Genomic DNA, 56759 nt, shown 5'->3' on the forward strand with positions numbered 1-56759 from the left:
GCGCCACCGCCGTCTTCATCACCTCCGCGGACTGGAGCACGAACGGCAACTGCATCTGCCCCGACCCGAACAGCTCCCCGACCACCTTCATCCCCGCCAGCAGCGTGTCGTTCACGATCTCCAACGCAGGCCGCTCGGCAAGCGCGGCGTCCAAGTCCGCCTCCAAGCCGTTGCGTTCCCCGTCGATGATCCGCCGCCGCAACCGCTCCTCCAACGGCAGAGCCGCCAACTCGTCCGCCTTGCCCGCCTTCAACGACGCAGCCGTCGCCCCCTCGAAGAGTTCGAGGAAACGCTGGAGCGGGTCGTAGCCTTCGCGGCGGCGGTCGTGGATCAGGTCCAGGGCGACCTCGACCTGTTCCGGCTCGATGCGGGCGATGGGGAGGATCTTCGCGGCGTGGACGATCGCCGAGTCGAGCCCGGCCCGCACACACTCGTCCAGGAACACCGAGTTCAACACCAGACGAGCCGCCGGATTCAGACCGAAGGAGATGTTCGACAGACCCAACGTCGTCTGCACGTCCGGGTGGCGGCGCTTCAGTTCACGGATCGCCCCGATCGTGGCGACACCGTCCTTGCGCGACTCCTCCTGCCCGGTGCAGATGGTGAACGTGAGGCAGTCGATCAGGATGTCGCTCTCACGGATCCCCCAGTTCCCCGTCAGATCCGCGATCAACCGCTCCGCGATCGCCACCTTCTGCTCCACCGTCCGCGCCTGACCCTCCTCATCGATCGTGAGGGCCATCAGGGCGGCGCCGTGCTCCCGCGCCAACGCCGTCACCTGCGCGAACCGCGACTCAGGACCGTCCCCGTCCTCGTAGTTCACCGAATTGACGACCGCCCGCCCACCCAACTTCTCCAACCCCGCCCGCAGAACCCCCACCTCCGTGGAGTCCAGCACGATGGGGAGGGTCGAGGACGTCGCGAAGCGTCCGGCGAGTTCACTCATGTCCGCCGCGCCGTCGCGGCCGACATAGTCCACACACAGGTCGAGCAGGTGCGCGCCCTCGCGGATCTGGTCACGCGCCATCTCCACACAGTCGTCCCAGCGGCCTTCCAGCATCGCCTCACGGAACTTCTTCGACCCGTTCGCGTTCGTCCGCTCACCGATCGCCAGATACGACGTGTCCTGCCGGAACGGAACCGACTGATACAACGACGCCGCCCCAGGCTCCGGCTGCGGCGTCCGCTCCCCCGGCACCACACCCCGCACCCGCTCCACCACCCGCCGCAGATGCTCCGGCGTCGTGCCGCAGCAACCCCCCACGAGGGAAATGCCGTACTCGGCGACGAACGACTCGTGCGCGTCGGCGAGTTCGCCCGCGCTGAGCGGGTAGTGGGCGCCGTCCTTGCCGAGGACGGGCAGGCCCGCGTTGGGCATGCAGGACAGGGGGACTCCGGCGTGCCGCGCGAGGTGGCGCAGGTGCTCGCTCATCTCGGTGGGGCCGGTGGCGCAGTTGAGGCCGATCATGTCGATGCCGAGCGGCTCAAGCGCCGTCAGCGCCGCACCGATCTCCGAACCCAGCAGCATCGTCCCCGTGGTCTCGACGGTGACCTGGACGATGACGGGCAGGTCGGTGCCGGTGGCGGCGAGGGCGCGGCGGGCTCCGAGGACGGCGGCCTTGGTCTGCAACAGGTCCTGGCTGGTCTCGATGAGCAGGGCGTCCGCGCCGCCGGTGACGAGGCCCTCGGCGTTGGCCTGGTAGGCGTCACGCAGGGCGGTGTACGTGACGTGGCCGAGGGTGGGCAGCTTGGTGCCGGGCCCCATCGAGCCGAGCACCCAGCGCAGCCGCCCGTCCCCCGCCGCGCGCTCGTCGGCCGCCTCGCGGGCGATCCGCGCCCCCGCCTCGGCAAGCTCCACGATGCGGTCGGCGATGTCGTACTCGCCGAGGGCCGAGAGGTTGGTGCCGAAGGTGTTGGTCTCGACGCAGTCCACGCCCACCGCGAAATACGCGTCGTGGACGGAGCGGACGATGTCGGGGCGCGTCACGTTCAGGATCTCGTTGCAGCCTTCGAGCTGTTGGAAGTCGTCCAGGGTGGGGTCCTGCGCCTGGAGCATGGTGCCCATGCCGCCGTCGGCGACGACGACGCGTGAGGCGAACGCCTCGCGGAGGGCTGCGGCCCGCTGGGCCTGCGGGACGACGGACGGGATGGACGAGGCCATGGGGATACTCCCGGGAGTGCGACGGCTGTCGGCTATGCGTGGCGCACAGGCGGCACGCACGTGGTCAGCCTAACCGCAAGGGCGTGCGGGCAGGGAGTGGCCGCGCATCGGCCGGGCGGCCGGGAGGGGCGCCCGTAGACTCGTGCCGACCTCCGGGGAATCGGCATGCCCCACTGGTGTTCGACATTACCGAACCGCAGGCTGAGGAGGAACGGACGGCGAGGAGACATCCCCATGGCGCGGACCATTCAGTCGCTCGAACGCGCGGCGGCGGTGCTGCGGCTGCTCGCGGACGGCGAGCGCGGGCTCGGGCTCTCCGACATCGCCTCAGCCGCCGGGCTGGCCAAGGGGACGGCGCACGGCCTGCTGCGGACGCTCCAGCGGGAGGGGTTCGTGGAGCAGGACCCGGCCTCGGGCAGGTACCGGCTCGGCGCCGAGCCGCTGCGTCTCGGCCGCGCCTACCTGGACGGCAACGAGCTGCGCGCGCGGGCCCTGGTGTGGGCCGACGACCTGGCGCGGGCGAGCGGCGAGAGCGCGTACCTCGGGGCGCCGCACGGGCGCGGCGTGCTGATCGTCCACCACGTCTTCCGGCCGGACGACAGCCGCCAGGACCGTGAGGTGGGCACGGTGCAGCCGCTGCACAGCACGGCGCTCGGCAAGGTGCTCGCGGCCTACGACCCGGCGACGCGCGACGCGGCGCTCGCGGCGGGGCTCGGCGCGCTCACCGCGCGGACGGTGACGGGGGCCGCCGCCTTCGACCTGGCCCTGGAAGAGGTGCGGTCACGCGGATGGGCGAGCGAAGTCGGGGAAACCTGGGAGGGCGTGGCCTCGATCGCCGCGCCGGTCCTCGACCGCCGCAGAACGGCCGTCGGAGCGGTGGGAATCACCGGCGCGGTGGAACGCGTGCTGTCCGGGGACGAGCCCCGGTCGGCTCTGGTCGCGGCGGTGCGGGACTGCGCGCGAGCGGTTTCCCGGGACCTCGGATCCGGGCGATTTTAGGACAATAGGCATATCCGGCGGATAACTGCCCCGACGGTCTTGACGGCAGGTGTCCCGGGGAGAACACTCCCGTTCACTGGTCGGCATTGCCGAACACTGGACGGACATCGCCCAGGAAACCCCCTGGGCGACGGACAAAGGAGTCGCGGATGTCCAGCCTCCATATCTTCTTCGGCGAGCTTCTCGGGACCGCCGTACTGATCGTGCTAGGCACCGGCGTGGTCGCCGGTGTGATCCTCACGAAGTCCAAAGCGTTCGACGCCGGGTGGGTGGCCATCTCGTTCGGCTGGGGCATCGGCGTCCTCTCCGGCGTCTACGTCTCCACCCAGCTCTCCGGCGCACACCTGAACCCGGCCGTCACCCTCGGGATCGCCATCGACAGCGGGCAGTGGAACGACGTCCCCACCTACGTCGCCGGGCAGCTCGCCGGTGCGATCATCGGCGCGTTCCTCATGTGGCTCGCCTACTACGGCCACTTCCAGGCGCATCTGCGCGCCATGGACGTCGAGAGCGGCTCCAGGACGCCGGGCGCCCGGGCGTTCGAGGAGGAGGCCGCCGAGGTCGAGGAGCGCGAGCCCACCTCACGGCACGAGCCGGGCCCTGTCCTCGGCATCTTCGCCACCGCCCCTGAGATCCGGAACACGGTGCAGAACCTCACGACCGAGATCGTCGCCACGACGGTGCTGGTCCTGCTCGTCCTCGGTGTCGGGCTGAACGACGGGCTGACCCTCTCGGGCACCGGCGGTCTGATCGTCGCCCTGGTCGTCGTCGGCATCGGCCTGTCCCTCGGTGGACCGACCGGTTACGCGATCAACCCGGCACGTGACCTCGGCCCCCGGATCGTCCACCAGCTCATCCCCCTCCCCAACAAGGGCGGCTCCGACTGGAAGTACGCCTGGATCCCGATCGTCGGCCCGCTCGCCGGCGGCGCGATCGCCGCGGGCATCCACACCGCGCTGTTCTGACGCGCCGCAGCCGCCGCCAGATCCCCCCACCGAGCGACCACAGGAGCCGCCCCATGCCGGACGCACAGGACACCACAGGCCAGCGCGAGTACATCGCGGCCATCGACCAGGGCACGACGTCGAGCCGCTGCATCGTCTTCGACCACGGCGGCAACATCGTGGCGATCGAGCAGAAGGAGCACGAGCAGTTCCTGCCGAAGCCCGGCTGGGTCGAGCACGACGCCGCCGAGATCTGGACCAACGTCCAGGAGGTCGTCGCCGGAGCGCTGACGAAGGCCAAAATCGGCAAGGACCAGGTCAAGGCCATCGGCATCACCAACCAGCGCGAGACCACCATGCTGTGGGACAAGGCGACCGGCGAGCCCGTGCACCACGCCATCGTCTGGCAGGACACCCGCACCGACGCGCTGTGCCGCGAGCTCGGCCGCAACGTCGGCCAGGACCGGTTCCGCCGCCAGACGGGCCTGCCGCTGGCGGCCTACTTCGCCGGGCCCAAGGTCCGCTGGCTGCTGGACAACGTCGAGGGCCTCCAGGAGCGCGCCGACCGCGGCGAGCTGCTGTTCGGGACCATGGACTCCTGGGTCATCTGGAACCTCACGGGCGGCCCGGACGGCGGCGTGCACGTCACGGACGTCACCAACGCCTCCCGGACCCTGCTGATGGACCTGCGCACGCTCCAGTGGGACGAGAAGATCTGCAACTCCATCGGCGTGCCGATGTCCGTGCTGCCGGAGATCCGCTCGTCGGCCGAGGTGTACGGCACGGCCAAGGGCGGCGCGCTCGACGGCGTGCCGGTCGCCTCCGCGCTCGGCGACCAGCAGGCGGCGCTCTTCGGCCAGACCTGTTTCTCGGTCGGCGAGGGCAAGTCCACCTACGGCACCGGAACGTTCCTGCTGATGAACACCGGCACCGACATCATCAACTCCTACGCCGGTCTCGTCACGACCGTCGGCTACCGCATCGGGGACCAGCCCGCCGTCTTCGCGCTGGAGGGCTCGATCGCCGTGACCGGCTCGCTCGTCCAATGGATGCGCGACCAGCTCGGCCTGATCAGCAGCGCGCCGGAGATCGAGGAGCTGGCCCGCTCGGTGGACGACAACGGCGGCGCCTACTTCGTCCCCGCGTTCTCCGGCCTGTTCGCGCCGTACTGGAAGTCGGACGCCCGCGGCGTGATCGCCGGTCTGACGCGGTACGTGACCAAGGCCCACATCGCGCGCGCCGTGCTGGAGGCGACCGCCTGGCAGACCCGCGAGATCGTGGACGCGATGAAGAAGGACTCCGGCATGGAGCTGACCACCCTCAAGGTGGACGGCGGCATGACGGCGAACAACCTGCTCATGCAGACCATCTCCGACTTCCTCGACGTCCCGGTGGTCCGCCCGGTCGTCGCCGAGACGACCTGCCTCGGCGCCGCCTACGCCGCCGGGCTCGCCGTGGGCTTCTGGGAGAACATCGAGGACCTGCGCGACAACTGGAGCCAGGACGCCGAGTGGACGCCGGAGATGGACGCGGCGGAGCGTGACAAGGAGTACGCGTTCTGGCTCAAGGCCGTGCAGCGCACCATGGGCTGGCTGGACGAGGGGAGCTGATCGGATGAACGCGCCGCACCCGGCCGCAGGACAGGCCACCGTGACCGCACCCGGCCCCTCCGACACGGCGGCCCGTGACCGGGCGGAACGCCGCGCCCGCACCCGTGACCGTCTCTCCTCCACGACCTGGGACCTGCTCGTCGTCGGCGGCGGCATCCTCGGCACCTCGGTGGCCTGGCACGCCGCGCAGTCGGGCCTGCGGGTGGCGATGGTGGACGCCGGTGACTTCGCCGGTGCCACCTCGTCGGCGTCCTCCAAGCTCGTCCACGGCGGCCTGCGCTACCTCCAGACCGGCGCCGTCCGGCTGGTCGCCGAGAACCACCACGAGCGGCGCATCCTCTCCCGCGACGTCGCGCCCCACCTCGTCAACCCGCTGACGTTCTACCTCCCGGTCTACAAGGGCGGCCCGCACGGCGCGGCGAAGCTCGGCGCGGGCGTCTTCGCGTACTCGGCGCTGTCCGCCTTCGGCGACGGCGTCGGCCGGGTGATCTCCCCGGCCGCCGCGGCGGCGGCCAACCCCGGGCTGCGCACCGAGGGGCTGAAGGCCGTCGCCGTCTACGGCGACCACCAGATGAACGACTCACGCGTCGCCGTCATGACGGTGCGGGCCGCCGTCGGCGCCGGGGCCTCGGTGCTGAACCACGCCGAGGTGACCGGCCTGCGCTTCACCCGGGGCCGCGTCACCGGCGCCGACCTGCGCGACCGGCTCGACGGCGCCGAGTTCGGCGTGGACGCCCGCCTCGTCCTCAACGCGACCGGCCCGTGGGTGGACCGCCTGCGCGGCCTGGAGGACCCCACCGCGGAACCGAGCATCCGCCTGTCCAAGGGCGCCCACCTGGTGCTGCGCCGCACCGTCCCCTGGCGGGCGGCGATGGCGACGCCCGTGGACAAGTACCGCGTCACGTTCGCGCTGCCCTGGGAGGACCAGCTGCTGCTTGGCACGACGGACGAGAGCTACGAGGGCGACCCCGGCGAGGTCGCGCCGACCGAGGCCGACATCCAGCAGATACTGGACGAGGCCGCCCTGTCCGTACGGCCCGAGCACCTGGACCGCTCGCTGATCACCTACGCGTACGCCGGGCTGCGGGTGCTGCCGGGCGGCCCCGGCGGCGTCGAGTCGGCGCGGCGCGAGACGGTGGTCACCGAGGGCAGCGGCGGCATGCTGTCGGTCGCGGGCGGCAAGTGGACGACGTACCGGCACATCGGCAGGACCGTGCTGGAGAAGGTGGCCACCCTGCCGGGCAGCCCGGTCGCCGAGGACATGGCGCCCGTCTCCGACCTGGTGCGCCACACGCCGCTGCCCGGCGTCGCCAACCCGTCGGCCGTCGCGCACCGGCTGCTGGCCGACCCGCCGGAGTCCGGGCTCGACGAGCACACGGCCCGTCATCTGGCCACGCACTACGGGTCCCTCGCGTTCGACGTCGTCCGGCTCGTCAGGGAGGACCCGGCGCTCGGCGCGCGCGTGCACCCGGACGGGCCCGACATCTGGGCCCAGGTGGTCTACGCGCGCGACCACGAGTGGGCGGACACGGTGGACGACGTGCTGCGCCGCAGGCTGACCCTGACGGTGCGCGGCCTGGACACGGAGGAGGTGCGCGCGCGGGTCGCCGGGGTGCTCGGCGGCTGAGCGGCGGCGGTGGTCCGAGGGCCCCGGCCGGGACACCCCGGCCGGGGCCCAGGCGTACGAGGACTGCGGGCTGGGAACGGTCACGCCGTAGGGTGGGGCCGCACGAAGACATCGTCAGCCGGGGCGGGGCGCCGCTCGCGCACCGGCCGGGAGGAGGCGCTGGGTGATCGAGCTCGAAGGGGTTCCCGAGCTGGTTGACCCGGTCATGGTGGCCGCGTTCGAAGGCTGGAACGATGCGGGTGACGCCGCCTCCGCCGCCGTGGCGCATCTGGAGCGCGAGTGGAAGGGCGAGGTGTTCGCGGCGCTCGACGCGGAGGACTACTACGACTTCCAGGTGAACCGGCCGCACATCTGGCTGGACGCCGGGGTCCGGCGCATCACCTGGCCGACGACCCGGCTGTCCGTGGTGCGGATCGGGTCGGAGAACGGCCCGGTGAAGCGGCGTGACCTGGTGCTGGTGCGCGGCATCGAGCCGAGCATGCGGTGGCGTTCGTTCTGCAACGAGATCCTCGGTTTCGCGCACGAACTCGGCGTCGAGATGGTCGTCGTCCTCGGCGCGCTGCTGGGTGACACCCCGCACACGCGTCCTGTTCCGGTGACGAGCGTGACCTCCGACGAGGACCTGGCGCGCACGCTCGACCTGGAGGAGTCGCGCTACGAGGGGCCGACCGGCATCGTCGGCATCCTCCAGGAGGCGTGCACGCACGCCGGGGTCCCGGCGGTGACGCTGTGGGCCGCCGTGCCGCACTACGTCGCGCAGCCGCCGAACCCGAAGGCGTCCCTCGCGCTGCTGCACGCGCTGGAGGACCTGCTCGGTCTGGGCGTGCCGCTGGGCGACCTGCCGGAGGACGCCCGCGCCTGGCAGATCGGCGTGGACCAGCTGGCCGCCGAGGACAGCGAGGTCGCCGAGTACGTCAAGTCCCTTGAGGAGGCGCGGGACACGGCGGAACTGCCCGAGGCCAGCGGCGAGGCGATCGCGAAGGAGTTCGAGCGGTATCTGCGCCGCCGGGACGGGCAGCCGCCGGGCGGCGAGCCCGGCTCGTACCTGCGCGACCCCGGCCGCCCGCGCGGCCTGCCGAGACGGCGCCCCGCCGAGGGCGGCGGCACCGAGCCGGAGCGGCAGGAGCCGGGCGAGCCGGAGGAGTGACCGCGGGGACGGGCCGGTACCGAGGGGTACCGGCCCGTCCCGTGTCAGGTGCCCGCGCGGCGCGGACGGGCCGTCACAGGGCGACGCCCAGCAGGGCGTCCACCGCCCTGCTCACGACGCCGGGGGCGCCGATGTCGGCGCCGCCCTCCGCCTCCTGCGCGGCGGCCCAGCGGTCCACGACCGCCAGCGCCGCCGGGGCGTCGAGGTCGTCGGCGAGCGCAGCCCTCAGCGCGTCCACCAGCCCGTCCGCCGGGGGGCCGTCGGGCCGGGAGACGGCCGCGCGCCAGCGGTCGAGGCGGCGTACGGCCCCGTCGAGGACGGCGTCCGTCCACTCCCAGTCGGAGCGGTAGTGGTGCGCGAGCAGCGCCAGGCGGATGGCCGCCGGGTCCACGCCCGCGGCGCGGAGCCGGGAGACGAGGACCAGGTTGCCCTTCGACTTGGACATCTTCTCGCCCTCGTAGGCGACCATCCCCGCGTGCACGTACCCGGCCGCGAACGGGTGCTCGCCCGTGAGGACCTGCGCGTGCGACGCCCCCATCTCGTGGTGCGGGAAGACGAGGTCGGAGCCGCCGCCCTGGATGTCGAAGCCCATGCCGAGGTGGTCGAGCGCGATGGAGACGCACTCGATGTGCCAGCCGGGGCGTCCCGGGCCGAGGCTCGCGCCGTCCCAGGACGGCTCGCCCGGCCGGGCGGCGCGCCACAGCAGGGGGTCGAGCGGGTTCTTCTTGCCGGGCCGGTCCGGGTCGCCGCCGCGCTCGGCGGACAGCGCGCGCATGACGGACGCGTCGTAGTGCGAGACACCGCCGAAGTGGTCGTCGGCCTCGACGGAGAAGTAGGTGTCGCCGTCCACGTCGTACGCCGCGCCCAGCTCACGCAGCCGTTCGATGACCGGCACGATGTGCGGTATGGACTCGACGGCGCCCACGTACGCCGCGGGCGGCAGGATGCGCAGGGCCGTCATGTCCTCGCGGAACAGGGAGGTCTCGCGCTCGGCCAGGGCCGTCCAGTCCTCGCCGGTGGCGGCGGCGCGCTCCAGCAGCGGGTCGTCGATGTCGGTGACGTTCTGGACGTAGCGGACCTCGCGTCCGGTGTCCAGCCACAGCCGCTGGACGAGGTCGAACGCGGTGTAGGTGGCCGCGTGGCCCATGTGCGTCGCGTCGTACGGGGTGATCCCGCAGACGTAGATGCGGGCGACCGGTCCGGGGACCAGGGTCACCCGGCCGCCGGTCGCGGTGTCGTGGACCGACAGTTCAGGGCTCTGACCGGGCAGAACGGGGACTGTGGAGGGAGGCCAGGCATGCATGCGCCCGAGCCTAACCGCCGGACCGGGCGGCGCACGACAGGGCGTGCCCGCCCGGTGGGGGGCGCGGTCAGACCAGGGGCCAGGGGATCGCGGGCCATTCGCCGCTCGGCAGGGGATGACGGCCGTCCCTCAGGAGGGCGGACGTGCGGGCGCGCAGGGCGCCGATCTCGGCGTCGGTGAGCAGTTCGCGCAGCCGGACGGCGAGGGGCGCGCCGTCCGCGAGGGCCGCGTCGAGGCCGCGCAGGGCGGTCAGGACGGCGTCCGGCAGGGGCTCGCCCGCCCAGCCCCACAGGAGGGTGCGCAGCTTGTTGTCGGTGTGGAACGAGACGCCGTGGTCGATGCCGTACAGCCCGCCGTCGGCGACGGGCAGGAGGTGACCGCCCTTGCGGTCACCGTTGTTGATGACGGCGTCGAGCGCGGCGACGCGGCGGAGGCGTTCGTCGTCGCGGTGCACGAGCAGGGCGGTGGTGTCCTCGTCGAGCTGGACGTGGCCGACGGCCTTCCAGCCGGGCGGGGCCGTGTCGCCGTCCACGAGGGACAGCAGGTCGTCGGGCTCCTCGGCGTCCGCCTCCCCGGCCGGTTCCGCGTCGTCGTCCGGCGGCGGGCCGATCCAGCGCTGGCACATGCCGGGGCCGAACGGCCCGTCCCGCAGCACGGTCGTCGGCACGAGGTCCCAGCCCAGCGCGCGGCAGACCTCGTACGCGGCGACCTCACGGCTGGCCAGGTCGCCGTCGGGGAAGTCCCACAGGGGGCGCTCGCCGCGCACCGGCTTGTAGACGCACGGCACGCTGCGCCCGTCCAGCTCGGCGACGGCGTAGAGCACCGCGTTGGAGGCGTCGGTGATGCGTCCGCGCACGGTCAGCTCGCCCTGGGCCAGGGCGGTGTCGGCCATGACGTCGCCGCTCAGGCGCGGCTGCGGCGGTATCCGTTCTGGCGGGGACACACATGTCCTTCCGGGTCGAGCGGCAGGCTGCACAGGGGGCACGGCGGGCGGCCCGCGCCCACGACCTCAAGGGCGCGCTTGGCGAAGGCGCGGGCCATGGTGCCGCTGAGGCGCACCCGGAGCATGGGCGGACCGTTCTCGTCGTCGCGCAGCAGCCGCTCCTCGGCCTCCGCGAACTCCTCCTCGGTCTCGACCTCAAGCTCGACCAGGGCCTGGGCCTCCACGATCATGCGCTCGTTGTCGCTGTCCCAGGCGAGGGCCATCGTGCCGACGCGGAACTCCTCCTCGACGGGGGTCTCCAGCGGGCCGGTGTCGGCGACCTCCGACGGCGCGACGGCGGGGACGGTGGTGCTGCCGCCCGATCTGCGCACGACCTCGTCCAGCAGTTCGTCGATGCGCTCGGCCAGCGCCTCCACCTGTGCCTTCTCCAGGGCGACGCTGGTGGTGCGGCCCGCCGCGGTGGCTTGCAGGAAGAAGGTACGGCGGCCAGGCAGCCCGACCGTCCCGGCGACAAAGCGGTCGGGCGGGTCGTAGAGGTACACCTGACGGGACACGCACTGCTCCTGTGTGTCGGTTGCGTGGGACAAGGGCACCCTACTGCGCTTCGCGATCACCGTGGTCAGGCGCCACCGCCCACCGGGGTCTCGGTGGCCTCGGCGCTGTCCCGTTCCGCCGCCTCGGTCCTGGGGACGAATTCGGCCAGGTCGCCCGTATCGCCGAACCGCAGCAGGAGGGGCGGGTTGCCGTACCGGACGGCGGTGACGGACGCCGGGTGCGGGGCCAGGCGCTGGAACAGGTCGAGGTGGAGTCCGAGGGCGTCGGCGGTGATCGCCTTGATGTTGTCGCCATGGGTGCACATCAGCCAGATCGCGTCGGGGCCGTGCTCCGCGCCGAGACGGGCGTCCCAGTCGCGGGCGGCGTCGGCGACGCGGGCCTGCATGGCGCGCATCGACTCGCCGCCGGGGAAGGTGACGGCGGACGGCTGCGTGCGCACGGTGGCCATCAGCGGCTCGTCGGCGAGGTCCTTGAGCGCGCGGTTGGTCCACTCCCCGTAGTCGCACTCGGTGACCCGCTCGTCCACGTGGACGGGCAGGTCGGGGCGTTCGGCCAGCAGCGGTGCCAGGGTCTCGGCGCAGCGCTGGAGCGGGCTGTGGACGGCGGCGGCCAGCGGGATGCCGGACAGGCGCCCGGGGAGTGCGGCGGCCTGGGTGGTCCCGTACTCGTCGAGGCTGACGCCGGGCGCACGACCGGCGAGGAGGCCGGAGGAGTTGGCGGTGGTCCGGCCGTGGCGCAGGAGCAGCAGAGTGGGCATGGCGTCAGCCTAGGTCCTGGGGGGACGGGGGCGGGGGTCAGGCGAGCCCGGCCCTCTCCAGTGCCTCGACGCCCGCCCGCAGTCCGGCGATGCGCTCGTCGAGCGTGAACCCGGCGGGGGCGAGGGACAGCGTGGTGACGCCCGCGTCGGCGTAGGCGCGCATCCGGTCGGCGATGCGCTCGACCGGGCCGACGAGGGTCGTCGCGTCGATGAGGCTGCGGGGGACGGCGGCGGCTGCGCCGTCGCGGTCACCGGCCAGGTAGCGGTCCTGGATCTCGGCCGCCTCCTTCTCGTATCCCATGCGGCGGGCGAGGCGGTTGTAGAAGTTCTGGTCGCGGCTGCCCATGCCGCCCACGTACAGCGCGGTGTAGGGGCGGAACTGGTCGGCGAGGGCGACGGGGTCGTCGCCCACGGCGAGGGGCACGGTGGGCACGACGTCGAAGCCGTCCAGGGTGCGCCCCGCGGCCTCGCGCCCGGCGCGCAGGTGGCGGAGCGTCGTCTCCTCGGCGTGCTCGGGCGCGAAGAAGATCAGCAGCGCCCCGTCGGCGATCTCGCCGGTCTGGGCGAGGTTCTTCGGGCCGATCGCGGCGATGTAGACGGGGATGTGGGGGCGGACGGGGTGGACGGTGAGCTTGATCGGCTTGCCGGGGCCGTCCGGAAGGGGCAGCGTCCAGTGCTCGCCCTGGTGCGTCAGCCGTTCGCGGGAGAGGGCGGCGCGGACGATCTCGACGTACTCGCGGGTGCGGGCGAGCGGGCGGTCGAACCGTACGCCGTACCAGCCCTCGGAGACCTGCGGCCCCGAGACGCCGAGGCCGAGGCGGAACCGGCCGCCGGAGAGCGTGTCGAGGGTGGCGGCGGTCATCGCCGTCATGGCGGGGGCGCGGGCGGGGATCTGGAGGATGCCGGCGCCCACGTCGATACGCTCCGTCCTCGCGGCGACCCAGGCGAGGACGGTCGGGGCGTCCGAGCCGTACGCCTCGGCGGCCCAGCAGACCGCGTAGCCGAGCCGGTCCGCCTCGCGGGCGACCTCCAGGTTGTCCGCGTCAAGGCCCGCGCCCCAGTAGCCGAGATTCACTCCGAGCCGCATGTCCGCTCCTCCTGTTGGCGCTTACCGGCGGGTAACCAGTCGTCTCCGGGGACTGTAACCCCTGGTCGCAAGTACGCTCAACGCCCATGGAACTCAGGCACCTGGGCCGCACCGGCCTGCGCGTCTCCCGGCTCGGCCTCGGCACGCTCACCTGGGGCAGGGAGGTCGGGGAGGCGGACGCCGCGGAGCTGCTGAAGGCGTTCTGGGAGGCGGGCGGCACGCTCGTGGACACCGCGGACGTCTACGGCGACGGCGGCGCCGAGCTGCTGCTCGGGCGGCTCGTCGGCTCGCTCGTGCCGCGGCGGGACGTCGTGCTGGCGACGAAGGCGGGCAGCGTGCCCGACCCCTACCGCAGGTTCGACGGCTCGCGCGGCCACCTGCTGTCGGCGCTCGACGCGTCGCTCGAACGGCTCGGCACGGACCACGTGGACCTGTGGCAGGTGCACGCCTTCGACCCGGCCACGCCGCTGGAGGAGACGCTCCAGGCCGTGGACATCGCGGTGAGCAGCGGCCGGGCGCGGTACGCGGGAGTGGCCGACTTCAGCGGCTGGCAGCTGGCGAAGGCGGCGGCGTGGCAGCTGGCCGCGCCGGGGACGCGGACCCGTCTGGCGAGCACCCAGATGGAGTACTCGCTGGTGCAGCGGGGCGTGGAGCGCGAGGTGCTGCCCGGCGCCCTCGACCTCGGCGTCGGGCTGCTGCCGTCGTCGCCGCTGGGGCGCGGGGTGCTGACGGGCAAGTACCGCAACGGGGCGCGCCCGGCGGGCTCGCGCGGCGCGTCCGCGCGGCTGGGCGGCTTCGTGGCGCCCTACCTGGACGACGCGGCGGCCCGGATCGTGGACGCGGTGACCATAGCGGCGGACGGGCTGGCGGTGACCCCGGCGCAGGTAGCGCTGGTGTGGGTGCGGGACCGGCCGGGGGTCGCGGCGCCGCTGCTGGGGGCGCGCACGGCGCGCCAGCTGGAGGAGGCGCTGTCAGTGGAGGACCTTACGCTTCCGGAGGAGATCAGCCGGGCGCTGGACGACGTGTCGGCCCCGGTGCACCACTATCCCGACCACGACTGGAGCACGCTGTGACCGCGGACAACGCCTCGCCCCCGCCCCCGGAGGACGCCGCCGCCCGGTTGCGGGCCGCGGTGAAGGCCGTGGAGAGCGGGGAGCGCCCGGCCGCCTCGTTCTTCGCGGAGCCCGCGCGTCCCGCGGCCCGTCCGGCGCGGGCGGCGGCGCCGGGCCCGGGGGCCCGCCCAGGGCCCGCCGCGGTGCCCGCGCCCACGCCCGTGCCTGTGCCGGAGGGGCTGCCCGCGCTGCTCGCGGCGGGCGGCACCCCCGAGGGGCTGGCCGGGGCGGTGGCCGCGGCGCTCGGCGAGGCGGCGGAGCAGGAGCTGCGCGACGACCCGTGGCGTCTGCTGGCCGTGCCGGGGGTGCGCCCCGACGCGGCGGACGGCTTCGCGCGGGCGACGCTCGGCGCGGAGGCGGGCCCTGGCGACGAGCGGCGGACGCGGGCACTGACCGTCTGGCTGCTGGAGCGCGCGGCCCTCGCCGGGCACACGGCCGTGGCGGCGGCCACGGTCGCGAAGGGGCTCGCCGCGCAGGCGGTGCCCGAGCCGGACGAGGCGGTGCGGGACGCGGTCGAGTCGGGGGCGGTCCTCGTCTTCCGCGACGCGGCGCCGCCCCCGCCGGGAGCGACCGGCACGCCGCGCGGGGAGGACGGCGAGGAGGACGTGCCCGTGACGCTGCTGCTCGGCCTCGACCGGTACGCGCTCGCCGAGGAGAGCCTCGCGGACGGACTGTCGCGGCTGCGCGGCACGTTCGAACCGCTCGCCGAGGAGGCCGCCGTGGCCTGGGAGACGGCGGCGGGCGGCGCCCCGTCGCCCTCGGCCGCCGAGCTGCTGCGCGCCGTCGCCGCACATCCGGTCGTGGTCCACACCGGCGGCGCGGCGGCGCGCGCGGAGCCTGCCGCGCTGGTGGCGGCGGCCAGGTCCCTGGGCCTGCGGGCCTGCGCGGCGGCGCACACGGCGGACGGGCGGCGCGGCCTCGCCGCGCTGCTGCCTGGCGGCGCGGCGGACGCGGCGGTCACGGTGGCGGGGCTGCTGTCGGGCGAGGAGGGCCCCGGGCGTGACGGCGAGGGCCTGCTGCCGCTCGACCTGCTCGCGGTCCTGGACGCTGCCCAGCTGTCGGCGGAGGCGGCGGCCTCCCTCGTGGAGGCCCTGCCGGACGGCGCGCGGCTCGTCCTCAGCGGCGATCAGGCGCTGCTCGGCCCGGCAGGTCCAGGGCAGGTCCTGGACGACGTGCTGGGCGCGGACTTCGGCCCGCGCGTCGCCTCGCGGACGCCCGACGAAGGGCCGGTCGGCGAGCTCGTGTCCGGGGTGGGCGTGGGCGAGCTGCTCCAGCCGGAGGCGCCGGGCAAGGAGGTCGTGGTCGTGCCGGTACGCGACCCGGGCGAGGCCGTGCACCGTACGGTGCAGCTCGTCGCCGATTCCATCCCGCGCGCCTTCGGGCGCTCCGTCGCCGAGATCCAGGTGATCACGCCAGGCCATGCCGGGCCGGTGGGCACCCGCGCGCTGAACGCGGCGCTGAAGGAGCGGCTGAACCCCGGGCCTGGCCGGTTCGGCGGCTTCGACCCGGGCGACCGGGTGGCCCACTCCCCCGCGCCGGGCCGCACCCGCACGGCGACGGTGGCCTCCGCCGACGCGGAGGGCCTGTGGCTTGAGGACGCGGACGGCCGCTTCGTGGTGGCCCCCGCGCAGGTGGCGGACACGGTCAGGCACGGGTGGGCGCTCACCGCGCACCAGGCGGTCGGCAGCCGATGGCCCGCCGCCGTCGTCGTGCTGCCTGGGGACGCGGAGGGGACCGTGGACCGCTCGTGGGTCTACACGGCGTTCAGCCGGGGGGAGGGACACCTGTCGGTGGTGCAGGGCAGCGGCCCCGGGCTCGCGGCGGTCGTCACGGGCCCGCCCGCGCCGCCGCGGACGACGCGGCTGCGGACGCTGCTGCGCGAGCAGCTCGCCGCCTCGGCGCCCGCCGGGGCCTGAGCGGGGCGGAGCGCCGCCCGCCCGTGCCGCCGCCACGGGCGGGGCCCGGCGCTCCCGTTCACTCGCCGGGGTCGAGGTCGTCGTCCTCCTCGAACGCCTCGCTGATGTCGAAGCGGCAGACGACCCGCTCGGGATCGACGGCGTCGAACGGGGCGGGCAGCCACTCCCCCGGCTCGGCGGGCTCGTCGGCGACCGTCACCCAGAGCGTCGCGTCGCCCTCCTCAAGGCCGAACTCCTTGTAGCGCCCGGCGATCTCGTCCGGGTCGTACTCGCCGAAGAGGACGCCGAGCGCCGTCTGCACGCTCCGGCCGCCCGGCTCGTCGGGGTCGGGGCCACCGGCCAGGGCGCTGTCCGGGTCGAGATCGGCGATCCGCTGCGCCTGTGCGAGCAGCCTGCGCGGCTCCACCAGGGTGTAGTCGCGGCGGATGAAGACGCTGAGGGCCTCCGGCTCGTCGGGCCCGTCGTAGGCGGCGCCCCCGTCCGTCTCCGGCACCTCGAAGGGGGTCACCTCGTCGTAGACGTCGTACAGCAGCTCGTCGTACACCTCGCCCGCGGAGGCCAGCTCGTTGAACGCGGCGAACACGGCGGCGTCGGCCTCGGTGCCCGTCTCGGGCCCGGCGGCCCGGCGTTCGACGGCGGCGAGGTGCCGGTCGATCGCCTCTTTGAGCGCGTCGGCGGCGGCACGGACTTCGGCAGCGGTCGGCTGCACAGCATCAGACATGGTGCAGACGGTATCGGCATCCAGGCCCGGCGCGCACAATGGTTGCGATGCCGGAATACGAGTTTCGCGATGTGTACGTCCCGCGGGGTGTCTCCCGTGCCGCCGCCACGCGCCTGCTGACCGATCACGCCGAGTACGGTCACTGGGAGCTGGCACGACTCCGTCTGTACCCCGACGGCAGCCGCCGCGTGCGGTTGCGTCGCAGGATCATCCGTCAGCTGCGCCCGACATGGTGACGAGTGGGTCCCATGACGGACGGGACCCACTCGTGTACGCGCGCTGACCGGCCGACGGGCGGTGCTCACCGTGTGTACCCGGCGGGCAGGGACACGGTGGGCCCGTCACCGTGGAGCGGTCGTCGGCCGGTGAACGGCGCGCGGTGGCCGGCGCGTGGGGTGCCGGATCAGACGCGGCTCGCGACGCGGGAGCGGCGGTAGAGCAGCGTGCCCCCCAGCAGCAGGCCCGCGCCCATCGGCAGGACCGCGCCCATGGGGACGCCGCTGCCGGTCTCGGCCAGCTCGCCACCGGCGGGCTCGGCACCGGCCTGGGGGCCGGTCTCCGGGCCGGTGTCGCCGGGACGCTCCGGCGAGACGGTGCCGGGCTCCTCCGGGGTGCCGGGCTCACCGGGCTCACCCGGTTCGTTCGGCTCGCCGGGCTCACCCGGTTCCCCAGGCTCCCCGGGCTCACCCGGCTCACCAGGTTCACCCGGCTCACCCGGTTCCCCAGGCTCCCCGGGCTCACCCGGCTCGCCAGGTTCACCCGGCTCACCCGGTTCGCCCGGGTGCTCGGCATCGACGCCGTTGGCGCAGCCGTTGCCGAAGGCGCTGTTGCCGACGCCGACGACCGAGATGCTGTTGCCACAGGCGTTGACCGGGACCTCGACCGGGACCTGGACGTTGTTGCCGGACGCGACGCCGGGCGAGCCGACGGCCGCGCCGTCCGCCTGGGCACCGCTGTCCCCGTGACCGCCGTGACCGCCGCCGTGACCGCCGGTGTTCACGCAGTTGTTGCCGAACGCGGGGTTCAGGACGCCGATGACGTTCACGGTGTTGCCGCAGATGTTCACCGGCACATCGACCGGGACCTGGACGTTGTTGCCGGACGCGACGCCGGGCGAGTTCGCCGCGAGGCCGTCGGCGCCGGAGTCCGCGAACGCGGCTCCGCCCGAGAGCGCGAAGACGCCGCCGAAGGCGGCGGCGGAGAGCAGGCCCTTCTTCGTGACCTGTCGCATGGTGGTGTTCCCCTGCCTTGTTCTTCCGTGGGGCGCGGGGTGGGGGCTGAGGGCACCCGCGCCCGGGGTCTGGCCCGGCGTGGCCCCGGAGCGAGTGGTGCGCGCTCCGGGGCCACCGGCTCTACGCCCTCATGGGATGGGGCGCGGTGATCAGCCGTTGACGCAGGTGTTGCCGAAGGCGGGGTTCAGGAGACCGATCACGGAAATGGTGTTGCCACACACGTTGATCGGCACGTGGACCGGAACCTGGACAACGTTGCCGGACAGGACGCCGGGCGAACCGACGGCAGCACCGGCCGCGTGGGAATCGGCGACAGCGAGCCCCGCGCCCGCGAGCATCAGACCGCTGGCAGCAGCCGCGACGGCGACGACCTTCTTGATCATTATTCCTCCTTGGGACAACGCGGCCCCAGCCGGGGACCGCACTCGTCGTAACGAGGACGTCGGATCATGGGCACGTGGCGCGGGACTCTTTCACCCTGCTGGGTGGATTGGGAACGTCGGTGCGATTTTGTTAAGAGAATTTCTTCAGAGGAACCGTCAACTCAGCTCGATGAACCGGTCAAGCACCCGGGCACCGAACTTCAGTCCGTCAACCGGGACCCGCTCGTCCACCCCGTGGAACATGCCTGCGAAATCCAGCTCGGGCGGCAGCTGGAGGGGCGCGAAGCCGAAGTTCCTGATGCCGAGGCGCGAGAACGACTTGGCGTCCGTGCCGCCGGACAGCATGTAGGGGACGGCCCGCGCGATCGGGTCCTCGGCGCGCAGCGCCGTCTGCATCGCGCCGACCAGCGCGCCGTCGAACTCGGTCTCCACCGCGCGGTCGTAGTGCACGGACTCCCGCACGACGCGCGGGCCGAGGATGCGGTCCAGGTCGGCCTGGAACTCCTCCTCGAAGCCGGGCAGGAAGCGGCCGTCCACATGGGCGGTGGCCTGGCCCGGGATGACGTTCACCTTGTATCCGGCGCCCAGTTGCGTGGGGGCGGCGGTGTTCCGCAGGGTGGCGCCGATGAGCTTGGCGATGCCGCCGAGCTTGGCCAGCGTCTCGTCCATGTCCTCGGGGTCCAGCTCGGTGCCCAGCGCGTCGGACAACTCGTCGAGGAAGGAGCGGACGGTCTTGGTGACGCGGACCGGGAAGCGGTGGCGGCCGAGGCGGGCGACGGCCTCGCACAGCTCGGTGACGGCGTTGTCCTCGTTGGTCATCGAGCCGTGTCCCGCGGTGCCTTCGACGGTGAGGCGCATCCAGTTGATGCCCTTCTCCGCCGTCTCCACCAGGTAGAGGCGCAGCTTCTCGTTGACCGTGAAGGAGAAGCCGCCGACCTCGCTGATCGCCTCGGTGACGCCCTCGAAGAGGTCGGGGTGCTTGTCCACCAGGTGACGGGCGCCGTACACGCCGCCCGCCTCCTCGTCGGCGAGGAAGGCGACGACGATGTCGCGGGGCGGCCTGCGTCCGCTGCGCAGCCGGTCGCGGATGACGGCGAGCGTCATCGCGTCCATGTCCTTCATGTCCACGGCGCCCCGGCCCCAGACGCAGCCGTCGGCGATCTCGCCGGAGAAGGGGTGGTGGGTCCAGTCGTCGGCGTTGGCGGGCACGACGTCGGTGTGACCGTGGATGAGCAGGGCGGGCCGTGAGGGGTCGGTGCCCTCGATCCGCGCGACGGTCGAGGCGCGCCCCGGGTGCGACTCGAAGATCTGCGGTTCGAGGCCGACCTCGGCGAGCTGTTCCGCGACGAACTCGGCGGCGGCGCGCTCGCCCGGGCCCGAGTGGTCGCCGTAGTTGCTGGTGTCGATGCGGATCAGGTCGCGGCACAGTTCGACGGCCTCTTGTTCGCCGCGTTCGCTGATCCGGGATTCCTCCGGCGGGGTGGGGCTTGCCTGGCTCACGCTGCCTCCTGCTGCGATGGTTCCCACCCATCCTAGGAGCGCTCGAACAGTGGACCGGCAGGGGCGGATCTGTAGGCGGGACCGGAGTCGGCTGAGGTCAGAGCCTGGCCGTGTCGGCCTGCGCACGGCCGCCGGGCACGAGGTCCAGGACTGCGTCCGCCACCGCGTGCGTGTCGGGCCGCCGCAGGTCGAGGACGGGCGTCGGGTGGGAGAGGCCGTGGGAGGCGAGCAGGTTCATCAGGGCCCAGATCACGTCGGGGCGTCCCGTGACGGGGAGTTGGCGGCCGTCGGGGGTGACGACGCTGGCCGCCGTCGTACCGGCGAGGAGGTTGGTGCGGGCCCAATCGACGAGGTGGGCCCTGCCGTCGGGGCTGACGGTCAGGACGACCTCGCGCGTGCGGTGCAGGAGCGCCAGGTAGTTCATCGGCACGGTCAGCCGTCTGGCGGCGTCGAACGGCGGCGTGCCGTCCGCCGGGCGGATGCGCAGCACGGTGTCGAGGACGGGGCCGTGGTCCTGGAAGGTGTGGGTGGACGCCATGTGGACGAACCTGGCCCGTACGAGGACGCCGCCGCGCCGCGCCCAGCGTCGGCCGACTGCGCCGAACGCGCCCTGTTCGCCGGGGAGATCGTCCACCGTCCAGCGGGCCCCCTCCCCCGGCTCGGTGACCGGCGCCCGGTCCTCGGGGTGGGCGCGGTCGTGTTCGGCGACGGCGGCGTAGCGTGCCGCGGTCGCCGCGTCCAGACGGCGGAGGTCGATCACGTCGCCGTCCATGGCGATGCCGCCGCCCTCCCAGGAGATGCGCATCTGCCGCAGCTGGCGGACGGGGTGTCCCGTCACCTCGGTGACGTGGCCGTCGAGGCCGATCACTCGGCATGTCCTCGTGCCCGCGAGCAGGGCGCTGCGGGGCCACAGGGGGGTGACCGCGCCGGGGGTGCCGGGCTCGGCGGGGCCGACGAGGACGGCCAGGCGGCCCGCCGTGACCGCCGACAGGCACACGGACGGCACCCGCCACTCGTCCGTGACCTCGAACGCGCCGGGCGCCGGGCCCCCTGCGTCGCCCTCCTCGTCGGGCTGCACCCGCAGCCTCAGCCTGACGAGAGGGGTGAACTCGTCGGGGGTGAGGTTGCCGTGGTAGGTGGTGAAGGTGGCCTCGCCCTCGGGGGCGTAGCGCGCGAGGGACGCCTCCAGGACGTCCGCGCGTACGAGCCGCGCTCCCTGGGGCCCCTTGGGGGACTGGGGTGCCCACAGCACGAAGGTGTTGTCGCCGTACGCGATGCCCGTGTCCTTCGGCCGGTCCCGGCGCGTGAGGAGGGGGAGGGAGCTGCGGGTGGCGCGTACGGCGAGGGCGACGACGAGGGCGGAGCCGACCAGTCCGGCGGCGAGCGCGATCCAGGCCCAGTCCTCGCCCTCCTGCCAGGCCGTGTAGGCGACGGGGAAGGCGAGCGGTACGGGGAAGCAGCAGATGGTGAAGAAGACCAGCTTGCCGACCAGCACACCGGCGTAGGTCCGCATGGCGCCCCTCTCGCTTCGCGCACGTGCCCCCGCACGCCGCCCCCATCGTCCCGGCACCGGCGCCCCGGCACCAGCCCTGAGGGGCGGCGCGTTCGACCCGCTCGGCGGGGATCGCTGCCGAGGGCCCGCGTACTCCGCACGCCCTTCGACGGCACGGCGCGGCGCACGGTCCGGACCGTCAGGGCCTCGAACGCGTCCGGCGGACGGGCGGGTTCTAAGCTGTGACCTGCGGACACCGTCCCTTCGTCAGGGGCGCGCGGTTCCGCCTGCCGCTCTGAGTCAGGAGGACCCGTGCAACGCGGTGAAGTCTGGTGGGTGGAGTTCGACGAGCGGCGGCTGGTCGTCCTGCTGGCGGCGGACGACGCGTCCAGCCTCCGGGCGATGCAGGTCGTCGCTCCTGCGGGCGTCGATCTGGGCGGTCTGGGCGTCGAGGTGCACGTGGGTGCCGCGGAAGGACTTCCCTTCGAAGGCGTGCTGCGGGTCGGGTTCCCGCGCCCGGGTCTCACCCCCTGCACGTGGCTGACCACCGTGTCCCGGGACGACCTGATCGAGCGGGCGGGCGTCCTGTCCTCGGCGAAGCTCGACGAGATCGACGACGCCCTCCGTCGCGGCGAACAGGCGCAGGAATGGACCCCGGCGGCAGCCGTGAGGCTGAGCGAGATGAGGGACGCGCTCCGCCTCGGCGGACTCGGGTAGGCGGAGAGGCGCCGTTCACCGTCGGGAGCACGAGGCCGTGGTCACGCGCTGGTCGTGGCAGGGGGGTTGCCCCACCGTGGTGCGCGGTGGGGCAACCCTGGGTTCGGGCGCGGGTGAACCGGGGTGGTCAGGCGGTGCCGATCCTCCCGGTCTTCACGTCCGTCACGAACGACGCGAACGCGGCCGTCGGGAAAGCCAGCACCGGCCCACCGAGATTCCGGCATCGACTGGGTTCGGGCGCGGGTGACCGGGGTGGTCAGGCGGTGCCGATCCTCCCGGTCTTCACGTCCGTCACGAACGACGCGAACGCGGCCGTCGGGAAAGCCAGCACCGGCCCACCGAGATAACCTCCCGCCCATCTGGGCCGATTGCACGTACGACATCAGCGAACGGTCCGGCATCGTCAGTATGTGGACACCATGTAGACGAGCTACGCGTCCAAGACCGCTGTTCCGCCGATGGGCCGGTCGATGCGGATGATCGCTCGTGTCCCGCCCCAGAAGTCGTCCGTGGGTTCACGTCGGCCGCCGACCACTTGGGCGACTGGTACGACGGAGTACGCGTTCTCCATACCTTCCCTTCCCACGGCCCGTGTCACACCGAATCTCTCAGGTAAGCGGCAGCTCGGTTGTCCAACTGCGCGACGGCGCGGATGCCACGCCGGCGCAAAGGGGACAACGCCTGCCGCATGTCGGAAGCCACCCGACGCGTTCGCGCGGACTGGATACCGTCCATGGCATCCAACGCCCGCGACCAGGTGGCGCACGCCTCTTCGACGGCGCCTTGACGTACCTGGAGGGAAGCAAGCTCGCCCAGGGTCACCACATGTACTCGGGCGAACGCTGTCGAGTTCCGGATACGTACGCTCCTGCGGAACTCACGGGCAGCGCCGTGCAGGTCCCCGAAATCGCGAAGTGTGTAGGCGCGTTGGAAGGTGAGGTCCGCCTCGCCGAAGATGAACAGCCGGCCCGGTTCCTCGGTCCGCGACCGATCGGAAGCGAGATCGCTCTCCGCGCGGGCGAGCGCTGCGGCGGCGGCCTTGTGTCTTCCGGCCGCGGCTTGGCTTCGAGCCAACTGTGCCCCGAACATGCTCCGTTCTCGTGAGCTGGCCAGTGAGTACCGCTTGCCTTCCATTGCCGCTTCGATCAGGCCCACGGCCTGTGCGCCATGCCCGAGATCAACTGCCTGGTAGGCCATGCCACGGAGTGCATGACCGGCCGTGGGGGGATTGTTCGCTTCCGCCGCGAGTTTCAGGGCACTGACGAAGTACCTCTGCGCGACGGCGTGCTCGGAGTTGTCGAATGCCGTCCAACCTGCCAAATAGGCCAGCTCGCTCGCGGCGGAGAACATGTCATTGCGTACGTGATCGTCGATGAATCGGCCATGGAGATAGTTGCTGACGTCGGTGATGAGGTATTGCACCACCGCCGTGCGGGCGTGGCCGCCGCCATGCCGCTGGTCGATTCGTGAGAAGGCCGCGACCATTTCCCGGACGGCCTCCAGGTCGCCGCGACCGACACGTCGGCCGTTCGCCCCGGAGGGATGTGCCGACTTCTCCGCGCGGTGAGCCCACCAGCGATCACCGGGGAGGGCCAAGGCTTGAAGGGAATAAGCGGCGACTGCGAGGGCCTGTCTGCGTTCCACGTCCAAGTCCCGCCTTCCCAACTCGCCCAATGCCGCCAGCGTATCCGCATCCCAGCTGATGAGATCGTCCGATGCCAGCTGGGCCAGCCCGATCTCGGCAGCGCTTAACGAACGCCCCAGCAGCCGGCACAGCGCCTCGACGATGACAGGAACGGTGGTGGGCGCAGGCGGCGTCCCGGAGATCCAGTGCGCAACTGCACTCCGGTTCGTACGGAGCGTCCTGCCCGTCTCGGCCGCGGTCATCCGGATGCACGTGGCCAACGCGTCGTATGTCACCCCTCCGCCTGCGAGCAGTGCCTTCAACGCAGTGTTGGGAGTCCTGTCCCGCTGCCTCACCGTTCCCCCTCGATTGCGCGTTATGCCCAACCTAGCGTCCGCCTGCTGCACAGGGTTATACACGCTAAACGCTTTGTGTCGTCGGGTGTCCTGCCGACGAGTGTGTCTGCCGCGTTGACTGGCCGTAGACACACAGCGGGAGATGCCATGACAGTTCCGGGCCGGATCGCCGAGAGACACCAGTGCGCGTTCACGTGGGAGTTGCTTGCTGGTGTTCGGGGGATTGAGACGTGGCGCAGAACGGTGGCGCTGGTACTGCGGTCGTGGGGTGCGTCGGACGCTGCTGTTGAGGTGGCGCGGATGGGGATCAGCGAACTCCTCGCGAACGTGGTGCGGCATGTGGAGGACCCGTTGTGCCGGTTGTCGGTGGTGCTCGACGGCGGCTTGGTCAGGGTGCTGGTGGAGGACCGTTCGTCGTGTGTGCCGGTGGTGTCCGAGCCGGTGTGGACCTCGGAGTCGGGTCGTGGGTTGTGGCTTCTGCGGGCGATGTGCCGGGACTTCGGGTGCGAGCCGGACGAGGGCGGCAAGACGGTGTGGTTCGCGGTGGACCTGGACCCGGTGGAGCCGGTCGGGCGGGCGGTGGCCTGATGGCGGTGTGGTGGTGTGCGGGGAGGGTGCTCGGTGTGGTGGCGGTGGTGGCCGGGGGCGTTCTGCTGGGGCTGTTGCTGCTGTTCCTGTGGCTGGTGCGGGTGCTGCGTGGGGCGGAGGAGCGGTCGTGAGCGGCTTCACGGCGCCGGGTGACGACAACCGGTGGCTGGTCGGGGCGTGTTGGTTCTGGTGCGGGCACCGCGTGACACTCGTGGTCCGGATCGGGGCCGTCACGGTCGGGGACCCGCCCGCCGAGGCGCCGTTGTACGGGTGCGGGTCGTGCGTGCAGCGGCTGCACGACGCGGTGCGCGACTACACCGAGATCGCGGCGAACGGCCCGGACGGCGACGGCCTGTACGTCAAGCCAGGCCCAGCGCTCGGAAGCGCGGGCCTTCGTCCGCGGGGGCGGCATCGCAGACCGCGAACGCTGCTGGGGCGCCGCTGGCGGGGACTGGCGGAGAACGCCGGGGAGCCCGTCATACCGGGGATCGATTCATTCATTCGAACGCCCGTCCTTCGGCGACGGCCGCCTGGGTACGGGACGGGACAGGGGGCGTGGTGGGCGGACGAGGTGTCCGGCGGATCGTGGTGGCCGGGCTGGCGGGGGCGGTGGTCGGTGTGGGGGTGCGGGTGGCCGCGCTCGGCCCGGCGGAGGCTTCCAGGCGGGTCCTGTTCGCCATGGACCAGCAGTGGTGGCGTGCCTACCGCCGAGCACTCATCGCCCTCGGCGAAGACCCGGCGGCCCTGGACGAGAAGCCTCCGGACCCGGTCGCCGTCGAACACGCACTCGCGACCCTGACCGCGCTCCACAGCGCCGATGCCGTGAGCACGGCGGTCGAGGGCGCCGGCCGGTGACCGCCGCAGCGTGACCGACCCGCCCCCGGGGCGGGCCTCAACACATCTCAACGACAAGGGGAGACATGCACTCCGAGAACGACTTCACCGACCCACCTGCGCGCCGGATCGGCGCCCTGGCACTGATCACATCCGAGTTCGGTGACGTACTCCTGGTGGAGAAGGCGTACCGCCAGGGCCCGGAACGGTACGGACTGCCCGGCGGCTGCGCCCGGCCGGGCGAACCCGCGCCGATCGCCTGCCAGCGCGAGGTACGCGAGGAGACCGGCCTCGACCTCGTGCCCCAACGCGTCCTCGCCGTCCACCAGATGCCCGCCACCGACACCGCCACCGAGGGCTACAACCTCGTCTTCGACGGCGGGATCGTGCCCGCCGCCACCACACTGACCCTCCCACCCCACGAACTGTCCGGGTACCGCTGGGCCCCGGTCCCCGACCTGCCCGACCTCGTCGCCCCGTACACCCTCTGGCGCATCACCGCGGCACTCGCCGCACTGCACGGCGAACCCGTACGACACCTCTGCGGCCACCCCGGCGAACTCACCCCCACCTGACCCGCACCCTCACGCCCGGGACCATGCCGCCACCAAGGACGCGGCCATGAACAGCAGTCAGGAGGGGCATCGTGGATCTCCCCGTCCTGCGCGCTGAGTTGGTCTCGGTCTTCGGGGCGGGTCGGCTGGTGGCCGTTCCGGACGAGCGGTTGAATCCGCTGGTCACGCACCCGGAGACGCGGCGTTTCCTCACCGAGGTGGGCCTGCCTGTCGTGGACGGTTTCGTCTACGACCCGCTGGAGTACCTGGCGGTGGGGCTGCCGGACGCGGTCGATGACGATCCGGAGTTCGCCGAGGTGGAGGGCCTGCCGGAGACGGCAGGTCACTGGGTACCGCTCGGCTACTGCTTCGGCGACCAGATCCGCCTCGACGGCGCCACCGGCCTCCTGTGGGAACTGATCGACGGCACCGTGGTCAACACCCGCATCGATCTCTTCACCCGCACCCTGCTCGCCCTCCACCGCCGCTGGGACATCTTCCGCCCGGCAGTCCCGTACCTCTCCCGTCTCTCCGCCGCACAGGCCGCGGAGGCCGAGATCCGGACGGTGGACCCGACCGTCCTCGACCCCGACGCGCCGGGCCAGGACAAGCCGGAGCGCCACTGGAACCGCGTCCTCGACTGCCTCGCCCACTGCCACTGACCCCGCCCCCGCCATCCGCACCGACGACGAGGTACGAGCCGGACGCTTTCCGGCGGCTGCGCCGCGGCATCACCACCTACGCGTGAGTCGGCCGAGCTGGGCGTTCCTGTCGGACCTGCCTTGCTAGCGTCCGACCCGACCACCGCGCAGACCGCGGCAACTCTCCTCCGAGGTCTGCCGAATCCGACGATCACGAACGGGTGAGACATGGAATCCGCCACCTGGGGCACGATCAACGCCCTTGTGCAGTGGCTCGACCGGAACGACGCCAATCCGCCGGACGTCGTCCGGCTCCTCCGGGTCCTCAAAGTCCAGGAGGAGACCGGGGAAGTGGCCGAGGCCGTGCACGGCGCCATGGGCTCGAACCCGCGCAAGGGAGCCAGCCACACGTGGACGGACGTCGAGAAAGAGCTGTGCGACGTCATCCTCACCGCGATGGTGGCCCTCGCCACGCTCAATCCCGACGCGGACAAGGTCTTCCGCGATCACCTCGACCACGTCGCCACCCGCTCGCTGAACTGAACGGCTCCAGGGGCACCGGCCTCGTCCCACGCGATGCCGGTGCCATGGACCCCCGCCCCGGCCTCACAGCTGAGGAACGCCGCTCCCGCACACGGCGGTTGACATCGGCGGTGCTCTTCCGGGGGGCGTGATGACGGGCAGCGGGCCGTCCGGGCCGCAAAGTGCTTGGCGGCCACGCCACTTCTCCTGACAGGCTGTCATACAGGCTCCGGGGCGGGGTGGCCCCGATCACCCGGGCCCTGGACATCTGGCCGACCAAGCCGAACACGGCACGCGGCCACGCGCGACGAGCACCGAGTCGAACGGGAGGAGAGACAGGAATGGTGGAGCGGGTACGGCCCCTGGCGAGCGATGTAGAGGCCGCCGTTCGAGCGGCCATGGCGGCGGCTCTTCCGCCCGAGCACGCGGCGGCGGACCCGCTGGTCCGCCGTTCCGAACACGCGGACTACCAGGCGAACGTCGCGCTGTCCCTCGCCAGGCGCACGGAGAGCAACCCTCGTGGACTCGCCGAGGCGTTGCGCGATCAGCTCACCGGTGAGGACTGGATCAGGGCCGTCGAGGTCTCCGGCCCCGGCTTTCTCAACATCACGCTGTCGGACGCCGCGCTGCTCGACCGTCTCGCCGTCAGGGCGCGGGACGACCGGCTCGGTGTGCCGCGGTCGCAGGCCGCCGAAGTCGCCGTCATCGACTACTCGGGGCCCAACGTGGCCAAGGAGATGCACGTCGGCCACCTGCGCTCCACACTGATCGGCGACGCCCTCGCGCGGACTCTGGGCTTCCTCGGCGCGCGTGTCGTCCGGCAGAACCATGTCGGCGACTGGGGAACGCAGTTCGGGATGCTGATCCAGTACCTTCTCGAACACCCGGAAGCCGCCTGGCGCGACAAGGAGCTGGACGCGTCCGGGACGGCCGGGGCCGTGTCCGCTCTCGACGCGCTGTACCGGGCGGCCCGCGGCGCGTTCGACGGCGACCCTGCCTTCAAGGAGCGCGCGCAGCGGCGCGTCGTCGCCCTTCAGGCCGGGGACGAGGAGACCACCGCCACGTGGCGGGAGATCGTCGCGGAGTCGGAGAACGCGTTCCAGCAGATCTACGAACGCCTCGGCGTACTGCTGACACAGGCCGACGTCAGGGGCGAGTCCTTCTACAACCCGTGGCTCCAGGAGATCGTCCACGCGCTGCGCGAGAAGGGCGTGCTGGAGGACAGCGAGGGAGCCAAGGTCGTCTTCTTCGACGACATCCGTGGCCCCGAGGACGAGCCTGTGCCCATGCTGGTCCAGAAGAGCGACGGCGGCTTCGGCTACCCGGCGACCGACCTGGCCACCATCCGCCACAGCATCAGGACCTTTCACGGCACCCGCCTCGTCTACGTGGTCGATGCGCGCCAGTCGCAGCACTTCGACATGCTCTTCAAGACCGCCCGTCGCGCCGGCTGGCTCACGGACGACATCCAGGCGGTGCACGCCGCGAACGGCACGATCAACGGCCCCGACGGCACGCCCTTCAAGACCCGCGCGGGCGGGACCGTACGCCTCGCCGATCTCCTGGACGACGCCTTGGAGCGGGCGCGGGAGGTCGTCGCCGAGAAGGACCCGGACCTCAGCCCCGAGGAACTCGACGCCGTCGCCCGTGCCGCGAGCATCGGGGCGGTGAAGTACGCCGAGCTGTCCACCTCGCGGACCAGGGACTACTCGTTCGACGTCGCCCGCATGATCAGCTTCAACGGGCAGACCGGCGTCTACCTCCAGTACACCCACACCCGCATCGCGTCCCTCCTCCGCCGGGCGGAGGAGGCGGGCCACGGCCGCGGGCGCTTCCGGCCCGCTCTCACCCTGGACCCGGCCGAGCGCGCCCTCGCGCTCACGGCGGACGAGTTCACCGCCGTGCTCACGGCGGTGGCCCGCACGCTCGAACCGCACCAGCTCGCGAACTACCTGTACACACTCGCCAAGGCGTTCACCACGTTCTACGAGTCCTGCCCCGTGCTGAAGACCGATGTGCCGACGGAGGTGCGCGACAACCGGCTCGCCCTGTGCGACCTGACCCGCTCGACGCTCGGCCAGGGGCTCGAACTCCTCGGAATCGCCGCGCTCGAACGCATGTGACCGCCGGGCCGCGTCCACGCCAGGGGTGCCAGCGTCCTTGCTGTCACCCCTGGTAGGCGGGCCCCGCGAGCCCCGGTCGTGCCGAGGCGTCCCCGTCGGCCCTGGCTCGGCGGGGTCCGGCCCGGCCTCCGTTCCGAGGACAGTGACGCCAGCGCGTCCAGGGACGGGGTGAGGAACCCCCACCGGGATCAAAGGAACTCCGAGTCCTCCTGCGGTGTCCCCGGCACGAACCGGCGGGTCGGGGCGAAGCTGCAACTCGTCGGGCGAGACGGCGACCCGACGTGGCTCAGGGCGTGAGGCTCCTGCCGACGTGCTCGACGGAGATGATCAACGGCTTCTCGCCGACGACCTCGTACACGACCCGGTAGAAGCCCACGCGCATGCGCAGAAGGCTCCTGCCGTAGGGGTGGGCGCCAGCGGGTCGGGGATCGTCGGCCAGGAGATTGATGCTGTCGAGCACCTGATCCGCGCCCTTGGGGTCCTCCTTGACCAGACGAGCGAAGCCTCCCCTGGCTTTCGGATCCCACGTGATCCTGCTCATCGGCCGTCCCGTGTCTCCCGGAGAACGTCCTCGTGCGGAACTCCCTCCTCGCCTCGCAGCTTCCGAAGCTCGCTGCGCGCGAGGGCGAGGTCGTCCTCCAGGTCTTCGAGTACCGCGGGGTTGATGATCAGGGCGACGATCCGGTCCTCCGCGTCGGTGAGCGCGATGTCGTCGCGGGACTCGGAGATACGGCGGGCCACGGCTCCCAACTGCCGCTGTGCGTCCGGGATCGACATGACGTCCCAGGGGCCCAGCTTCCTCAGCCCTTCCAACGGCGCGTAGTCATCCACGCGTCAAGCGTATCCGCCGACGAGTGGCGTCGCCCGCCCTTCGACGCGCGCACGTCGCCGAGGCAGGGGGCACTGCCGTTCCTCCCCTCGGAGTGTCAGCGACGTTCCTGCGGCGCGTGCGGAAGGGATCCGGCCACCCGGCGCCGCGGGGCATGACTCCGGGCGGGGATGTCCGAGCAGGACGAACAGCGCATCCTCGAACACTTCCGCCAGCCCGGCGACCGCGCGGCGCCCTGGGGCACGCTGTTCCGGAGAACGTCCTGCGCGGTCGCCTACGCCCACGGAGAACCGGACTGCAACGGCCACTACGGCATCCGGGAACTCTGCCCCATCTGCCCGGTGAGCCAGCTCAACCTCTGCGCCTCGGCCTGGAGAGCGCCGAACATGGCCGAAGTGGCGGAAGACGCCCGCCGCCTGGGGGCCATCGGCGCCATCGAACTCACCGACCGGGCCATCATGGTGAAGGGCCTGGACGAACCGCCGCGCTACCACCTCCGGCACGGCTACGGGCACCAGGTCCATGACCGTAGCAAGCCTCACCACCACCGCCGACACGGCCGTGCGGACATCGGCCGGCCCACCGAGGAGACACCCGCACCGTGATCCACGAGTCCTGGCCGAGACTGATGATCGTTGACGTCGAGGGCAACGGCGCCGCTCCGCCCGACCTGGTGGAGATCGCCGTGCTACCCCTGACCGGAGGCGTTCCCCATCCGGCGACGGCCAGGGCCTGGCTCATCCGGCCACCCGTGCCGGTCACCCCGTTCGCGACACGGGTCCACAAACTCGACAACGCCCACCTCGCCGACTGCCCGCCGTGGAGCGCGGTGGCCGCCGAGGTGGGCGCGCTGCTCGGGACCGCGTGGATCTGCGCACACAACGCCAGCGTCGAGTACAAGACCCTGCGGCGCCACCTCCCCGACTGGAAGCCGGACGGCGTCCTCGACACCCTCCGCCTCAGCCGGGCGACACTTCCCGACGCCCCAGGCCACAACCTCGACGCCCTGATCGAACACCTCGACCTGGACCTCTCACAGGCCCCAGGACAGCGACACCGGGCGACGTTCGACGCATACGCCGCCGCCCGGCTCCTGCTGCGCCTGGCGGAGAACTACCCGACATGGGAAGGGCTCGCCGAAGCCGCACGGTTGCCCGGTGTCCCGGAACCCGAGGCTCCCCCGACGCTGTGGTGACGGGTGCGCGGGGCATCCGACCGCGGTGTCACCAGCCGTGTCGTCGCCGTCCTTGTGCGTCGATGAATCACCTGCGGGGTTGCTGGGTGGATCGAGCGATTCCAGGCCGCGGGTCGCCCCGGTCTTCACGGATGTCATGGCGAGATGACGTGTCCAGGGCGGCAGGAATACGCGGGATGCGGTCGAGGTGTCGGCGAAGGTCGGGTAGCACGCGCCCGGCTATGCCATGAGCCGGTACGGCGAACGGCCCGACGAGGGTGGACCGGGCTGGTCGCGGCAGGCCCCAGGGAAACAAAAAACCCCAGCTCAGCTGGGGTTCCTGATGGTGTCCGAGGGGGGACTTGAACCCCCACGCCCATAAGAGGGCACTAGCACCTCAAGCTAGCGCGTCTGCCATTCCGCCACCCGGACGAGGTGTGTCGCCGACGGGGCGGTCGGGCCTCGTACGCGCGCACGAGGCGGGCGACCGCACTCGCCGGGCGGGGCCTGGTCAACCTCAGCTCCGGCACCCGAGCAGGCGCGCTCCGCCGCCCGCTGGGTGGCGGGTGGAGTCGGCGGATACGCTCCTTGCCCGACGCGACGTCACGCACGTCCGGCGAAGGGGCGACGGGGAGCTGCATGTGAGCGGCAACGACGAACTGGGCCGACAGATCCTCCACCTGATCGAACAGGATCATCGGTGGCGGGAGGAGAACCCCGATCTGTTCTTCGCGGAGCTGTGTGAGGACATGTGGCGCACCACTCCCGACGACGAAGCCTTGGAGATCTTCGGGATCAGGGCCAGGAACGCCGCCTGGTGGGCGTCGGACGTCGTCGCCTGTGTGGAGAGGGTGGTGGCCGATCGACCCGGGTGGGCTGCGGGCACGCTGGAGCGCAGCGCCGATCTGTGGTTCGGTGCCCCGGCGGCGGACACACCCGGGCCTTACCTCGACTGGCTTGCGGAACGCGCCGTGGAGCTGCGCGACGTGCTCGATGCGGAGCGCGCAAGGCGGGCCTGATGCAGGCGTCCCGCCGTGATGACGCCGCCCGCGGGGTTGAGCGACGCGGAGATCGTGGCGCGGCCGCGGCGCGAGGTCAGCCGTCCGCTCGTCCGCTCACCACGTCAGGCGGCGTCCGCGCCCCGTGATGTCGCGGAGCCGGGCGACGGGCGGGCGTGACGGTGCAGGACGGAGGCGGCGCGCCAGATCCACGCGGCTCCCGCGCAGGCGAGCGCGGTCAGGTGGACGGCGCGTTCGGGGCCGCCGTCGAGCGCGAGCAGCCACGCGGGAGCGGCCAGCGCGCACGCGACCACCGCGGCGAGGACCGAGGCCGTGACGAACGCGAACATGATCTCGACGGTGAGTTCGTCACGCTCGCCCTGCTCGCGAACTGTCATGTCAGGCACCCCCGTTGTCCTGTCACCAGGTTACCGCGCCCCTGCCCGCGCGTGACGGGGTCAGTGGTCGGCGTGGACGTCGCCCGTGGTCGCGGCGAGGAGTGGGCGGGGTGTGCCGGGGCCGGTGGGCGGCATGCCGGGGTGGTGGCCGCCGTGGGGGCCGGTGGCTCCGGTGAGCGGGGCGGCGGGGCCGAGGGTGAGGCGGGAGACGATGCGGTAGCGGTCGCCCCGGTAGAGGGAGTGGCAGTACTCGACGACGCGCCGCTCCTCGTCGGTCGTGATCCGCTCGAAGAGGAGCGCGGGCGAGAAGGGCGGCACGTCGAGGAGTGCGGCCTCCGCCTCGCTGACGACGGTCGGCTCGATCGCCTGGACGGCCTCGCGGACCCGGATGCCGTGCCGGTCGCGCAGGTGGTCGTGGAGGTCCCCGGCCGCCAGGTCCTGCGGCGCGAGTCCTGGGACGAGGTCGGCCGGGAGGTGCAGGTACTCGACGGCCATGGGGGCGGACGCGACGAGCCGCAGCCGCGCGACGCGCACGACGCGCCCCGCCGGGGACATCCGCAGCTTGCGCCCGACGCGTGCCCCTGCGGCCTCGACGCCGAAGGCGAGGACGCGGCTGCTCCAGGCGCCCGCGGCGGGCGGGACGGTGAACGCCCCGCCGTCGGCGAGGAGTTCCTGCGTCACCTTGCCCGGGGCGACGAACATGCCGCGGCCGTGTTCCCTGACGAGCCGTCCGGTGGAGACCAATTCGTCCACGGCGGCGCGCAGGGTGGGCCGTGAGACGTCCAGCAGGGCGCACAGGGAGCGTTCCGAGGGGATCGCGTCGCCCGGCCGCCGTTCCTCGATCAGGCCGAGCAGATGGTCGCGCACGCGGTCCCGTTTCGGCGCGGTGCCCCGCGGCGTCCTGGTCATGTCCGCCTCCCCGTCCCGCCGGTGAACGTTGACCAGCATATGACCAGTTGACGCGCGCGGCCCGGGGCGGCCGTCAGGCGGGGGGCGTGCGGTGGTGGACGCCGAGGGCGTCCAGCCGGGCGCCGTGGCGCACGAGCCGGGCGTCGAACGAGCGGGGGCCGCGCTCGTGGACGGCTCCCGGCGCGCGCCACGCCACCTCGGCCAGCGCGGCGAGCCGGGGGAAGGCGAGGTACTCGACGTGGGCGGGGGTCGGCATGAGTTCGGTCCACAGCTGCGCCTGGGCGCCGAGGACGGCAGACGCGTCCGCGCCGTACTCGGCGGCGGGCGCCGGGTCCCAGCCGATGACGTCCTGGAGGGTGACGGCGCCGGGGTGGCCGAGGGCGTCCGGGTCGTCGGTGGGGGCGTAGTCCAGGTAGGTGTGGCGGATGGGGGTGGCGACGACGCGGTGGCCGCGCGCGACGGCGGCGCGGGCGTGGCCCGTGGTGCGCCAGGGCATGGTCATCACCTCGGGCGGCAGGGCGCCCTCCTCGGCCTCGTCCCAGGTGACGGGGGTGCGGCCGTGGGCGATGAGGAAGTCGGCGATCTGCCGCAGGAACCAGCCGCGCAGCGCCGCCGCGTCCGGCAGGCCCAGTTCGCGGGCGCGGCGCCTGGCCTGCTCGCCGGTCTCCCAGTCGGTGGCGGGGCACTCGTCGCCGCCGATGTGGACGTGGCGGGACGGGAAGACGTCCATGACCTCGGTGAGGACGTCGCGGCAGAAGGCGAGGGCCTCGTCGTGGACGCCGAGGACGGTGTCGCACACGCCCCAGTCGGTCCAGATCGGCAGCTCGCGGCCGGGGTCGTTGCCGAGGTGGGGGTAGGCGGCGAGGGCGGCGCGGGCGTGGCCGGGCATCTCGATCTCGGGGACGACGGTGACGCCGCGGGCGGCGGCGTGGGCGACGAGGCCGGTCAGTTCGGCGCGGGTGTACGAGCCGCCGTGCGGGCGTTCGTCCCACAGGCCGCCGGTGCGGCGGCCGAGGCGGGAGCGGGGCCGCCAGGCGCCGGTGGCGGTGAGCGCCGGCCAGCCGGGGACGGGCATGCGCCAGCCCTGGTCGTCGGTCAGGTGGAGGTGGAGGACGTTCAGCTTGTGCAGGGCGAGGAGATCGACGAAGCGGTGCAGGAAGGCGATCGGCATGAAGTGGCGTGCGACGTCGAGCATGGCGCCGCGCCAGGGGAAGCGGGGGCGGTCGGTTATCTCGACGCAGGGCAGTTCCCAGGGGACGCCGCGGACGGGGGTGGCCGAGAGGGCGGGGGGCGGGAGGAGCTGGCGGAGGGTCTGGACGCCGTGGCGCAGCCCGTCGGGCGTGGCGGCGCGCAGCAGGACGGCCTGCCTGCTGATGGTCACGCCGTAGCCCTCGGGGCCGAGGCCGCTGAGGGCGGGGTCGAGGGTGAGGGTGATCCGGCCGTCGCTCCGTGCGGGCAGGGGCAGTCCTGTGGACGGGGAGACCGTGGAGCGCAGCAGGTCGGCGGCGGCCTCCGCGCCCGGCATGACGCGCAGGGCGGTGTCCTGGGCGAGGACGAAGTGGCCGGAGCGTTCGTGGAGTCGGCTGGGCAGCGGGACGAGCACGGGGTGCCTCCGGTCCTTCGGCTGGGCCCGGGGCGGTGGCCGGGCGTGGGGGTCGGGACGACATGACCACCGAGCCAATTGGTAAGGGGCGGGTCGGTGTCGGCCATGAACGTGACAGTCCGCGCCCGCCGTCGTCAAGGGGGCCGCGCCCCGCCCGGCCGCATGATCAACTTCACGGGCCGAAACATGAGTTGAGGTTCCTGTGCGGTAACAGGGCGGGAGGCGTGCCGGGGGCACCGGGCCGCACCCCGCCCCTTGACGGGCTGAAAAGGTCTATGCCATTTTCGATTCTCATCACCGGGGAGCAGGCCAATTGGTCATCCCAACTGCCTCCATGGTCTCTCTCGCCTCCCGTGTCACAGCTGTCACGGCCCTGCCGCTCCCGCCTCGTGTGCACCTCTCGTCCCCGTGCACCCCTCGTGTTCCGCGCCACCCGGCCCGTCCGCTCCCGACCCCGAGGTGAACCGTGAAGATCCGTACCCTGGCCTGCCTGACCGCGCTCGCCACCGGCATGGCCCTCAGTGGCTGTTCCGGCGGCTCGGACGACTCCGGAGGGGACGACGGCGGGCAACGGACGCTCGACGTGTGGCTGATGCGCGACAGCGTGAGCCAGGAGTTCCAGGAGGAGTTCACGACCGCGTTCGAGGACGCGCACCCGGACATCAGCCTGGAGATCCAGATCCAGCAGTGGAACGGCATCGGCGAGCGCGTCACCGCCGCCCTGGCCAGCGGCGACGCGCCGGACGTGATCGAGGTCGGCAACACGCAGGTGGCGCAGTACGCGGCCAGCGGCGGCCTGCTCGACCTGAGCGACCGCGTCGCCGCCCTCGGCGGCGAGGACTGGCTGCCGGGCCTCGCCGAGCCGGGCGTCTACGAGGGCGCCCAGTACGGCATCCCCTACTACGCGGCCAACCGCGTCGTCATCTACCGCACCGACCTGTTCGAGGCCGCAGGGATCGACCCCGCCACGCTGACCACGCGCGAGGCGTGGCTGGAGGCGACCGAGGCGCTGAACGGGCCGGAGGGGCAGCAGGGCATCTACCTGCCGGGCCAGAACTGGTACGTCCTGTCCGGCTTCATCTGGGACGAGGGCGGCGACCTCGCCGTCGAGCAGGACGGCGCCTGGGAGGGCACGCTCGACACGCCGGAGGCGCTGGCCGGGATGGACTTCTACCGGCAGCTCCAGGCGCACGGCGACGGGCCGCGCGACTCGGACGAGGCGGAGCCGCCGCAGGTCGAGGTGTTCGCCTCCCAGGAGGTCGCGCAGATCATCGCGGTGCCGGGCGGCGCGGGACTCGCCGTGGAGCGCAACCCCGAACTGGAGGGCAGGCTCGGCTTCTTCCCGGTCCCCGGCGTCACGGCGGACACGCCGGGCTCCGTCTTCACCGGCGGCTCCGACCTCGTCATCCCGGCCGCCGCCGCGAACCAGGAGGACGCGCACACCTTCATCGAGGAGCTGACGGGCGAGGAGTGGCAGACCCGCCTGGCCGAGGCGATGAGCTACGTCCCCAACAAGACGACGCTCGCCGCCGCCGCGGCGGACGACCCGGGCACCGCCGCCATGGCCGCCGGGGCGGCGAACGGGCGGGCCACGCCCAACACGCCCGCGTGGGCGGCCGTGGAGGCGGAGAACCCCATCAAGGACTACATGACGGCCGTCCTCACCGGACGTGACCCCGAGGAGGCGGCGCGCGAGGCGTCCGAGGTCATCACCCGGGCACTCAACCCCTGACCGCGCACCGGAGGAAACGGGAGGACCCCGCCATGCCGGTCACCGGCCCGCGCACCGCCCCCACACCCGCGCCCGCCCCCGTCCCCGCCGCCCGTCCCGCCCCGCCCTCGGAGGGCGGGGCGGGGCGGGGCCCCCGCCGCCGGGACGGCTCGGGATGGTGGCCCTACCTGCTGATCGCGCCCACCGTCGCGGGCGCCGCGTTCCTGCTGCTCTACCCGCTGCTGCGCGGACTCGTCATCTCCACACAGGAGTTCGGGCTGCGCGAACTCATCAACGGCGACGCCGAGTTCGTCGGCCTGGACAACTACCGCACACTGCTGGAGGACCCGCGCTTCTGGGAAGTGGTACGCCGCACCTTCCTGTTCATGGCGGTGAACGTCGTCCTCATCGTCGTGCTGGCGACGCTCGTGGCACTGCTCATCTCGCGGCTCGGCCGCTTCGGGCGCACCGCCGTGCTCAGCGGTCTCGTCCTCGCCTGGGGCATGCCGGTGATCGCGGCGACGACGGTGTTCCAGTGGCTGTTCCACTCGGAGTACGGGGTCGTCAACTGGGGCCTGACGCGGCTCGGGTTCGAGTCGTTCGACCGGTACGTGTGGCTGGCGAACGGCCCGGCGGCGTTCGCGATCCTCGTGGTGCTGGTGGTGTGGCAGTCGGTGCCGTTCGCGGCGGTCACGCTCTACGCGGCGCTGACGACCGTGCCGCGCGAGCTGAACGAGGCGGCGCGACTCGACGGCGCGAGCGGGTTCCAGGCGTTCCGCTCGGTGACGTTCCCCATGCTGCGGCCGGTGTTCATGCTGGTGATCTGCCTTGAGGTGATCTGGACGTTCCGTGCGTTCGTGCAGATCTGGGTGCTGACCCAGGGCGGCCCGGGGGACGCGACGACCATCCTGCCCGTCTACGCCGTGCAGACCGCGCTCGCCGCCCAGCGCTACGACCTGGGCACGGCGGCGTCCGTCATCACCGTCACCCTCATGTCCGGCGTGCTCGTCGTCTACTTCCGCCAGCTCTACAAGCAGGAGGCCGAGCAGTGACCACCGCACTCGCGCGCCCGGTCCGGCGGCGCCGCCGTCACCCGCTGCGCAGCACGGCCGCCGCCGTCGTCTTCGTGTTCTGCGTCTTCCCCGTGTACTGGATGATCTCCACGTCCTTCAAGCCCACGGGCGACATCCAGACCGACAACCCGCGCCTGGTGCCGACGAGTTGGACGCTGGAGCACTTCCGCACGGCGGTGGAGGCCGACGGCTTCTGGCTGTTCTGGCGCAACAGCCTGCTGGTGACGGTGAGCGCGGTGCTGCTCGCGCTGGTGGTGGCGCTCGCCGCGTCGTTCGCCGTGGCGCGGATGCGGTGGCGGGGGCGGCGCGGCTTCCTGCTCATGGTCTTCTGCGCGCAGATGGCGCCCTGGGAGTCGCTGATCATCCCGATCTACCTGATGTCGCGGGACGCCGGGATGCTGGACCGGCTGCCGACGCTGACCCTGATCTACTTCATGATCACGCTGCCGTTCACCATCGTCGTGCTGCGGAGCTTCCTGGCGACGCTCCCGGCCGAGCTGGAGGAGGCGGCGCAGGTGGACGGCTGCACCCGGCCGCAGGCGTTCCGCCGGGTCGTCTTCCCGCTGCTGGCGCCCGGGCTCATGGCGACCTCGCTGTTCGGCTTCATCACGGCGTGGAACGAGTTCGCGTACGCCAACTTCCTGATCATCAACGACCAGGACAGCCGGACGCTGCCGGTGTGGCTCACGTCGTTCCAGAACACGTTCGGCACCGACTGGGGGGCGACGATGGCGGCCTCGACGCTGTTCGCCCTGCCCGCGCTGCTGGTGTTCCTGCTGATGCAGCGGCAGGTGACGTCCGGGTTCGCCTCCGGCTCGGTCAAGGGCTGACGGCCGCCGCGCCCCGCCCGTCGTTCACTTGACGCTTCAAGTTACGGTAGGGGCATGGACGAGCGGGACATCCGGTGGCTGGACGACGACGAGCGGAGCGCGTGGCTCGCACTCGTCAGCACCGTCGTACGGCTCCCCGCCGCGCTGGACGCCCAGCTGCGGCGGGACGCCGGGATCAGTCACTTCGAGTACCAGGTCATGGCCGGGCTCTCCACGGCCCCGGGACGCACCCAGCGCATGAGCGACCTGGCTCGCTGCTCGGACGGCTCGCTCTCCCGGCTGTCGCACACCGTGCGGCGCCTTGAGGAGCGCGGCTGGGTCCGGCGCAGGGCCGATCCGGACGACGGGCGCTGCACGCTGGCCGTGCTGACCGACGACGGGTGGGAGAAGGTCGCGGCGACCGCGCCCGGGCATGTCGCGGAGGTCCGCCGTCTGGTGCTCGACCCGCTGACCACGGCGCAGCTCGGGCAGTTGCGCGAGATCGGGCGCCGCGTCAACGAGGCGATCGGTCCCGACCCGGCGCTGCCGCCCGTCCCCCGGGACGCGTCACCCCCGACGCCCCCGTCACCTCCGACAACTCCAGGACTCCCGCACCGAGGAACAGAGGCACCGTCATGATCGTCGTCACCGCCGCCACCGGCCCGCTCGGCCGTCTCACCGTCGAGGCCCTGCTCGCCCGGGGCGTTCCGGCCGGGCAGATCGTCGCCGCCGTACGCTCGCCCGAGCGGGCGGCCGGTCTCGCCGCCCACGGCGTCCAGGTCCGCGAGGCGGACTACGACCGTCCCGACACGCTCGCCACCGCCCTCGCGGGCGCGGAACGCGTGCTGCTGGTCTCGGGCAGCGAGGTCGGCCGCCGCGTGCCCCAGCACCGCGCCGTGATCGACGCGGCGGGTGCCGCCGGGGCGCGGCTGGTGGCGTACACGAGCGTGCTCCACGCCGACCGGGCCACGCTGTCCATCGCGCCCGAGCACCGCGCCACGGAGGAGTACCTGACCGCCTCCGGCCTGCCGTACGTCCTGCTGCGCAACGGCTGGTACACCGAGAACTACGCGCCCGCCGCCCGGCAGGGCGTCGCCACCGGCACGGTCATCGGCGCCACGGGCGACGGCCGCATCGCGTCCGCCTCCCGCGCCGACTATGCCGAGGCCGCCGCCGCCGTCCTGACCGGCGGGGACGCGCACGCCGGGAAGACCTACGAGCTGTCGGGCGACACGGCGTGGACCATGGCCGAGTTCGCCGCCGACCTCGCCGAGGTCTCCGGGACCCCCGTCGCGTACCGGGACCTGACGCCCGACGCGTACGCGCACGCGCTCGCCGGGAACGGGATGCCCGAGGCCACGGCGCGGCTGCTCGCCGGGATGGAGGCCGACATCGCCGCCGGGGCGCTCGCCGACACGCCGGGCGACCTGTCCGGCCTCACCGGCCGCCCCACCACTCCCCTGCGCGACACGCTCGCCGCGCTCCTGAAGGACTGACCGGCCGCACGGCCAGGAGCACCGCATGACCGACCTCACGCGTCCCGCCGTACCCGCCGGGGCCTACGACGCCTTCCTCCCGGGCGCCCTGCCCCGCGCCCGCGCCCGCCGGGCGTGGACACCGGCGGACGGCCCGCTCCCCGCCCTCTACCTGAGCCACGGCGCTCCCCCGCTGTTCGACGACGGCCCCTGGATCGACGCCCTCTTCGCGTGGGCGCAGTCGCTGCCGAGGCCGCGGGCCGTCCTCGTCGTCTCGGCGCACTGGGAGACCGCGCCGCCGACCCTGTCCGCCCCCGCGGCGGGCACCCCGCTCGTGTACGACTTCGGCGGCTTCCACCCGCGCTACCACCGGATGCGCTACGCCACGCCGGACGCCACCGCCCTGGCCCGGCGCGTGGCCACCGCGCTGCCCGGCACGGAGCGGGTGCACCAGCACCCCACCCGCGGCCTCGACCACGGGGCGTGGGTGCCGCTGATGGCGATGTATCCCCTTGCCGACATACCCGTCCTCCAGCTGTCCCTGCCCACGCACGACCCGGCCGGGCTGCTCGCCCTGGGACGGCGGCTCGCCCCGCTGCGCGCCGAGGGGGTCCTCGTCGTCGGCTCGGGCTTCATGGTCCACGGGCTGCCCTTCCTGACCCGCGAGATGATCACCGGCCGGGCCGTGCCCGGCTGGTCGGCCGACTTCGACGCCTGGGCCGCCGACGCCGTGGAGCGCGGCGACCTGGACGAGCTGTCGGCCTGGACGGAACGCGCCCCCGGCATGCCCTACGCCCACCCGACGCCCGACCACTTCCTGCCCCTGTTCGTCACGCTGGGCGCGGCCGAGGACGGCGCGCGGCCCGCCCGTACCGTCATCGACGGCCACATGATGGGCCTGTCCCGGCGCTCGTTCGAGGCGGGCTGACGGCCCGGGGCCCGCGCGCCGCGGCCGAGCGGCCGAGCAGCGGCCGTCCGCGTATCCTCCGGAGGGGAAGGCACTGTTCACGGCGGCAGGAGGTCACGGGATGGCTGGGACGACGGAACGCGCGGTGCTGGCGGGCGGCTGTTTCTGGGGCATGCAGGACCTGATCAGGCGCTTCCCCGGCGTCGTCTCGACCCGCGTCGGCTACTCGGGCGGCGACGTGCCGAACGCCACCTACCGCAACCACGGGACGCACGCGGAGTCGCTGGAGATCGTCTTCGACCCGGAGAAGACCTCGTTCCGCGAGCTGCTGGAGTTCTTCTTCCAGATCCACGACCCGTCCACGCAGAACCGGCAGGGCAACGACGTGGGGCTCAGCTACCGGTCGGCGATCTTCTACACGAGCGACGAGCAGAAGCGCGTGGCAGAGGACACCATCGCGGACGTGGACGCGTCGGGGCTGTGGCCGGGGCCGGTGGTCACCGAGGTGGCGCCGGTCGGGGACTTCTGGGAGGCCGAGCCGGAGCACCAGGACTACCTGGAGCGCTACCCGAACGGCTACACGTGCCACTTCGTGCGCCCCGGCTGGAAGCTGCCGCACCGCGAGAAGTGAGGCGCGCCGCGGCCCGCGTTCACCCGTCCGGGCGCACGCGGGCCGCGGCGCGGCGGGGGTTGCGCGTGCAATCTCAAGTCCTCCTCAAAACAGTCCGGTCGGCGTGGACAGCGCCGCGACCCCCGGTCTAGCGTTCGACGCAGTTCGCGCGTCCCGGAGGTCCTGTTGTCGCCTGTCGCTTTCACCCGCGAACTGGTCGCGAGCACGGCGGGCGTCTCGCCGTGGCGGACGCAGGAGGCGTTCAGCGCCGAGATCTCCCCCGAGGACATGGCCGACACGGCCGTCGTCTACCGCAGGGCCCTCGGGGAGGCCCGCGTCTCCGGGGACGTCGCCGAGACCGCCTCGCGGCTCGCCGCCGAGGCGGGGACGCTGGACGACAGCGCCATGGCGGACCCCTGGGAGCGCACCGCCGCGACGGACCGCGGCCTCGGCGGCCGGGGCACGGACATGGAGACGGTCGCGGACTACCTGAACCGTTCCATGGAGGCCGCCGTCTCCGCCGAGGAGCGGGTCCGCGCGCTCGTCGAGGACCGGCTGAGCCCCCGCGTGCAGGAGCTGGGCGAGACCGCCGCGCGGGAGATGGACGCCTCGTCGTCCCCGTTCCACGGACCGTCCGTCCTGGCCAAGCGCCTGGCGGAGGCCGTCGTCCTCGCGCGGGAGGCCGACGCGGAGGTCGGGGCCGAGATCGAGGCGTACCGCTCGACGCTCACGCGCTACGGCCAGGAGCTGAACGAGCACGGCTACGACCTGGCGGGCGGGCCGCTCGGCCTGTGGCGGAGCCCGGAGATGGCGCGCTACGCCGCCGGAGAGCTGGCCGAACTGCTCCGCGGCGAGGGCCGCCCCGACCCGGCCGACCTCGCCCGCTGGACGGAGACGCTGCGGGCGCTGGCGCGGGACGTCCTCGACGGCAGCCCGGGGAAGCCGCGTGACCTCAGCGCGGAGGAGAGCCGGTACCTGATGGAGTTCTACGCCGGGCTGGACGCCGACGCGCTGGCGGCGCTCGGGAACCTGGGCACCGACGGTCTCGCACCGGCCCAGGGCGACACCCAGCGCGCGGCGCTCCAGGGCGTCGCCGACGGCGTGATGCTGCTGCGCAACCTCGACGTCATGGACGTCGGCGTCGAGAACGGGCTGCTGTTCGGCCGGGCGATCAGCGGTTCCGACCCGTTCGTCACGCCCTGGGGCGGGCCGCTGTTCGCACACGAACCGGGCACCGACGGGTTCAAGGCCGCGCTGGAGCAGTACAACGGCTTCGGGAACGTGCTGGCGCAGGCGACCGTGCCGACGAGCGACGAGCTGAGCGAGCGCCTGGCCCTGAACGCCGTGGCGGTACAGGAGCGTTCGACGGAGCAGTACGAGCCGCGCGACTACTTCCTCTTCGAGCTGTCGCCCGACACGTGGACCGAGAACGTCGGCGGCGTCGGGCTGTTGCACGCGGCGGGGCTCAACGAGGCGTCGGCCGCCGAGCAGTTGGGGCATTCCGATCTCGCCGACCGGCTGCTCCGCCAGCAGTGGGAGGACAGCCGGGGCGCGGCGGGGTACATCGCGCAGGGCACGCGTGACCCGGGCGGCGGCCTGGAGCCGGACAGCCCGCAGGCGGCGGCGCGGCGCAACGTGCTGGACGCGGCCGGGCGTCACGCGGAGGAGCTTGCCGGGAAGGGCCCGCAGGACAAGTACGGGCATACGGACCATTACTACCTTCAGGACACGATCGACGGCCTGATCCAGGACGGCGACCCGGTGGCGCGCTGAGCCGACCGCCTCGCCACGGCGGCGGCGGCCGACGCGTACACCGGCGCGCGTCCGGGAGTTCACCTTTACCGCGTACCCTCGCGCCGGTGCCGAGGAGCACCGCAGCCGTGCCGCCCGGGAGCGAGTCATGACCGAAGCCGTGCCCGCCGCCGGGACGCCCGACCGTCTGGAGCGGCGGCTCGGGACGGGCGACGCCGTGGTCATCGGCCTCGGCGCGATGATCGGCGCGGGCGTCTTCGCCGCGCTGGCACCGGCGGCCGACGCGGCGGGTTCCGGGCTGCTGCCCGCGCTGGGGCTGGCGGCCGTGGTCGCGTACTGCAACGCCACGTCGTCGGCGCGGCTGGCGGCCCGTCACCCCGCGTCGGGCGGCGCCTACGTCTACGGGCGCGAACAGCTCGGCGCCTTCTGGGGATACCTCGCGGGGTGGGCGTTCGTCGTCGGGAAGACGGCGTCCTGCGCGGCGATGGCGCTCACGGTCGGGGCGTACGTCCTGCCGGGTCAGGAGCGCGCGATCGCGGTGGCGGCCGTGGTGGCGCTGACGGCCGTGAACTACGCGGGAGTGCGCAAGTCGGCGTGGCTGACGCGGGCGATCGTCGCCGTCGTCCTCGCCGTGCTGGCCGCCGTGGCGGTCGCGGCGCTGACCTCGGACGCCTCGGACGCGGCCCGGCTGGACATCGGGGCCGACGCGTCCGCGTACGGGGTGCTCCAGGCGGCGGGGCTGCTGTTCTTCGCGTTCGCCGGGTTCGCGCGGGTCGCGACGCTGGGCGAGGAGGTATGCGATCCGGCGCGGACGATCCCGCGCGCCGTGCCGGTCGCGCTCGGCGTCACGCTCGCCGTCTACGCCGTCGTCGCGACCGCCGCCCTGTCGGTGCTCGGCCCCGGCGCCCTGGCGGGCAGCGACGCGCCGCTCGCCGACACCGTGCGGGCGGCGGGGGCCGACGGGCTCGTGCCGGTGGTCCGCGCGGGCGCCGCCGTGGCCGCGCTCGGCGCGCTGCTCGCGCTGATCCTCGGCGTCTCGCGCACGACCCTGGCGATGGCGCGGGACGGCCACCTGCCGCGCGGGCTGGCGGCCGTGCACCCGCGGTTCCGGGTGCCCCACCGGGCCGAACTGGCGGTGGGCGCCGTGGTGTCCGTGCTGGTGCTGACGGCCGACCTGCGCGGGGCGATCGGCTTCTCGTCGTTCGGCGTCCTGGCGTACTACGCCGTCGCGAACGCCTCAGCCTGGACGCTGTCGGCGGCCGAGGGGCGCCCGCCGCGGCTCGTCCCGGCCGTGGGCCTGGCGGGCTGCGCCGCGCTCGCGTTCACCCTGCCGCTCTCCTCGGTCGCCTCCGGCGCCACCGTCCTGGCACTCGGCGCCACCGTGTACGGCACACGCCGCGTGGTCCTGACGCCCCGACGGTGACGACGCCTGCCATCCCTCGCGGCACCTTCCCGCCGCTCGATGACCGAACGGCCGGGCCGGGACGACCGGCCCGGCCGAGGTGCTGTCCCGGCGAGATCCCGGGGTGTCAGGGAGTCACGTCCTCCGGAGGATCGTCCGAAGGCTCCTCCTCGGGGAGCCGGAAGAATTCTGCGAAGTCGTCCGCCTCCTCCTTCTTGCCCGCGGCGCGCAGGTAGTCGGCGAACCGGTCGGCGAGCAGGCGCATCGTCGGATCCTCCCGGTCCAGGCCGAGCCAGCTCATCAGATCCTCGGCGAGGGACTCGGCCGACCGGGCCTGCGACGGCTCGGCCGGTGCCTCGTCCGCGAAGGTCTCCCGAGGAGGAGGTGGGTACGGGTACGCCAGGTCACGGAACGGCTCCACGACCTCGCTGTTGTTGGCCGCCGCCGAGAGCCGGGCGAGCAGACCGATCCGCTCGACCGTGTGCTCCACCTGCTCGCCGTTCCTCGCCAGCCACCAGACAACGGCACTCCCCGGGTCCTTGAGCACGTCGTCGGTGAGGTAGGTGCGCTTGCTGCGCTCGTAGTTGCGCTCGTGCTCCCACACCTCCTCGTCCTTGCGTACGTCCGACAGCGCGCTCAGGCGCCGCTGATCGGTCTCCGAGAGCGTCAGCCTGACGTCCTTGGCCATGGCGATCACACGGCACGACGGATCGGGTTCCATCACGCCCAGGACCCCGCTGAGCTGGTGCTGGGCCAGGGAACTGCTCCTGGGGTCCTGTCGCGCCGCGAAGGCGCGGGCTCGCAGCACGACTCCCTGCATGGCCAGGGCGCCCGGGTCGAAGTACGGCGGAGGATCGGCTTCCTCGGGCACCCATCGGATGGTCGCCGAGAACAGGAAGTCGTAGTCGGGCAGTGCACTGGGCAGCGCCACGTCCCTGACGCGCTGCTCCTGACGTGGCGGGGCCTGCGGCACGTCGGGCTCCAGCGTGTTCTCCGGCGGGATGTAGCCGTACGGCCGGGGACTCGTACCGAGCGCGAGGAGCACCACGGCCAGCAGCCCGGTCCCGGCGACGCACCACAGCCACGGGGGCCAGTCCAGGCTGAGCCCCAGGATCGCCAGAACGAGGGAGCAGATGACCGCGAGGAACGCGGTGAGTGTCCGGTGTCCCGAGGTCACTGCGCGGGCTCCTCGGTGGGCGCCCCGCAGGTGACCGTCTCTCCGATGCCCTGCGCCGTGTCGAGCGCGAACCGAAATCGGTCCGCGACGCGTTGACGGTCCGGACGGTCCGGAGCGGGCGCCGTGGCCCAGCGCTGGGAGATGACGTACATCCGGGCGGTGGCCTGTGGTTGCGACGCACCGGCTACGGCAAGGGTGGCGAGAAGATCGTCACGGTCCTCGTCCGCGGTCCGTGCGGCTTCCAGCCAGTGCAGGACGTGAGGTGCCCACTGCTGGTGCGTGCCATGGCGGAGCACGGCGGCCCAGCAGGCGGTCAGGCGCTCTCCTGCCGGAACGGCGTGGTGTGGCGGTGCCTGGGTGGACAAGCGGTCCGCGAGCGCCAGGAAGATCGCGCTGTCCGGGGCGAAGGTGCGTCCCGGGACGAGCCCGTGGACAGCGAGGCGGCCGAGCAGCAGACCGCACAACCGGGCTTCGCCCAGCGCCAGGTCGAGCAGCGCATCGCGCGCGGGCCGACGTTCGGCAGTCGTCTCATGGCGTGCGAGATGGTGCAGGCGCACCAGTGCCTGATCAGGATGGCTCACGGCCATGACCTGCGAACAGGCCATGGTGAGCGCCAGGCGAAAGGCTGATGGACGGCCGGGCTCGCGCGCCTGGTCGAGGATCTGGCGACGCAGATCGCGGCTCTCCGAGTCGTGCCGGAGCCCCTCCGCGAGTGCCTGGACGGCGTCGGTGACCAGCTGTGCCCCCGGGGTGGTCGCCGTCCAGGCGCGTGCGAGTTCCATCAGATCTCCGGGGTGTCCGCAGCGGAGTGTCTGCCCGGCGAACCGGGAGATGACGTCACGCCGCTGGTCCGACGTCAGACCTGCGGTGGCCACGCGGTCCTGCACCCATTCCCGGAAGGCCGGGCGCAGGTCGGGGAAATACGTCCAGAAGTGCGTCAGGACCGCCCGGTCACGGCCTGGGTGATCGAAGCGGATGCCTGAGGAGGACACGGCACGGGCCTTGATGTGGTCCAGCTCCGCGGTGAGATCGGATCGGTCGAGCCGGGGGCGTCCGTCCTCGGGGTGGCCCACCCGTTTCAGCAGTTCGGCGAGCGCGCCGTGCACGGCGTCCGGGGGGCAGCCGTGGAACATGGCGGCCGTGAGGGCGAGGGCTCGTTGACGTCCGTTCTCCAGCTCGGCAACGAAGGCGGCGGTGGCCGAGCCGCTGTCCGAGACCTCGGAAAGGGCACCGGGCAACCAGTCGCCGAACCGTCCCTCCGGGGCAGCCGCACTCGCCTCACGGATGAGGCCGGCCAGCCTCGCCACGTCGCGCAGGGGAGAGGTGGCGAGGAACTCCGAGAGCTCGGGTGCCGACAGGTCACCGGTCGAGGGAGTGATCTGCTCCCGGCGGAGGTACCTCATCAGGAGTTCGTCCGCGCGTGGTCGCCCCAAGGTGACTCTGAGCGCGTCCAGTTCAGGTGCGACCGCCGACAGGTGTGCCGGGACGACGACGACCAGGTGGGCCCGGCGCTCCTCGATCTCGGCACGGAACGAGGACAGGGCGGGTTGCACCTGTCGGAAGTAGGACGCGTCGCCTGCCGACAGGTCCAGCCAGACCCGGTCGCCTTCCCCGACGGACCCACGCTCCAGCACAGCGCCGTCCTCATCAGCGCCGGGGTCGATCTCGTGCATTCCCTTGCCGCTCATGGTGAGTTCGTACAGCAGCATCAGTGCAGCCGTGCGACGGCCGTTGCCCGGCTGCCCGGTGAGGACGACGGTCCTGTGCTCACGCAGCAGCTTGCTCGCCCTCATGAAATGCCTGGGGCGGACGAAGCGTTGGTTGAGCCAGCGGAGGTCGTGCTCGGCGACGGTCCGGGGATCACGGCTCCGCGTACCGAGCCGCTCGAAGACCTCGGACATCAGCACGGTGAAGTTGTACTGATCCCCCGAGCCGGTCGCCATGGGACCGGCGGCCTGGGAGACATGGGTGGAGGCCGATGTCACCGGTCCTGCTCCCGCCGACGACGGGACGGACCGAACTGCTGCTGAAGCCCGCCGAAGTCGCTTCCGCCGACCACGTTGCCGTCGCCGTTCACCTCGGTCCCGTTCATCTGGGTGCCGTGCACCTGGGTCCCGTTGACCTGGGTCCCGTTGACCTGAGTGCCGTTGACCTGAGTGCCTGACCCGGTGTGGAGCGGCGCGTTCGCCTCCCCGATGACCGTTCCGTGGACGCCGCTCACGTTGCCGATCCCTCCGCTCTGACCTGTGGTGCGGACCTCGTCACGGATGTGTCGGTCCGGGAGTGCCTCAGGCCGAGCTGCACCCTCGGCCTGCTGAGGGAGGGCGCCTTGGTCGGCCGCTGCCAGCTCGGGCACCTGCTGGGCCAGCCGATCACCGATGTGCGCCAGGTCGTGCCGCGTGGTCCGCAAGGTCCAGCGCATGTACTGGCATTCCGCGAGTCCGGCGATCGAGGCGGGAAGGGCCCGGCGGTCGAGCTGCCCGGCGCTCCGCCCGATCAGGATGGGGATGACCGTCACGCCGTGGGCGAACGCCTCCTCGATCTCCCGGCGGACCCAGTCCTTCTCCGCGTCGAGCGCCCTCATGCCCGGCTGCTCCTTGTGGGGGGTGTCGAGCCATCCAGGGCCGATGAGGGCGAGCAGGACCGAGCAGCGCCGCACTCCCTCGTGGATCGCGTCGATGTAGTTGCTGCCGGGAGGGATGGACTTCGCCGCCAGGAAGGCGGCGCCGTCACCGAAGCGCCGGGACAGCTCGTCGTAGAAGGTGTTCGCCACTTCCTTTCCGTCTGTCGTGCGGTAGTTGATGAATACTGCGGGCACGGGAGCGTGTCCTTTCTCGGGGAGGGTGTCATCGGGACGCGGGGGGTGGCAGGGTGGCCAGGGCGGCGGCCAGGTCCGGACTCAACGCCCTGACCGCGGAGTTGCGCGGGTGACGGCCCAGGATGCGGGCGATACGTCGCACGTCCGAGGTGATGGTCGAGGAATGCACCAGCCCGGCTTGGCCGAGCAAGGGGTGCAGGAGTTCGCAGGCGCGCTCGACTTCCCCGTCGCCCGCGTACGCCAGGGCGAGACGGACGCCGTAGCGCGTCCTGCTCCGCACGGCGTGCTCGGGGATACGGGCGCACTCGCGGGCGAGGATCTCGGCCGCGCGCCGCGGATGTCCCAGGTGGTAGAGGCACCAGCCCGTGTACATCGACACGACGTCCGGCACGTGTGCGGAGCCGAGCACCGGCATACCGGAGTCCGCGTCGTCGGCGCCGAGTAACTCGCGCGCCTCGTCGAGTCGGCGCATGCACGCGTGGTGGTCACCCCGCAGGGCGTGTCCCTGGGCCTGCTGCTGGGCCGCCAGCCCACGGACCCGGGGAGGTGCCTGCGTGTTGAGCGCCTGCTCGGTGAGTGCGGTGGCCTGGGCGATGTCGCCGTGCAGGAGGCTGACCAGCCCCCGGCGGACGAGACCGTAGGCCGCCAGGTGCGTGTCGGCGCCCGCTCTCGCCAGTTCCACCGCGCGGTCGGTCCACCAGAGCGCGGCCTCCTCACTGCCCGACTCCTGGGCCATCCAGCCGGTGTACTCGGCGAAACGTGCCGCGATGGCGAGCAGTTGACCGCGGGTACGGCCCCCCGACCGTTGGGCCATCTGTTCGACGGCATGGGTCTGGGCGACCAAGGAGGGCAGGAGCAGTCCGGGAGCCGTGGTCTGGCCGAGCCTGCGGAACTGGGCAAACAGGAGACGGGACGCGTCCACCAGGCTCGCGCCCTGTTCATCGGCGAAAGCCGGAAGGCCGCCGAGACTCAGGGTGAGCATGGAACCGGCGCCGGCGGCGGCGACCTGTCGCCGGTCCACGGAATCGAACCGGCTCGAACCGTTCTTCTCCATACGCAACAACCACACCTCGCCGTCGTTCTGGGAAGGGGAGGGCCGTGCAGGCACCTCGGGTACCGGTACGAGGGCGGCGAGAGCACCGCCTGCACCGAGCGCCACGTCACAGAGCCGCGCCAGCTCCGGCGTGGGCCGCTGCTGGCCGTTCTCGACCTTGCTGAGATGGCTCTTGCTGTAGTGGACATGCCCCACCAGACGGTCGAGGGTGAGACCGGCTGCCATGCGGAGCCTGCGGAGTTCAGGTCCGAACGACTCCGTGCGCTCAGGCATCCCGACTCCCACGAACGAGCCGCCTGTGAAGCGCTCGATCACTGAACGTCAGCCTGGCGCACCGAGCACGAGGGGGACAAGGCGGTCGAGGTTGTTTCCTGTTTCCCATGCGGAGAGTGAACTGACTGCTCCGCTCGGTGTCGAGGGTGCCTCGATCCCTCGCCCCGGGCCTGAACGCGTGTGCCGAGGGGCGGGCGAGGGCGACGGGGGCGGACCGACGCGGATACCCGCGCGACGCGGCAACCCCCGGCGCGATGCCGGGGGTTGCCAGGAGTGCGGGACGTCAGCTGCGCAGGAAGGCGAGCAGGTCCTTGTTGAAGCACTCCTTGGTGCCGGGCACGTTGGCCAGGCCGTGGGCCGCGCCCTCGTAGATCTTCAGCGTCGCGTCCGGGATGATCTCGACGGACTTCTTCGACGCCGCGTCGATCGGCACGATCTGGTCGTCGTCACCGTGGATGAGGAGCGTCGGGATGTCGAACTTCCGCAGGTCCTCGGTGAAGTCGGTGGCGGAGAACGCGTCCACGCAGGCGACACCGGCCTCGATGCTCTCCATCATGGCCATCTGCCAGAACGCGCGCTTGTTGCCCTCGGTCACCTTGTTGCCGCGGCGGTTGGCGCCGTAGAACATCTCGGCGGTGTCGATCCAGAACTGCGACCGCTCGTTGAGGATGCCGTCCTTGAGGGTGTCGAACACCTTCTGCGGCGTGCCCTGCGGGTTGGCGTCGGACTTCAGCATGATCGGCGGGATGGCGCCGACCATGACGGCCTTGCTGACGCGGGCGGTGCCGTGGCGGCCGATGTAGCGGGCCAGTTCACCGCCGCCCATGGAGTGCGCGACCAGGGTGGCGTCCCGCAGGTCCAGCGCCTCCATGAGGTCGTGGAGGTCGTCGGCGAAGGTGTCGAAGTCGTACCCGGTCCACGGCTGGTCGGAGCGGCCGTGGCCGCGACGGTCGTGCGCGATGCCCCGGAAACCGTTGTCGGCGACCAGCTTCATCTGGTCCTCCCACGCGTCCGCGTTCAGCGGCCAGCCGTGGATGAAGACGACGGGCGCGCCGCTTCCCCAGTCCTTGAAGAAGATGTCCGTACCGTCGCGCGTGGTCACAAAGGTCATGCGACTCGTCCTCTCAGGTGTGCCGGTTGCCGAGTGTCCGGGGCTCGGTCCGCCGATGCCGGCTGCGCCGATGCGGGACACGCTCTCCTTCGACGCTACGACCGATACCCGAATGGGGCAAAAGGAGTAATCCAGGCAAAAATCTGCGCCGGAGAGGTTTGAGCGCGTCCCCTCCCCCGCCACACGGACCGGCCGGACGGCACACGGACACCACGCCAGGCGCGACGCCCACGGCGCCCCCCGTTCACTACACTCGCCACCGCTCGGACAGAACACGACAAACCCCCCTCAAGGCACACAGTGGAGGCTCCACGGTGACGACGCAGAAACCAGTGACGCGCGGGACGGACACCGATCCGCCCCTCCTGCGCGGCCCGGGCCCGGTGACGGTCGCCCTCAAGGTCAACGGCACCACGCACCACCTGGACATCGAGCCGCGCGTGAGCCTGCTGTCCGCGCTGCGCGACGGCTGCGACCTCACAGGGAGCAAGCGCGGCTGCGACCAGGGCACCTGCGGCGCCTGCACGGTGTGGGTGGAAGGACGGCGCGTCCTCGGCTGCCTCACCCTGGCCATCACCTGCGAGGGCCACGAGGTCACCACGGTGGAGGGCCTCGCGGACGGGGACGCGCTGCACCCGATGCAGCAGCGGTTCATCGACGCGGACGCCTTCCAGTGCGGCTACTGCACGCCGGGCCAGCTCATGTCGGCGGTGGCGCTGGTGCGCGAGGGGCGCGCCTCGGACGAGGCCGAGATCAAGGAGTGGATGAGCGGCAACCTGTGCCGGTGCGCCGCCTATCCGCACATCAGGACCGCGATCCTCGCGGCGCGGGACGACATGGCGGCGCACGACAGGGAGCACGACGCATGAGACCGATCGGCTACGCGCGCGCCACGGCGGTGTCCCAGGCCGTCAAGGCGGTCAGCGGCGACCGGGACAGCACCTACCTGGCGGGCGGCACGACGCAGGTGGACCTGCTGCGGCAAGGGGTGTTCGGGCACGCCACGCTCATCGACATCAACGCCCTCCCGCTCACCGGCATCGACCGCACGGACGACGGCGGGACGCGGATCGGCGCGCTGGCGCGGATGAGCGACGTCGCCGCCGACCCGGCGGTCAGGGACCACCTGCCGCTCGTCGCCGAGTCCCTGGAGCTGAGCGCGTCCGCGCAGCTGCGCCACATGGCGTCCATCGGCGGCAACCTGCTCCAGCGCGTCCGCTGCGGCTACTACAGGGACGGCGCGTCCCCGTGCAACAAGCGCGCCCCCGGCAGCGGCTGCGCCGCGCTGACCGGCGTCAACCGCAACCACGCGGTGCTCGGCGTCAGCGACCGCTGCATCGCCGTCCACCCCTCCGACCTGGCCGTGGCGCTGACCGCGCTGGACGCGCGGGTGCTCACCGCGACGACGACGGGCGAACGGGCCCACCACATCGACGACTTCTTCCTCGAACCAGGCGACACCCCCGAGCGCGAACACCCCCTGGAGCACGGCGAGCTGATCACCGCCGTCGAGATCCCCGACACCCCCACCGCGCGGAACTCCCGCTACCTCAAGCTCCGCGACCGGCAGTCCTACGAGTTCGCGCTCGTCTCGGTGGCGGCCACGCTGCGCGTCGAACACGGCCTGGTCACCGGGGTCAGGCTGGCCCTGGGCGGGGTGGCGACCAAGCCGTGGCGCGCACGGCAGGCCGAGGGGATGCTGCTCGGCGGCACCGCCGACGCGCAGACGTACGCGGTCGCGGCACGCGCCGAGATGGCCGCCGCGCGGCCGACGCCCGCCAACGCGTTCAAGGTCGAGCTGGCCCAGCGCGCCATCGTGCGGGCGCTGACCTCGCTGACCCCGGCGGGAGGCGCGGCATGAGCGCCGTCATCGGCCAGCCCCTCCCCCGCATCGACGGGCGCCCCAAGACCACGGGCGCCGCCCGCTACAGCGCCGACATCCCCCTGCCCGGGCTGACGTACGCCGTGCTGGCCGGGTCCAGGATCGCCGCCGGGCGGATCACCCGTGTCAACGCCGCTCCCGCCCTGGCCGCCACCGGCGTCATCGCGGTGCTCACCCACGAGAACCTGCCGCGGATCGCCGCCCAGCCCCCCGTGCTGCCGTCGCTGCTGGGCGGGCCCTCGCCCGGCGAGACGTTCTTCCCGATGCAGGACGCCACGATCCACTACGGGGGGCAGCACGTCGCCCTGGTCGTCGCCGACACGTACGAACGGGCGCTGCACGCGGCCGGCCTGGTCGAGTTCACCTACGAGGAGGAGCCGGCGGTCACCGTGATCGACCAGATCAGGGACCGCACCGAGGTGCCCGACTCGCTCTTCGGCGGCTTCGTGCCGGGCCACTCGTCCCGCGGCGACGTCGAGGCGGCGCTCGACCGCGCGGAGGTCAGGGTGGACGCCACCTACCACCTCGCCGCGAACCACCAGAACCCGCTGGAGACCTCCGCGACCACCGCCCACTGGGAGGGCGGCAGGCTGTTCCTCCACGACGCCACCCAGGGGCCGAACGCCACCCAGCACACCGTCGCCGCGCTGCTCGGCGTCCCGCACGCGGACATCCGCGTGATCAGCCACTACGTGGGCGGCAGCTTCGGCGCCAAGGCGTCGATCTGGCACCACTCCACCCTGGCCGCGATGGCCGCCCGGCACGTGGGCCGTCCGGTGCGTCTCGCGCTCACCCGCGAGCAGATGTTCACCTCCTGCGGCCACCGGGAGGAGCAGGAGCACAGCGTCTCGCTCGGCGCCGACCGGCAGGGACGGCTGACGGCGCTGCGCCACCACAAGCTCTCCCCCACCTCGCAGCACGACGACTGGGCCGAGACCTCCCTGGAGGTCGGGGCGCAGCTCTACGCCTGCGACGCCTACGAGGGCGTCTACCGGCTCGGCCGCGCCCACACCATGACGCCGACGTTCATGCGCTGTCCCGGCGAGGCCAGCGGCCTGTTCGCCCTGGAGTCCACGCTCGACCAGCTCGCAGGGGAGCTGGGCCTCGACCCGCTGGAGCTGCGGCTGCGCAACCACGCCGACACCGATCCCGTCACGGAGAAGCCGTGGTCGAGCAAGGGGCTCAAGGAGTGCTACCGGCGCGGCGCCGAGCTGATCGGCTGGCACCGGCGCGCCGCGGGCCCCGTCGCGGACGGCGACTGGCTGGTCGGTCTCGGCATGGCGAGCGCCGCCTATCCGGCGGCCGGCCCCGTCAACCCGCAGCGCGCCAGGGTGCGGGTCTACGCGGACGGGAGCGCGGTCGCGCAGGCCGCCGCCTCCGAGTTCGGGACGGGGGTGGGCACCGCGATGGCGCAGGTGGCCGCGGAGGCGCTCGGCCTGCCCGTGGAGCGGGTCCGCTTCGAGGCGGGCGACACGGACCTGCCGAACCTGGCGTCCGCCGTCGGGTCCACAGGCGCCGGGATGATCAGCGCCGCGGTGCACCGGGCGGCGGTCGCGCTGCGTGACCAGCTGATCGCCCAGGCCGTCGCCGACCCGGGGTCCCCGCTCCACGGGGCCGATCCGGGCCGGGTCGGGCTGTCCGGCGGCCGGATGGTCCTGCGCGACCGCCGGGACACCGGCGAGAGCTACGCCGAGCTGCTGCTGCGCGCGCACCAGCCGGACGCGGAGGCCACCCGCTCGTGGGCCCCGCCGCAGGGCGAGCCCACGCACGCGATGATGACGTTCGGCGCGCACTTCGCCGAGGTGGCCGTCGATCGGGACCTCGGGCTCGTGCGGGTGCGGCGGCTCGTGGGCGCCTTCGCGCCCGGCCGGGTGCTCAACGCGCGCACGGCCAAGAGCCAGCTGATGGGCGGGATGCTCTGGGGCATGGGCCAGGCGCTGCTCGAACAGTCGGTGATGGACCGGCGGGCGGGCCGCTGGGCCAATCCCAGCCTGGGCGACTACCTGGTCCCGGTGAACGCCGACGCGCCGCAGGTGGACGTGGAGCTGGTCGAGGTGACGGACGACGTCGTCAACCCGCTGGGCGTCAAGGGCGTCGGGGAGATCGGCCAGGCGGGCACGGCAGCCGCGATCGCCGCCGCCGTCCACCACGCGACCGGAAGGCGCGTGCGCAACCTGCCCATCGTGGTGGAGGACCTGCTCTGACGCACCCGGCGGTGCGGAACGGCGTCGGCCCCCGGCAGCGTGGTCGCTGGCGGGGGCCGACGTCGGCGGGTGTCGTGTGCCCGGTGGGGTCAGGCGGTGTCCCGCCAGCGGTGCGCGGGCCGGAACCCGAGCAGCTTCTCGGCACGCTCCGTGGCGAAGAGCCCGGCGTGTCCCGGCAGGTCGCGCAGGAGCGGCACGTCGGGGAAGTGCGCCGCGAGCAGGTCGGAGGTGGGGACCTGCGCCGCGGTGTCCGGCGCCGAGACGTTGACGACGTGGTGGCCGTCCGTGTCCGCCCGCAGGGCCGCGGCGACCGACTCGGCGGCGTCGCGGGTGTCGAGCCAGCCCCACAGCTCGCGGCGGTTCCCCGCGGGGTTCGCCGCGACCTCGTCGAGCCGTGCCTGGAGGCGCGCGCCGTCGCCGACGAAGGGGAAGCGCAGACTGATCGTCGGCGTCCCCCAGCGGCGGGTGGTGAAGGCCGCGACCTCCTCGGCCAGGACCTTGGAGAGCCCGTACGCGTCCACGGCGAGGGTGGGGTGGTCCTCGTCGATGGGGAAGTGCGCGGGCGTCAGGTCGCGGTCGGCCCAGGCGAGGCCGAGCGCGGAGAGGCTGGACGCGGTGACGATGCGCCGCACGCCCGCGCGGGCCGCCTGGTCGAGGACGGTGTAGCTGCCCAGGACGTTGGTGTCCAGGATCTCGGTCTCGGGGAACCCGCCGGGCGACGGGATCGCCGCCAGGTGGACGAGACCGGCCACGGGCCCGGTGGGGCCCGTCAGGCAGGTGGCGACGAACTCCGGGTCGCGGATGTCCCCCACCAGGTGACGGCCCGCGCCCGGCCCGGCGGGCACGCGGTCGGTGCCCGTCACGGCGAAGCCTGCGGCCGTGAGGTGCGCGGCCACGACCTGGCCGATGACACCGGCGGCCCCCGTGACGAGCACGGGGTCGCCGGGGCGGAGCGCGGTCATCCCTTGACCGCCCCCATGAGGCCGTTGACGAAGTAGCGCTGCGCGCTGAGGAAGAGGAGCACGATGGGTACCACCAGGATGAGAGCTGCTGCCATGAGGGTGTTGTACTGCACGACGCTCTCGGACTGCATCGCCTGGAGGGCGATCGGCAGGGTGTACGAATCCGGGTCGTTCAGGGAG

The 56759-nt window shown here is 72.7% G+C and carries 54 protein-coding genes and 1 tRNA gene (1 of these 55 running past the window's edge); 30 read left to right on the forward strand and 25 right to left on the reverse strand.

The window, feature by feature from the left end:
* The coding region (locus IF27_RS13805; RefSeq protein WP_190232945.1) for a homocysteine S-methyltransferase family protein at positions 1 to 2161 on the reverse strand (2161 nt) is incomplete at its 3' end.
* A gap of 234 nt (positions 2162 to 2395) precedes the next feature.
* On the opposite strand from IF27_RS13805, the gene IF27_RS13810 reads away from it, so the two are divergent.
* The 5 genes from IF27_RS13810 to IF27_RS13830 all read left to right on the forward strand — a co-directional run bounded on the left by IF27_RS13810 (position 2396) and on the right by IF27_RS13830 (position 8488).
* The gene (locus IF27_RS13810; protein WP_052849861.1) at positions 2396 to 3160 is read left to right on the forward strand and encodes an IclR family transcriptional regulator; all 765 of its coding nucleotides are present in this window, start codon (positions 2396 to 2398) and stop codon (positions 3158 to 3160) included.
* Between the two features lie 149 nt (positions 3161 to 3309).
* On the forward strand, positions 3310 to 4125 hold the full coding sequence (locus IF27_RS13815) for an MIP/aquaporin family protein (RefSeq protein ID WP_052849862.1): 816 nt from the start codon (positions 3310 to 3312) through the stop codon (positions 4123 to 4125).
* 53 nt (positions 4126 to 4178) lie between these two features.
* A complete protein-coding gene (glpK, locus tag IF27_RS13820) occupies positions 4179 to 5714 on the forward strand; it encodes a glycerol kinase GlpK (protein WP_052849863.1) in 1536 nt (511 codons plus the stop codon).
* 4 nt (positions 5715 to 5718) lie between these two features.
* Positions 5719 to 7341: a glycerol-3-phosphate dehydrogenase/oxidase gene (locus IF27_RS13825; protein WP_110945871.1), complete on the forward strand. Its 1623-nt coding sequence runs from the start codon at positions 5719 to 5721 to the stop codon at positions 7339 to 7341.
* Positions 7342 to 7504: 163 nt separating this feature from the next.
* Complete coding sequence (locus IF27_RS13830; protein ID WP_052849864.1) at positions 7505 to 8488, forward strand: PAC2 family protein; 984 nt, start codon at positions 7505 to 7507, stop codon at positions 8486 to 8488.
* A gap of 73 nt (positions 8489 to 8561) precedes the next feature.
* Here the strand turns inward: IF27_RS13830 and mshC are convergent, their stop codons facing one another.
* The 5 genes from mshC to IF27_RS13855 form a co-directional block, all read right to left on the reverse strand.
* Positions 8562 to 9791 (reverse strand): cysteine--1-D-myo-inosityl 2-amino-2-deoxy-alpha-D-glucopyranoside ligase, encoded by a 1230-nt coding sequence (gene mshC, locus IF27_RS13835; RefSeq protein ID WP_052849865.1) that lies wholly within the window; start codon positions 9789 to 9791, stop codon positions 8562 to 8564.
* Between the two features lie 67 nt (positions 9792 to 9858).
* Complete coding sequence (locus tag IF27_RS13840; RefSeq protein ID WP_420822009.1) at positions 9859 to 10734, reverse strand: SCO1664 family protein; 876 nt, start codon at positions 10732 to 10734, stop codon at positions 9859 to 9861.
* Positions 10695 to 11288, reverse strand: coding sequence for a DUF3090 domain-containing protein (locus tag IF27_RS13845; protein ID WP_052849866.1), 594 nt, complete (start codon positions 11286 to 11288; stop codon positions 10695 to 10697). The genes IF27_RS13840 and IF27_RS13845 overlap by 40 nt, the downstream gene beginning before the upstream one ends.
* A 65-nt stretch (positions 11289 to 11353) precedes the next feature.
* Positions 11354 to 12046, reverse strand: coding sequence for an MSMEG_4193 family putative phosphomutase (locus tag IF27_RS13850; protein WP_052849867.1), 693 nt, complete (start codon positions 12044 to 12046; stop codon positions 11354 to 11356).
* Positions 12047 to 12083: 37 nt separating this feature from the next.
* The gene (locus IF27_RS13855; protein ID WP_052849868.1) at positions 12084 to 13133 is read right to left on the reverse strand and encodes an LLM class F420-dependent oxidoreductase; all 1050 of its coding nucleotides are present in this window, start codon (positions 13131 to 13133) and stop codon (positions 12084 to 12086) included.
* Positions 13134 to 13219: 86 nt separating this feature from the next.
* On the opposite strand from IF27_RS13855, the gene IF27_RS13860 reads away from it, so the two are divergent.
* A complete protein-coding gene (locus IF27_RS13860) occupies positions 13220 to 14206 on the forward strand; it encodes an aldo/keto reductase (RefSeq protein WP_052849869.1) in 987 nt (328 codons plus the stop codon).
* Complete coding sequence (locus tag IF27_RS13865; protein WP_052849870.1) at positions 14203 to 16161, forward strand: helix-hairpin-helix domain-containing protein; 1959 nt, start codon at positions 14203 to 14205, stop codon at positions 16159 to 16161. The genes IF27_RS13860 and IF27_RS13865 overlap by 4 nt, the downstream gene beginning before the upstream one ends.
* Before the next feature lie 58 nt (positions 16162 to 16219).
* On the opposite strand, the gene IF27_RS13870 is transcribed toward IF27_RS13865, so the two are convergent.
* Positions 16220 to 16882, reverse strand: coding sequence for a hypothetical protein (locus IF27_RS13870; RefSeq protein WP_052849871.1), 663 nt, complete (start codon positions 16880 to 16882; stop codon positions 16220 to 16222).
* A gap of 47 nt (positions 16883 to 16929) precedes the next feature.
* Here IF27_RS13870 and IF27_RS30275 point away from each other — a divergent pair, with 47 nt between their 5' ends.
* Positions 16930 to 17118: a DUF5703 family protein gene (locus tag IF27_RS30275; protein WP_110945908.1), complete on the forward strand. Its 189-nt coding sequence runs from the start codon at positions 16930 to 16932 to the stop codon at positions 17116 to 17118.
* Between the two features lie 167 nt (positions 17119 to 17285).
* Here IF27_RS30275 and IF27_RS31910 read toward each other — a convergent pair whose 3' ends face one another.
* The 4 genes from IF27_RS31910 to IF27_RS13890 all read right to left on the reverse strand — a co-directional run bounded on the left by IF27_RS31910 (position 17286) and on the right by IF27_RS13890 (position 21510).
* On the reverse strand, positions 17286 to 18113 hold the full coding sequence (locus IF27_RS31910) for a chaplin (RefSeq protein ID WP_052849872.1): 828 nt from the start codon (positions 18111 to 18113) through the stop codon (positions 17286 to 17288).
* Positions 18114 to 18263: 150 nt separating this feature from the next.
* On the reverse strand, positions 18264 to 18497 hold the full coding sequence (locus IF27_RS13880; RefSeq protein ID WP_052849873.1) for a chaplin: 234 nt from the start codon (positions 18495 to 18497) through the stop codon (positions 18264 to 18266).
* A 156-nt stretch (positions 18498 to 18653) separates the two neighbouring features.
* Positions 18654 to 19997, reverse strand: coding sequence for a M20/M25/M40 family metallo-hydrolase (locus IF27_RS13885; RefSeq protein ID WP_052849874.1), 1344 nt, complete (start codon positions 19995 to 19997; stop codon positions 18654 to 18656).
* 97 nt (positions 19998 to 20094) lie between these two features.
* A complete protein-coding gene (locus IF27_RS13890) occupies positions 20095 to 21510 on the reverse strand; it encodes a hypothetical protein (protein ID WP_052849875.1) in 1416 nt (471 codons plus the stop codon).
* 291 nt (positions 21511 to 21801) lie between these two features.
* Here IF27_RS13890 and IF27_RS13895 point away from each other — a divergent pair, with 291 nt between their 5' ends.
* Positions 21802 to 22206 carry a type II toxin-antitoxin system PemK/MazF family toxin gene (locus IF27_RS13895; protein WP_052849876.1) on the forward strand — a complete coding sequence of 135 codons (405 nt, stop codon included), beginning with the start codon at positions 21802 to 21804 and terminating at the stop codon, positions 22204 to 22206.
* Between the two features lie 594 nt (positions 22207 to 22800).
* Here the strand turns inward: IF27_RS13895 and IF27_RS13900 are convergent.
* Positions 22801 to 24093: an NsdA family TPR-like regulatory protein gene (locus IF27_RS13900; RefSeq protein ID WP_223291053.1), complete on the reverse strand. Its 1293-nt coding sequence runs from the start codon at positions 24091 to 24093 to the stop codon at positions 22801 to 22803.
* 240 nt (positions 24094 to 24333) lie between these two features.
* Between IF27_RS13900 and IF27_RS13905 the strand changes: the two genes are divergently transcribed.
* The 6 genes from IF27_RS13905 to argS all read left to right on the forward strand — a co-directional run bounded on the left by IF27_RS13905 (position 24334) and on the right by argS (position 29448).
* Positions 24334 to 24774 carry an ATP-binding protein gene (locus IF27_RS13905; RefSeq protein WP_052849877.1) on the forward strand — a complete coding sequence of 147 codons (441 nt, stop codon included), beginning with the start codon at positions 24334 to 24336 and terminating at the stop codon, positions 24772 to 24774.
* Positions 24775 to 25332: 558 nt separating this feature from the next.
* Positions 25333 to 25629: a hypothetical protein gene (locus IF27_RS13910; protein WP_190232947.1), complete on the forward strand. Its 297-nt coding sequence runs from the start codon at positions 25333 to 25335 to the stop codon at positions 25627 to 25629.
* A gap of 65 nt (positions 25630 to 25694) precedes the next feature.
* Positions 25695 to 26183: an NUDIX domain-containing protein gene (locus IF27_RS13915; protein WP_052849879.1), complete on the forward strand. Its 489-nt coding sequence runs from the start codon at positions 25695 to 25697 to the stop codon at positions 26181 to 26183.
* 71 nt (positions 26184 to 26254) lie between these two features.
* Positions 26255 to 26824, forward strand: a complete 570-nt coding sequence (locus IF27_RS13920; protein ID WP_052849880.1) for an SUKH-4 family immunity protein — start codon at positions 26255 to 26257, stop codon at positions 26822 to 26824.
* A gap of 207 nt (positions 26825 to 27031) precedes the next feature.
* Positions 27032 to 27346 (forward strand): MazG-like family protein, encoded by a 315-nt coding sequence (locus IF27_RS13925; protein WP_052849881.1) that lies wholly within the window; start codon positions 27032 to 27034, stop codon positions 27344 to 27346.
* Positions 27347 to 27669: 323 nt separating this feature from the next.
* Positions 27670 to 29448 carry an arginine--tRNA ligase gene (gene argS / locus IF27_RS13930; RefSeq protein ID WP_420822011.1) on the forward strand — a complete coding sequence of 593 codons (1779 nt, stop codon included), beginning with the start codon at positions 27670 to 27672 and terminating at the stop codon, positions 29446 to 29448.
* Positions 29449 to 29734: 286 nt separating this feature from the next.
* Here the strand turns inward: argS and IF27_RS13935 are convergent, their stop codons facing one another.
* Together IF27_RS13935 and IF27_RS13940 are read right to left on the reverse strand one after the other, a co-directional pair.
* Positions 29735 to 29989 carry a type II toxin-antitoxin system RelE family toxin gene (locus tag IF27_RS13935; RefSeq protein ID WP_052849883.1) on the reverse strand — a complete coding sequence of 85 codons (255 nt, stop codon included), beginning with the start codon at positions 29987 to 29989 and terminating at the stop codon, positions 29735 to 29737.
* Positions 29986 to 30279: a hypothetical protein gene (locus tag IF27_RS13940; protein ID WP_052849884.1), complete on the reverse strand. Its 294-nt coding sequence runs from the start codon at positions 30277 to 30279 to the stop codon at positions 29986 to 29988. Before IF27_RS13940 ends, IF27_RS13935 begins: the two co-directional genes overlap by 4 nt.
* Before the next feature lie 168 nt (positions 30280 to 30447).
* Here IF27_RS13940 and IF27_RS13945 point away from each other — a divergent pair, with 168 nt between their 5' ends.
* Positions 30448 to 30882, forward strand: coding sequence for a hypothetical protein (locus IF27_RS13945; protein WP_052849885.1), 435 nt, complete (start codon positions 30448 to 30450; stop codon positions 30880 to 30882).
* Positions 30879 to 31472, forward strand: a complete 594-nt coding sequence (locus IF27_RS13950) for a 3'-5' exonuclease (protein ID WP_110945874.1) — start codon at positions 30879 to 30881, stop codon at positions 31470 to 31472. The genes IF27_RS13945 and IF27_RS13950 overlap by 4 nt, the downstream gene beginning before the upstream one ends.
* Before the next feature lie 323 nt (positions 31473 to 31795).
* Here the strand turns inward: IF27_RS13950 and IF27_RS13955 are convergent.
* Positions 31796 to 31883, reverse strand: a tRNA-Leu gene (locus tag IF27_RS13955).
* Positions 31884 to 32092: 209 nt separating this feature from the next.
* On the opposite strand from IF27_RS13955, the gene IF27_RS13960 reads away from it, so the two are divergent.
* Positions 32093 to 32470, forward strand: a complete 378-nt coding sequence (locus IF27_RS13960) for a hypothetical protein (RefSeq protein ID WP_190232948.1) — start codon at positions 32093 to 32095, stop codon at positions 32468 to 32470.
* A gap of 104 nt (positions 32471 to 32574) precedes the next feature.
* Here IF27_RS13960 and IF27_RS13965 read toward each other — a convergent pair whose 3' ends face one another.
* The 3 genes from IF27_RS13965 to IF27_RS13975 all read right to left on the reverse strand — a co-directional run bounded on the left by IF27_RS13965 (position 32575) and on the right by IF27_RS13975 (position 35359).
* Entirely contained in the window at positions 32575 to 32847 is a 273-nt protein-coding gene (locus IF27_RS13965) for a DUF6332 family protein (RefSeq protein ID WP_052849887.1), read from the reverse strand.
* Positions 32848 to 32907: 60 nt separating this feature from the next.
* Complete coding sequence (locus IF27_RS13970; protein ID WP_052850080.1) at positions 32908 to 33756, reverse strand: GntR family transcriptional regulator; 849 nt, start codon at positions 33754 to 33756, stop codon at positions 32908 to 32910.
* Positions 33757 to 33829: 73 nt separating this feature from the next.
* On the reverse strand, positions 33830 to 35359 hold the full coding sequence (locus IF27_RS13975; protein ID WP_052849888.1) for a beta-N-acetylhexosaminidase: 1530 nt from the start codon (positions 35357 to 35359) through the stop codon (positions 33830 to 33832).
* A 466-nt stretch (positions 35360 to 35825) separates the two neighbouring features.
* On the opposite strand from IF27_RS13975, the gene IF27_RS13980 reads away from it, so the two are divergent.
* From IF27_RS13980 to IF27_RS14020, 9 genes are all read left to right on the forward strand, one after another.
* Positions 35826 to 37091, forward strand: a complete 1266-nt coding sequence (locus tag IF27_RS13980) for an extracellular solute-binding protein (protein ID WP_052849889.1) — start codon at positions 35826 to 35828, stop codon at positions 37089 to 37091.
* Positions 37092 to 37123: 32 nt separating this feature from the next.
* On the forward strand, positions 37124 to 38122 hold the full coding sequence (locus IF27_RS13985) for a carbohydrate ABC transporter permease (RefSeq protein ID WP_052849890.1): 999 nt from the start codon (positions 37124 to 37126) through the stop codon (positions 38120 to 38122).
* Positions 38119 to 38973: a carbohydrate ABC transporter permease gene (locus IF27_RS13990; RefSeq protein ID WP_052849891.1), complete on the forward strand. Its 855-nt coding sequence runs from the start codon at positions 38119 to 38121 to the stop codon at positions 38971 to 38973. The genes IF27_RS13985 and IF27_RS13990 overlap by 4 nt, the downstream gene beginning before the upstream one ends.
* 54 nt (positions 38974 to 39027) lie before the next feature.
* Positions 39028 to 39591 carry a MarR family winged helix-turn-helix transcriptional regulator gene (locus IF27_RS13995; RefSeq protein ID WP_052849892.1) on the forward strand — a complete coding sequence of 188 codons (564 nt, stop codon included), beginning with the start codon at positions 39028 to 39030 and terminating at the stop codon, positions 39589 to 39591.
* The gene (locus IF27_RS14000; protein ID WP_052849893.1) at positions 39588 to 40448 is read left to right on the forward strand and encodes an SDR family oxidoreductase; all 861 of its coding nucleotides are present in this window, start codon (positions 39588 to 39590) and stop codon (positions 40446 to 40448) included. Before IF27_RS13995 ends, IF27_RS14000 begins: the two co-directional genes overlap by 4 nt.
* A 25-nt stretch (positions 40449 to 40473) precedes the next feature.
* Positions 40474 to 41355, forward strand: coding sequence for a dioxygenase family protein (locus tag IF27_RS14005; protein ID WP_052849894.1), 882 nt, complete (start codon positions 40474 to 40476; stop codon positions 41353 to 41355).
* Between the two features lie 100 nt (positions 41356 to 41455).
* Positions 41456 to 41965, forward strand: coding sequence for a peptide-methionine (S)-S-oxide reductase MsrA (msrA, locus tag IF27_RS14010; protein ID WP_052849895.1), 510 nt, complete (start codon positions 41456 to 41458; stop codon positions 41963 to 41965).
* 165 nt (positions 41966 to 42130) lie between these two features.
* On the forward strand, positions 42131 to 43717 hold the full coding sequence (locus IF27_RS14015; RefSeq protein ID WP_052849896.1) for a hypothetical protein: 1587 nt from the start codon (positions 42131 to 42133) through the stop codon (positions 43715 to 43717).
* A gap of 127 nt (positions 43718 to 43844) precedes the next feature.
* On the forward strand, positions 43845 to 45119 hold the full coding sequence (locus tag IF27_RS14020; protein ID WP_052849898.1) for an APC family permease: 1275 nt from the start codon (positions 43845 to 43847) through the stop codon (positions 45117 to 45119).
* A 106-nt stretch (positions 45120 to 45225) separates the two neighbouring features.
* On the opposite strand, the gene IF27_RS14025 is transcribed toward IF27_RS14020, so the two are convergent.
* From IF27_RS14025 to IF27_RS14045, 5 genes are all read right to left on the reverse strand, one after another.
* A complete protein-coding gene (locus IF27_RS14025; protein WP_052849900.1) occupies positions 45226 to 46275 on the reverse strand; it encodes a hypothetical protein in 1050 nt (349 codons plus the stop codon).
* Positions 46272 to 48260, reverse strand: a complete 1989-nt coding sequence (locus IF27_RS14030) for an nSTAND3 domain-containing NTPase (RefSeq protein ID WP_052849902.1) — start codon at positions 48258 to 48260, stop codon at positions 46272 to 46274. Before IF27_RS14030 ends, IF27_RS14025 begins: the two co-directional genes overlap by 4 nt.
* A complete protein-coding gene (locus IF27_RS14035; protein ID WP_052849904.1) occupies positions 48257 to 49093 on the reverse strand; it encodes a toll/interleukin-1 receptor domain-containing protein in 837 nt (278 codons plus the stop codon). Before IF27_RS14035 ends, IF27_RS14030 begins: the two co-directional genes overlap by 4 nt.
* Before the next feature lie 28 nt (positions 49094 to 49121).
* On the reverse strand, positions 49122 to 50420 hold the full coding sequence (locus tag IF27_RS14040; protein ID WP_052850081.1) for a helix-turn-helix domain-containing protein: 1299 nt from the start codon (positions 50418 to 50420) through the stop codon (positions 49122 to 49124).
* 283 nt (positions 50421 to 50703) lie between these two features.
* Positions 50704 to 51531 (reverse strand): alpha/beta fold hydrolase, encoded by an 828-nt coding sequence (locus IF27_RS14045; RefSeq protein WP_052849905.1) that lies wholly within the window; start codon positions 51529 to 51531, stop codon positions 50704 to 50706.
* Positions 51532 to 51845: 314 nt separating this feature from the next.
* Between IF27_RS14045 and IF27_RS14050 the strand changes: the two genes are divergently transcribed.
* The 3 genes from IF27_RS14050 to IF27_RS14060 are packed head-to-tail and all read left to right on the forward strand — an operon-like array spanning position 51846 to position 55617.
* Positions 51846 to 52400 (forward strand): (2Fe-2S)-binding protein, encoded by a 555-nt coding sequence (locus IF27_RS14050; protein ID WP_052849906.1) that lies wholly within the window; start codon positions 51846 to 51848, stop codon positions 52398 to 52400.
* Positions 52397 to 53392 carry an FAD binding domain-containing protein gene (locus IF27_RS14055; protein ID WP_052849907.1) on the forward strand — a complete coding sequence of 332 codons (996 nt, stop codon included), beginning with the start codon at positions 52397 to 52399 and terminating at the stop codon, positions 53390 to 53392. The genes IF27_RS14050 and IF27_RS14055 overlap by 4 nt, the downstream gene beginning before the upstream one ends.
* Positions 53389 to 55617 (forward strand): xanthine dehydrogenase family protein molybdopterin-binding subunit, encoded by a 2229-nt coding sequence (locus IF27_RS14060; RefSeq protein ID WP_052849908.1) that lies wholly within the window; start codon positions 53389 to 53391, stop codon positions 55615 to 55617. The genes IF27_RS14055 and IF27_RS14060 overlap by 4 nt, the downstream gene beginning before the upstream one ends.
* A gap of 89 nt (positions 55618 to 55706) precedes the next feature.
* Here the strand turns inward: IF27_RS14060 and IF27_RS14065 are convergent, their stop codons facing one another.
* A complete protein-coding gene (locus IF27_RS14065; protein ID WP_052849909.1) occupies positions 55707 to 56579 on the reverse strand; it encodes an NAD-dependent epimerase/dehydratase family protein in 873 nt (290 codons plus the stop codon).
* On the reverse strand, positions 56576 to 56759 hold the end of the coding sequence (locus IF27_RS14070) for a carbohydrate ABC transporter permease (protein ID WP_052849910.1). 710 nt of this gene lie beyond the right edge of the window; the window shows 184 of its 894 coding nt (coding positions 711–894); its start codon lies off the right edge, out of view; it ends in the stop codon at positions 56576 to 56578. The genes IF27_RS14065 and IF27_RS14070 overlap by 4 nt, the downstream gene beginning before the upstream one ends.

The sequence above is a fragment of the Streptomyces avicenniae genome, from assembly GCF_000719135.1.
Taxonomy (GTDB): domain Bacteria; phylum Actinomycetota; class Actinomycetes; order Streptomycetales; family Streptomycetaceae; genus Streptomyces; species Streptomyces avicenniae.

Bases quoted from the DNA above. Each gene is read 5' to 3' on its own strand.
- IF27_RS13825 (WP_110945871.1), top strand. From the start codon at position 5,719: ATGAACGCGCCGCACCCGGCCGCAGGACAGGCCACCGTGACCGCACCC.
- IF27_RS13925 (WP_052849881.1), top strand. From the start codon at position 27,032: ATGGAATCCGCCACCTGGGGCACGATCAACGCCCTTGTGCAGTGGCTC.
- IF27_RS14000 (WP_052849893.1), top strand. From the start codon at position 39,588: ATGATCGTCGTCACCGCCGCCACCGGCCCGCTCGGCCGTCTCACCGTC.
- IF27_RS13850 (WP_052849867.1), bottom strand. From the start codon at position 12,046: ATGCCCACTCTGCTGCTCCTGCGCCACGGCCGGACCACCGCCAACTCC.
- IF27_RS13870 (WP_052849871.1), bottom strand. From the start codon at position 16,882: ATGTCTGATGCTGTGCAGCCGACCGCTGCCGAAGTCCGTGCCGCCGCC.
- IF27_RS13970 (WP_052850080.1), bottom strand. From the start codon at position 33,756: ATGACCAGGACGCCGCGGGGCACCGCGCCGAAACGGGACCGCGTGCGC.
- IF27_RS14045 (WP_052849905.1), bottom strand. From the start codon at position 51,531: ATGACCTTTGTGACCACGCGCGACGGTACGGACATCTTCTTCAAGGAC.
- IF27_RS13995 (WP_052849892.1), top strand. From the start codon at position 39,028: ATGGACGAGCGGGACATCCGGTGGCTGGACGACGACGAGCGGAGCGCG.
- IF27_RS13900 (WP_223291053.1), bottom strand. From the start codon at position 24,093: ATGACCGCGGCCGAGACGGGCAGGACGCTCCGTACGAACCGGAGTGCA.
- IF27_RS14055 (WP_052849907.1), top strand. From the start codon at position 52,397: ATGAGACCGATCGGCTACGCGCGCGCCACGGCGGTGTCCCAGGCCGTC.
- IF27_RS13935 (WP_052849883.1), bottom strand. From the start codon at position 29,989: ATGAGCAGGATCACGTGGGATCCGAAAGCCAGGGGAGGCTTCGCTCGT.
- IF27_RS31910 (WP_052849872.1), bottom strand. From the start codon at position 18,113: ATGCGACAGGTCACGAAGAAGGGCCTGCTCTCCGCCGCCGCCTTCGGC.
- IF27_RS14040 (WP_052850081.1), bottom strand. From the start codon at position 50,420: ATGCCTGAGCGCACGGAGTCGTTCGGACCTGAACTCCGCAGGCTCCGC.
- IF27_RS13915 (WP_052849879.1), top strand. From the start codon at position 25,695: ATGCACTCCGAGAACGACTTCACCGACCCACCTGCGCGCCGGATCGGC.
- mshC (WP_052849865.1), bottom strand. From the start codon at position 9,791: ATGCATGCCTGGCCTCCCTCCACAGTCCCCGTTCTGCCCGGTCAGAGC.
- IF27_RS13945 (WP_052849885.1), top strand. From the start codon at position 30,448: ATGTCCGAGCAGGACGAACAGCGCATCCTCGAACACTTCCGCCAGCCC.
- IF27_RS13890 (WP_052849875.1), bottom strand. From the start codon at position 21,510: ATGCGGACCTACGCCGGTGTGCTGGTCGGCAAGCTGGTCTTCTTCACC.
- IF27_RS13905 (WP_052849877.1), top strand. From the start codon at position 24,334: ATGACAGTTCCGGGCCGGATCGCCGAGAGACACCAGTGCGCGTTCACG.
- IF27_RS14060 (WP_052849908.1), top strand. From the start codon at position 53,389: ATGAGCGCCGTCATCGGCCAGCCCCTCCCCCGCATCGACGGGCGCCCC.
- msrA (WP_052849895.1), top strand. From the start codon at position 41,456: ATGGCTGGGACGACGGAACGCGCGGTGCTGGCGGGCGGCTGTTTCTGG.
- IF27_RS13965 (WP_052849887.1), bottom strand. From the start codon at position 32,847: ATGACAGTTCGCGAGCAGGGCGAGCGTGACGAACTCACCGTCGAGATC.
- IF27_RS13880 (WP_052849873.1), bottom strand. From the start codon at position 18,497: ATGATCAAGAAGGTCGTCGCCGTCGCGGCTGCTGCCAGCGGTCTGATG.
- IF27_RS14005 (WP_052849894.1), top strand. From the start codon at position 40,474: ATGACCGACCTCACGCGTCCCGCCGTACCCGCCGGGGCCTACGACGCC.
- IF27_RS13860 (WP_052849869.1), top strand. From the start codon at position 13,220: ATGGAACTCAGGCACCTGGGCCGCACCGGCCTGCGCGTCTCCCGGCTC.
- glpK (WP_052849863.1), top strand. From the start codon at position 4,179: ATGCCGGACGCACAGGACACCACAGGCCAGCGCGAGTACATCGCGGCC.
- IF27_RS13815 (WP_052849862.1), top strand. From the start codon at position 3,310: ATGTCCAGCCTCCATATCTTCTTCGGCGAGCTTCTCGGGACCGCCGTA.
- IF27_RS13810 (WP_052849861.1), top strand. From the start codon at position 2,396: ATGGCGCGGACCATTCAGTCGCTCGAACGCGCGGCGGCGGTGCTGCGG.
- IF27_RS14020 (WP_052849898.1), top strand. From the start codon at position 43,845: ATGACCGAAGCCGTGCCCGCCGCCGGGACGCCCGACCGTCTGGAGCGG.
- IF27_RS14065 (WP_052849909.1), bottom strand. From the start codon at position 56,579: ATGACCGCGCTCCGCCCCGGCGACCCCGTGCTCGTCACGGGGGCCGCC.
- IF27_RS13855 (WP_052849868.1), bottom strand. From the start codon at position 13,133: ATGCGGCTCGGAGTGAATCTCGGCTACTGGGGCGCGGGCCTTGACGCG.
- IF27_RS13985 (WP_052849890.1), top strand. From the start codon at position 37,124: ATGCCGGTCACCGGCCCGCGCACCGCCCCCACACCCGCGCCCGCCCCC.
- IF27_RS30275 (WP_110945908.1), top strand. From the start codon at position 16,930: ATGCCGGAATACGAGTTTCGCGATGTGTACGTCCCGCGGGGTGTCTCC.